The 55,115-nt window shown below is 68.0% G+C and carries 55 protein-coding genes and 1 tRNA gene (2 of these 56 only partly in view); 25 read left to right on the top strand and 31 right to left on the bottom strand.

The features are described from left to right. Positions 1-231, bottom strand: the beginning of a protein-coding gene (gene hemN / locus FZ983_RS13075) for an oxygen-independent coproporphyrinogen III oxidase (RefSeq protein ID WP_149223959.1). The gene continues 1,185 nt to the left of window position 1, outside the view; only the first 231 of its 1,416 coding nucleotides appear in the window; it begins with the start codon at positions 229-231; its stop codon lies off the left edge, out of view. 67 nt (positions 232-298) lie between these two features. Then, on the bottom strand, positions 299-736 hold the full coding sequence (locus tag FZ983_RS13070) for a DUF4112 domain-containing protein (protein ID WP_149223958.1): 438 nt from the start codon (positions 734-736) through the stop codon (positions 299-301). 450 nt (positions 737-1,186) lie between these two features. Here FZ983_RS13070 and FZ983_RS13065 point away from each other — a divergent pair, with 450 nt between their 5' ends. After that, the gene (locus tag FZ983_RS13065) at positions 1,187-1,420 is read left to right on the top strand and encodes a hypothetical protein (protein ID WP_149223957.1); all 234 of its coding nucleotides are present in this window, start codon (positions 1,187-1,189) and stop codon (positions 1,418-1,420) included. A gap of 210 nt (positions 1,421-1,630) precedes the next feature. Beyond that, on the top strand, positions 1,631-2,350 hold the full coding sequence (locus tag FZ983_RS13060) for a TerC family protein (RefSeq protein ID WP_149223956.1): 720 nt from the start codon (positions 1,631-1,633) through the stop codon (positions 2,348-2,350). Between the two features lie 54 nt (positions 2,351-2,404). Here the strand turns inward: FZ983_RS13060 and FZ983_RS13055 are convergent, their stop codons facing one another. Both FZ983_RS13055 and FZ983_RS13050 read right to left on the bottom strand, forming a co-directional pair. After that, positions 2,405-2,815, bottom strand: a complete 411-nt coding sequence (locus tag FZ983_RS13055) for a CBS domain-containing protein (protein WP_247883736.1) — start codon at positions 2,813-2,815, stop codon at positions 2,405-2,407. A 118-nt stretch (positions 2,816-2,933) separates the two neighbouring features. Beyond that, positions 2,934-4,163: a YbfB/YjiJ family MFS transporter gene (locus tag FZ983_RS13050; RefSeq protein ID WP_149223954.1), complete on the bottom strand. Its 1,230-nt coding sequence runs from the start codon at positions 4,161-4,163 to the stop codon at positions 2,934-2,936. Positions 4,164-4,364: 201 nt separating this feature from the next. Between FZ983_RS13050 and FZ983_RS13045 the strand changes: the two genes are divergently transcribed. The 5 genes from FZ983_RS13045 to FZ983_RS13025 all read left to right on the top strand — a co-directional run bounded on the left by FZ983_RS13045 (position 4,365) and on the right by FZ983_RS13025 (position 9,011). Continuing rightward, entirely contained in the window at positions 4,365-5,297 is a 933-nt protein-coding gene (locus FZ983_RS13045; RefSeq protein WP_149223953.1) for a LysR family transcriptional regulator, read from the top strand. Positions 5,298-5,445: 148 nt separating this feature from the next. Beyond that, positions 5,446-5,778, top strand: a complete 333-nt coding sequence (fdxA, locus tag FZ983_RS13040; RefSeq protein WP_042693590.1) for a ferredoxin FdxA — start codon at positions 5,446-5,448, stop codon at positions 5,776-5,778. Positions 5,779-6,163: 385 nt separating this feature from the next. Beyond that, a complete protein-coding gene (locus FZ983_RS13035) occupies positions 6,164-6,664 on the top strand; it encodes a CarD family transcriptional regulator (protein WP_014248912.1) in 501 nt (166 codons plus the stop codon). Between the two features lie 212 nt (positions 6,665-6,876). Then, the gene (locus FZ983_RS13030) at positions 6,877-7,818 is read left to right on the top strand and encodes a hypothetical protein (RefSeq protein ID WP_149223952.1); all 942 of its coding nucleotides are present in this window, start codon (positions 6,877-6,879) and stop codon (positions 7,816-7,818) included. A gap of 296 nt (positions 7,819-8,114) precedes the next feature. After that, a complete protein-coding gene (locus FZ983_RS13025) occupies positions 8,115-9,011 on the top strand; it encodes an RNA polymerase factor sigma-32 (protein WP_014248914.1) in 897 nt (298 codons plus the stop codon). Between the two features lie 141 nt (positions 9,012-9,152). Here the strand turns inward: FZ983_RS13025 and purH are convergent, their stop codons facing one another. The 4 genes from purH to FZ983_RS13000 form a co-directional block, all read right to left on the bottom strand. Next, positions 9,153-10,757, bottom strand: a complete 1,605-nt coding sequence (gene purH / locus FZ983_RS13015) for a bifunctional phosphoribosylaminoimidazolecarboxamide formyltransferase/IMP cyclohydrolase (RefSeq protein ID WP_149223951.1) — start codon at positions 10,755-10,757, stop codon at positions 9,153-9,155. Positions 10,758-11,029: 272 nt separating this feature from the next. Further along, positions 11,030-12,697, bottom strand: coding sequence for a heparinase II/III family protein (locus tag FZ983_RS13010; RefSeq protein ID WP_149223950.1), 1,668 nt, complete (start codon positions 12,695-12,697; stop codon positions 11,030-11,032). 165 nt (positions 12,698-12,862) lie between these two features. After that, positions 12,863-14,158 (bottom strand): 16S rRNA (cytosine(967)-C(5))-methyltransferase RsmB, encoded by a 1,296-nt coding sequence (gene rsmB, locus FZ983_RS13005; protein WP_149223949.1) that lies wholly within the window; start codon positions 14,156-14,158, stop codon positions 12,863-12,865. Positions 14,159-14,319: 161 nt separating this feature from the next. After that, positions 14,320-14,394, bottom strand: a tRNA-Gly gene (locus FZ983_RS13000). 188 nt (positions 14,395-14,582) lie between these two features. Here FZ983_RS13000 and FZ983_RS12995 point away from each other — a divergent pair. The 3 genes from FZ983_RS12995 (at position 14,583) to FZ983_RS12985 (ending at position 18,292) form a co-directional block, all read left to right on the top strand. Next, entirely contained in the window at positions 14,583-15,374 is a 792-nt protein-coding gene (locus FZ983_RS12995; RefSeq protein WP_149223948.1) for an enoyl-CoA hydratase-related protein, read from the top strand. Positions 15,375-15,692: 318 nt separating this feature from the next. After that, entirely contained in the window at positions 15,693-17,147 is a 1,455-nt protein-coding gene (locus FZ983_RS12990) for a DHA2 family efflux MFS transporter permease subunit (RefSeq protein WP_149223947.1), read from the top strand. 254 nt (positions 17,148-17,401) lie between these two features. Next, positions 17,402-18,292, top strand: a complete 891-nt coding sequence (locus FZ983_RS12985; RefSeq protein WP_188092317.1) for a LysR family transcriptional regulator — start codon at positions 17,402-17,404, stop codon at positions 18,290-18,292. Positions 18,293-18,626: 334 nt separating this feature from the next. Here FZ983_RS12985 and FZ983_RS12980 read toward each other — a convergent pair whose 3' ends face one another. Next, entirely contained in the window at positions 18,627-18,815 is a 189-nt protein-coding gene (locus FZ983_RS12980) for a hypothetical protein (protein WP_149223945.1), read from the bottom strand. 163 nt (positions 18,816-18,978) lie between these two features. Between FZ983_RS12980 and FZ983_RS12975 the strand changes: the two genes are divergently transcribed. The 4 genes from FZ983_RS12975 (at position 18,979) to FZ983_RS12960 (ending at position 22,297) form a co-directional block, all read left to right on the top strand. After that, complete coding sequence (locus FZ983_RS12975) at positions 18,979-19,248, top strand: ribbon-helix-helix domain-containing protein (RefSeq protein WP_149223944.1); 270 nt, start codon at positions 18,979-18,981, stop codon at positions 19,246-19,248. 197 nt (positions 19,249-19,445) lie between these two features. Further along, a complete protein-coding gene (locus FZ983_RS12970) occupies positions 19,446-20,093 on the top strand; it encodes a hemolysin III family protein (protein WP_247883735.1) in 648 nt (215 codons plus the stop codon). 76 nt (positions 20,094-20,169) lie between these two features. Beyond that, a complete protein-coding gene (locus tag FZ983_RS12965) occupies positions 20,170-21,717 on the top strand; it encodes a lysozyme inhibitor LprI family protein (protein ID WP_149224051.1) in 1,548 nt (515 codons plus the stop codon). A gap of 136 nt (positions 21,718-21,853) precedes the next feature. Further along, on the top strand, positions 21,854-22,297 hold the full coding sequence (locus tag FZ983_RS12960; protein WP_149223942.1) for a MarR family transcriptional regulator: 444 nt from the start codon (positions 21,854-21,856) through the stop codon (positions 22,295-22,297). 177 nt (positions 22,298-22,474) lie between these two features. Here FZ983_RS12960 and FZ983_RS12955 read toward each other — a convergent pair whose 3' ends face one another. Then, the gene (locus tag FZ983_RS12955; RefSeq protein WP_149223941.1) at positions 22,475-23,464 is read right to left on the bottom strand and encodes a D-glycerate dehydrogenase; all 990 of its coding nucleotides are present in this window, start codon (positions 23,462-23,464) and stop codon (positions 22,475-22,477) included. 252 nt (positions 23,465-23,716) lie between these two features. On the opposite strand from FZ983_RS12955, the gene FZ983_RS12950 reads away from it, so the two are divergent. Both FZ983_RS12950 and FZ983_RS12945 read left to right on the top strand, forming a co-directional pair. Next, complete coding sequence (locus FZ983_RS12950) at positions 23,717-24,268, top strand: SH3 domain-containing protein (RefSeq protein ID WP_247883734.1); 552 nt, start codon at positions 23,717-23,719, stop codon at positions 24,266-24,268. Positions 24,269-24,377: 109 nt separating this feature from the next. Further along, positions 24,378-25,613: an argininosuccinate synthase gene (locus FZ983_RS12945; protein WP_109075188.1), complete on the top strand. Its 1,236-nt coding sequence runs from the start codon at positions 24,378-24,380 to the stop codon at positions 25,611-25,613. A 71-nt stretch (positions 25,614-25,684) separates the two neighbouring features. Here FZ983_RS12945 and FZ983_RS12940 read toward each other — a convergent pair whose 3' ends face one another. From FZ983_RS12940 to FZ983_RS12925, 4 genes are all read right to left on the bottom strand, one after another. Beyond that, positions 25,685-26,356 carry an RES family NAD+ phosphorylase gene (locus FZ983_RS12940; protein ID WP_247883733.1) on the bottom strand — a complete coding sequence of 224 codons (672 nt, stop codon included), beginning with the start codon at positions 26,354-26,356 and terminating at the stop codon, positions 25,685-25,687. Between the two features lie 31 nt (positions 26,357-26,387). Beyond that, a complete protein-coding gene (locus FZ983_RS12935) occupies positions 26,388-26,768 on the bottom strand; it encodes an antitoxin Xre/MbcA/ParS toxin-binding domain-containing protein (protein ID WP_149223939.1) in 381 nt (126 codons plus the stop codon). Positions 26,769-27,111: 343 nt separating this feature from the next. Then, positions 27,112-27,666 carry an NAD(P)H-dependent oxidoreductase gene (locus FZ983_RS12930; RefSeq protein WP_149223938.1) on the bottom strand — a complete coding sequence of 185 codons (555 nt, stop codon included), beginning with the start codon at positions 27,664-27,666 and terminating at the stop codon, positions 27,112-27,114. A gap of 40 nt (positions 27,667-27,706) precedes the next feature. Then, complete coding sequence (locus tag FZ983_RS12925; protein ID WP_188092306.1) at positions 27,707-28,747, bottom strand: aldo/keto reductase; 1,041 nt, start codon at positions 28,745-28,747, stop codon at positions 27,707-27,709. A 241-nt stretch (positions 28,748-28,988) separates the two neighbouring features. Here FZ983_RS12925 and FZ983_RS12920 point away from each other — a divergent pair, with 241 nt between their 5' ends. Beyond that, a complete protein-coding gene (locus FZ983_RS12920) occupies positions 28,989-29,186 on the top strand; it encodes a hypothetical protein (RefSeq protein ID WP_149223936.1) in 198 nt (65 codons plus the stop codon). A gap of 63 nt (positions 29,187-29,249) precedes the next feature. Here FZ983_RS12920 and FZ983_RS12915 read toward each other — a convergent pair whose 3' ends face one another. Next, positions 29,250-30,011 carry an SDR family NAD(P)-dependent oxidoreductase gene (locus FZ983_RS12915; protein ID WP_149223935.1) on the bottom strand — a complete coding sequence of 254 codons (762 nt, stop codon included), beginning with the start codon at positions 30,009-30,011 and terminating at the stop codon, positions 29,250-29,252. 218 nt (positions 30,012-30,229) lie between these two features. Between FZ983_RS12915 and FZ983_RS12910 the strand changes: the two genes are divergently transcribed. Continuing rightward, positions 30,230-30,634: a YkvA family protein gene (locus FZ983_RS12910; RefSeq protein ID WP_149223934.1), complete on the top strand. Its 405-nt coding sequence runs from the start codon at positions 30,230-30,232 to the stop codon at positions 30,632-30,634. On the opposite strand, the gene FZ983_RS12905 is transcribed toward FZ983_RS12910, so the two are convergent. The 7 genes from FZ983_RS12905 to FZ983_RS12875 all read right to left on the bottom strand — a co-directional run bounded on the left by FZ983_RS12905 (position 30,631) and on the right by FZ983_RS12875 (position 38,103). Beyond that, positions 30,631-31,587, bottom strand: a complete 957-nt coding sequence (locus FZ983_RS12905; protein WP_247883732.1) for a DMT family transporter — start codon at positions 31,585-31,587, stop codon at positions 30,631-30,633. The genes FZ983_RS12910 and FZ983_RS12905 overlap by 4 nt on opposite strands. A gap of 239 nt (positions 31,588-31,826) precedes the next feature. Next, a complete protein-coding gene (locus FZ983_RS12900; RefSeq protein WP_149223933.1) occupies positions 31,827-33,614 on the bottom strand; it encodes a histidine kinase dimerization/phosphoacceptor domain -containing protein in 1,788 nt (595 codons plus the stop codon). A gap of 153 nt (positions 33,615-33,767) precedes the next feature. Continuing rightward, positions 33,768-34,727: an ornithine cyclodeaminase family protein gene (locus FZ983_RS12895; protein WP_149223932.1), complete on the bottom strand. Its 960-nt coding sequence runs from the start codon at positions 34,725-34,727 to the stop codon at positions 33,768-33,770. Between the two features lie 86 nt (positions 34,728-34,813). After that, a complete protein-coding gene (locus FZ983_RS12890) occupies positions 34,814-35,209 on the bottom strand; it encodes a lipopolysaccharide assembly protein LapA domain-containing protein (protein ID WP_149223931.1) in 396 nt (131 codons plus the stop codon). Between the two features lie 49 nt (positions 35,210-35,258). Continuing rightward, entirely contained in the window at positions 35,259-35,540 is a 282-nt protein-coding gene (gene ihfB / locus FZ983_RS12885) for an integration host factor subunit beta (RefSeq protein WP_012972825.1), read from the bottom strand. Between the two features lie 313 nt (positions 35,541-35,853). Beyond that, a complete protein-coding gene (locus tag FZ983_RS12880) occupies positions 35,854-37,131 on the bottom strand; it encodes a pentapeptide repeat-containing protein (RefSeq protein ID WP_149223930.1) in 1,278 nt (425 codons plus the stop codon). A gap of 6 nt (positions 37,132-37,137) precedes the next feature. Next, entirely contained in the window at positions 37,138-38,103 is a 966-nt protein-coding gene (locus tag FZ983_RS12875) for a hypothetical protein (protein ID WP_149223929.1), read from the bottom strand. A 258-nt stretch (positions 38,104-38,361) separates the two neighbouring features. Here FZ983_RS12875 and FZ983_RS12870 point away from each other — a divergent pair, with 258 nt between their 5' ends. Beyond that, complete coding sequence (locus tag FZ983_RS12870; RefSeq protein WP_149223928.1) at positions 38,362-39,504, top strand: Do family serine endopeptidase; 1,143 nt, start codon at positions 38,362-38,364, stop codon at positions 39,502-39,504. Between the two features lie 62 nt (positions 39,505-39,566). Beyond that, complete coding sequence (locus FZ983_RS12865) at positions 39,567-40,337, top strand: hypothetical protein (protein ID WP_149223927.1); 771 nt, start codon at positions 39,567-39,569, stop codon at positions 40,335-40,337. Positions 40,338-40,404: 67 nt separating this feature from the next. On the opposite strand, the gene FZ983_RS12860 is transcribed toward FZ983_RS12865, so the two are convergent. Continuing rightward, positions 40,405-40,683, bottom strand: a complete 279-nt coding sequence (locus FZ983_RS12860; protein ID WP_149223926.1) for a hypothetical protein — start codon at positions 40,681-40,683, stop codon at positions 40,405-40,407. 441 nt (positions 40,684-41,124) lie between these two features. On the opposite strand from FZ983_RS12860, the gene FZ983_RS12855 reads away from it, so the two are divergent. Next, complete coding sequence (locus FZ983_RS12855; RefSeq protein ID WP_149223925.1) at positions 41,125-41,388, top strand: hypothetical protein; 264 nt, start codon at positions 41,125-41,127, stop codon at positions 41,386-41,388. A gap of 138 nt (positions 41,389-41,526) precedes the next feature. Next, positions 41,527-41,730 (top strand): hypothetical protein, encoded by a 204-nt coding sequence (locus FZ983_RS12850; RefSeq protein ID WP_149223924.1) that lies wholly within the window; start codon positions 41,527-41,529, stop codon positions 41,728-41,730. A 24-nt stretch (positions 41,731-41,754) separates the two neighbouring features. On the opposite strand, the gene mtnA is transcribed toward FZ983_RS12850, so the two are convergent. Beyond that, the gene (mtnA, locus tag FZ983_RS12845; protein WP_149223923.1) at positions 41,755-42,846 is read right to left on the bottom strand and encodes an S-methyl-5-thioribose-1-phosphate isomerase; all 1,092 of its coding nucleotides are present in this window, start codon (positions 42,844-42,846) and stop codon (positions 41,755-41,757) included. A gap of 172 nt (positions 42,847-43,018) precedes the next feature. On the opposite strand from mtnA, the gene FZ983_RS12840 reads away from it, so the two are divergent. Further along, complete coding sequence (locus FZ983_RS12840) at positions 43,019-44,665, top strand: sensor histidine kinase (protein ID WP_149223922.1); 1,647 nt, start codon at positions 43,019-43,021, stop codon at positions 44,663-44,665. 125 nt (positions 44,666-44,790) lie between these two features. Here the strand turns inward: FZ983_RS12840 and FZ983_RS12835 are convergent, their stop codons facing one another. The 3 genes from FZ983_RS12835 to FZ983_RS12825 all read right to left on the bottom strand — a co-directional run bounded on the left by FZ983_RS12835 (position 44,791) and on the right by FZ983_RS12825 (position 47,727). Beyond that, positions 44,791-45,258 (bottom strand): Dps family protein, encoded by a 468-nt coding sequence (locus tag FZ983_RS12835; RefSeq protein ID WP_149223921.1) that lies wholly within the window; start codon positions 45,256-45,258, stop codon positions 44,791-44,793. Positions 45,259-45,453: 195 nt separating this feature from the next. Continuing rightward, the gene (locus FZ983_RS12830; protein ID WP_149223920.1) at positions 45,454-47,166 is read right to left on the bottom strand and encodes a HAMP domain-containing methyl-accepting chemotaxis protein; all 1,713 of its coding nucleotides are present in this window, start codon (positions 47,164-47,166) and stop codon (positions 45,454-45,456) included. Positions 47,167-47,244: 78 nt separating this feature from the next. Then, on the bottom strand, positions 47,245-47,727 hold the full coding sequence (locus FZ983_RS12825; RefSeq protein ID WP_149223919.1) for a cache domain-containing protein: 483 nt from the start codon (positions 47,725-47,727) through the stop codon (positions 47,245-47,247). A gap of 660 nt (positions 47,728-48,387) precedes the next feature. On the opposite strand from FZ983_RS12825, the gene FZ983_RS12820 reads away from it, so the two are divergent. Then, complete coding sequence (locus FZ983_RS12820) at positions 48,388-50,427, top strand: elongation factor G (protein ID WP_149223918.1); 2,040 nt, start codon at positions 48,388-48,390, stop codon at positions 50,425-50,427. Between the two features lie 108 nt (positions 50,428-50,535). Here FZ983_RS12820 and FZ983_RS35035 read toward each other — a convergent pair whose 3' ends face one another. Both FZ983_RS35035 and FZ983_RS12810 read right to left on the bottom strand, forming a co-directional pair. Next, positions 50,536-50,664, bottom strand: a complete 129-nt coding sequence (locus FZ983_RS35035) for a hypothetical protein (RefSeq protein ID WP_282186996.1) — start codon at positions 50,662-50,664, stop codon at positions 50,536-50,538. A gap of 325 nt (positions 50,665-50,989) precedes the next feature. Beyond that, positions 50,990-52,192 (bottom strand): aspartate transaminase, encoded by a 1,203-nt coding sequence (locus FZ983_RS12810; RefSeq protein WP_149223916.1) that lies wholly within the window; start codon positions 52,190-52,192, stop codon positions 50,990-50,992. A gap of 435 nt (positions 52,193-52,627) precedes the next feature. On the opposite strand from FZ983_RS12810, the gene FZ983_RS12805 reads away from it, so the two are divergent. Then, positions 52,628-53,056 carry a cytochrome c gene (locus FZ983_RS12805; protein ID WP_149223915.1) on the top strand — a complete coding sequence of 143 codons (429 nt, stop codon included), beginning with the start codon at positions 52,628-52,630 and terminating at the stop codon, positions 53,054-53,056. Between the two features lie 94 nt (positions 53,057-53,150). Here the strand turns inward: FZ983_RS12805 and FZ983_RS12800 are convergent, their stop codons facing one another. Continuing rightward, positions 53,151-54,254 carry a cytochrome-c peroxidase gene (locus FZ983_RS12800; RefSeq protein WP_149223914.1) on the bottom strand — a complete coding sequence of 368 codons (1,104 nt, stop codon included), beginning with the start codon at positions 54,252-54,254 and terminating at the stop codon, positions 53,151-53,153. A 232-nt stretch (positions 54,255-54,486) separates the two neighbouring features. Next, positions 54,487-55,115 carry the 3' portion of a cytochrome b/b6 domain-containing protein gene (locus tag FZ983_RS12795; RefSeq protein WP_149223913.1) on the bottom strand. Its footprint extends 70 nt past the window's final position, so 629 of the gene's 699 nt are visible here — the last part of the coding sequence; its start codon lies beyond the right edge, outside the window; the stop codon is at positions 54,487-54,489.

Below are 55,115 nucleotides of genomic sequence, written 5' to 3'. Positions count from 1 at the left end.
GAAGGGCACATGCAGGTAGAGCGACCCGGAGCGCACGGGGTCGATCGCCTCCAGCCAGCCGCCATAGACCTCGCCGTTCACCTCGGGCGTGAAGTGCGGCGCGGTCGGGTAGCTGGTGTAGCGCGGCACCCGCAGCCCGTCATACTTGGCGAGCAGCGCGGCATCGACACCGTGGGAACGGGACGGGGCGGCGGGGGCCGGCTTTACGGCCAAGGCAGTGATGGCGTTCATGAGCGACAGAGTGCCGCAGCCACCCCACCCCCGCCTTGATCCACGTCAAGACCTCAGGGGCCGCCCTTCAGCGCTTCGCCGCCGCCGCGGCCAGGCGCTGCTCCAGATGCTCGTGCAGCAGGTTCAGGTTGGCCCGGTTGGCCTTGAAGGCGATGTCGAACACGGTCCCCACCACCGGGACCGACCCGACCGCCCAATCCAGCGCGACGTTGAAGGCCATGCGGGCCAGCAGCGCCTTGGGCAGGTCGAAGCGGGCCGCTTCCATGATGATGTAGGCCGAGACCACGGCGGTCGCGGTATCCCCCGCCACCGGCACGATGCTGGCGATTCCGTCCAGCCCGATGGGGATGCGGGTGAAGGGAATGCGCCAGCGGCTGTCCATCAGACGGGACAGGCGGCGAAGCCGCTCCAGCCGCTGGAAATCGATGGGGACGCTGCTGCCGGAACCGCCCGGCGGGAGGTCTTCGGCAAGGTTGCGCCGGCGTGTGCGGATGGCGTCGATCATCGCAAGTCCCCCGATCAGTCGGTCCCGCGCCTGACGCGCGAATCCCCGCAAGGGAAGAACCCCTCACCGCCCCCGCGGGTTCCGCACGCGACGCGCAAAGTTCGCACTCCCAGCAGATACCATGGCCGGATATCCTTGCCGACAATCTTCAACCGCTGCGGCCTTCAACCGCTGCGGCTTCAGATGTCGGTGGCCGCCGGGACGGCCATGCCGCCCCCGACAGACACGACGCGGCGAATTGACGCGCAAGATCATCTAAGCCGCTGCCTCTGCTCGGATTTTCCGAAGCGAATACTTTCCGCTCCCACGGTTTATGCCCTTTGAACGCTGGCAGCGCCCGCAACCTCTGGACACAATACAGCCAACGCATCAGCAAGGCCGCGGGGACGTTCAATCCCGCGGCGCGGGGGCAAGGCCGGCAAACGGCCGCCCGTTTCGGAGGAAACGACCATGACCACTCTCTATTGCGCCTGCTGCGGCAGGCCGTTCGTCCGCACGTCCGCGCGTGGTCCGGCGCCGCGCTACTGCTCTCAGGATTGCCGCCTGCAGATGGCGGTGCGTCGCCGCGCCTGGACACCCCGGATGGAGGCCGGCAGGCCCGACAACGGACGGATGGACAACGGACGGATGGAGACCAACCGGACGGAGGCTGCGGCCTGGGGGCACCGGGCCTTCGGATCCTGATCGGCCCCCGCATCATTCCACTTGCGTCAGCCGCCCGGCATCCCATCTCCGCCGGACAGGCTATAACCGAATTCCAGCGGCTAAATCGCTCCCGCCCCTCTTGCAGCGGGCGGGAGGCGACCTCATCTGCGCGCGGTCACGCTGGCGCCTTGCGGTGCCGGCGCACAGTCCCCTGACAGCGCCCACCGACCGCCGGAGCCCCGCTTCTTCATGCTCGACCTGCTTGCAGACCCGAATGTCTGGGCCAGCCTTCTGACGTTGACCGCGTTGGAGATCGTGCTGGGTATCGACAACATTATCTTCATCTCGATCATGGCGTCGAAGCTGCCGCCCGAACAGCAGCAACGCGCCCGCCAAGTCGGTCTGGCGCTGGCGCTGCTGACGCGCCTGGCCCTGCTCGCCTCCATTGCCTGGGTGGCGCAGCTGACCCAGCCGCTGTTCACCGTCGCCGGCTGGGACGTGTCGGGCCGCGACCTGATCCTGGTGCTGGGCGGCCTGTTCCTGCTGGCCAAGGGCACGCTGGAGATCCACCACACCGTCGAAGGCCATGAGGAGGGGGGCACCGCGCCGAAGCACGCCACCTTCACCTCGGTGGTCGTCCAGATCATGTTCCTGGACATCGTCTTCTCGCTCGACAGCGTCATCACCGCCGTCGGCATGTCCGACCATCTGCCGGTGATGGTCGCGGCCGTGGTCATCGCCATGGCGGTGATGCTGTTCGCCTCCGGCCCGGTCGGCGACTTCGTCAACCGTCACGTCACGGTTAAGATGCTGGCGCTGTCCTTCCTGCTGCTGGTCGGCGTGGCGCTGGTGGCGGACGGCCTGGGCTTCCACATCCCCAAGGGCTACCTGTACTTCGCCATCGCCTTCTCCACCCTGGTGGAGGCGCTGAACCTGCTGGCCAAACGCAAGGCGACTGCCAAGCATTGAGGCCGCATTGAGGACAAAGGGGGCGCGCGCTTGGCGAGGCGCCCCCTTCTTCCATCACGCCTCGGCGCGGTCGGCCATCATGTGCTCGTAGGCGACCTTGAACAGGTCGCGGATCGACACGATGCCGACCGCGCGCTTGCCCTGGGTGATGGGCAGGTGGCGGTAATGCTTGTCATGCATCAGCTTCAGCGCATCGACCGCGTCGGCGTCGGGCGGCAGGCTGTCGGGGTTGCGGGTCATCACCGTCCCAACCTCCACCGCCGACGGGTCGAGGTCTTTCGACAGCACCTTGTTGTTCAGGTCGCGCTCGGTGACGATGCCGATCAGCGCGCCATGGTTCACCACCAGCACCGCGCCGATGTTCTTGTCGGCCATCATCTTCGACACGGTGGCGACGGAGGTATCCTCCGGCACCAGGATCAGTTCCTGCGCCTTCACGACGTCCGGAACCAGCTTGCGTTTCATGGACTCCCCCGGGGTCTGGTTGTTGTGGACCAGACTGTAGCCAAAGCGGACGATGGGGGAGAACAACGGCATTGCTGCGGATGCGGCGCCGATTGTCGCAGGCAAGCCTTACGAATACTTACGAAGCATTGGGCGAAGCATTGGGAGTGGCCAGCGCCGGCCCCGCCGACGACCGCCGCCCGGCGATCACCATGCCGACCGCCAGCAGCAGCGCGCCGAACAGCACGGCGGCGGCGGCCCCCAGCAGCGCGGCGTTGAAGCTGCCGGTGTGCGTCACCACCAGCCCGGCGGGCAGTGGCCCGATGATCTGGCCCAGCCCATAGGCGGCGGTCAGCGCTCCCACCACCTTGGCCGATGCGCCGGCCGACAGCTGCCGCCCCAGCGCGAAGGCCTGCGACACGATGCCGACGAAGGTGCCGCCGAACAGCAGGGCGGAGATGACGGCGACCGTCGGCGAACCGGTCATCGGCAGCAGGATGGTGACGGCCTGCGTCAGGTGCGCCAGGATCAGCGACCACCAGCTGCCGGTCCGCCGGGCCACCGCGGCCCAGAACACCCCGGCGCCGATCGCTCCCAACCCTGCAACCATCCAGGCCGCCTCGCCCACCGCCGCGGTGCCGGGATCGGTCTTCAGGATCGACACCAGGAAGGTGGCGGACACGATGTAGCCGCCGCCCTCCAGGAAATAGGCCAGAGTCAGCAGCAGAAGCGGGGCCGACAGCCCGCCCGCCCGCGCCGCGGCGGCGTTCCCCGCCGTCCCGGCCGCGGCGGCTTGCGGCTGCGGCGCCGGATCGCGCACCCAGAGGCCGGGCAGCAGCCCCAGCACCGCGCAGATCGCCCCCAGCGCCACCCAGTCGCCGGCCCAGCCCAGCCGTCCGCCGAACAGCGCCACGAACAGCCCCGACGAAGCGATGCCGAGCCCCACCCCGGTGTAGAGCCAGCCGGCGAAGCGTTCCCCGCCCTCGCGTGCCAGCGTGTCCAGCACCATGGCGATGCCCAGGATGAAGATGCCCGCGCTCGACACCCCCGACAGGAAGCGCAGGACCAACCAGACCGGCATCGCCTGTCCGGCATCGCCCAGGTCGAGCCCCATCGCCGCGGTGGTGGCGACGCTGAGCAGCAGCGACAGCCGGAACACGGCGGTGCGCGCGGCACCATGCGGCACGAGACCCATCCCCAGCGCGCCGACGAAATATCCCAGATAGTTCAGCGAGGCGAGCAGTCCGGCGCCATCGGCCCCCAACCCGGTGGCCGCCTGCATCGCCGGCAGGATCGGGGTGAAGGCGAAGCGCGCAACCCCCATCGCGATGGCAAGCCCGATCACGCCGCCGACCAGCACCCGAACCATGATCCACGCCCTCTCGGTTTTCGGCCGGCTCGTTGGACTAGGGACTGTTCGGCCAGCCGATTGATTTGATCGTCCATCATGGCTGCGGCACCGCCCTCATTTCCAATGAATTGTTCTGATGATAAGCTCCACTTCCGGTGATGGGTGCCATGCGTTGACATCGGGCACCGGGGCATGGGGCAGCGGGCAGGAGGCGTCGCGATGGATCTCGCCGGTTTGCGGGTGGTGAAGGCGGTGGCCGATACCGGCAGCGTCAGCCGGGCGGCCGAGGCGCTGAACTGCGTGCAGTCCAACGTCACCGCGCGGGTCAAGCGGCTGGAGGAGGATTTGGGCGTCGACCTGTTCCTGCGCCTTAGCCGCGGAATGGAGCCGACGCCGGCCGGGCGCGTGCTGGCCGGCTATGCCGACCGGGTGCTGCGGCTGGTCGCCCAGGCCCGCGACGCGGTGGCGGAGGCCGCCGGGCGCGGCGGGCGGCTGGCGGTGGGCAGCATGGAATCGACCGCCGCGGTACGGCTGCCGCCGATCCTGGCCCGCTTCCACCGCGATCATCCCGACGTGGAGCTGACCATCGCCCCCGGCCCGACCGAGACCCTGCTGGCCGAGGTGCTGGCCGGGCGGCTGGACGGCGCCTTCGTCGGCGGCGCGGTGGAGCATCCCGACCTGACCGCCCGGCGCATCTTCGACGAGGAGTTGGTGCTGGTCGAACCCGCCGCCGGCCTGACCACCGACAGCGCCCGGCGCACCCTGATCGTCTTCGGCCGCGCCTGCGCCTATCGCGGCCGGGCCGAGATGGCGATGCGCGAGGCCGGACGCGTGCCCTTCCGCGTCATGGAATTCGGCGCGCTCGACGCCATCCTCGGCTGCGTCGGCGCCGGCATGGGGGTGACGGTGATGCCGCGGTCGGTGGTGGAGCGCGAACCCTGGCGCGAGTTGCTGGCGGCCCGGCCGCTGCCCGACGCGCTGGCCCGCATGCCCACCCAATTCGTCCGCCGCGCCGACTCCATCGAGACGGGCAGCCTGCGCGCCTTCCTGGCGGCGGTGTCGGACGGTGCCCCCGTAAACGACGCCATTGGTGGTGCGACAGGGTCGCCCACATCACGCGCGGGGTTGAACGGCTTGTCGGCGGCGTGCTAGGCAGGCGCGGGTTGGCCATCCGGCCCGGTGCCACGCGCGTGACCTTTTGGAAACGGCTTCGATCCGCCCCCCAGGGATGTCCTTTGGGGCGATACCGGAACAGCGACGCGCGGCCGACACCGCAGGCCGGAACAGCGGAGAAGAGATCATGCCCTACGTCGTCACCGACGGCTGCATCAAGTGCAAGTACACCGACTGCGTCGAAGTCTGCCCCGTGGATTGCTTCTACGAGGGTGAGAACATGCTGGTCATCCACCCCGACGAGTGCATCGACTGCGGCGTGTGCGAGCCGGAATGCCCGGCCGAGGCGATCGTCCCCGACACCGACGACCGTGCGACCAAGTGGCTGGAGCTGAACCGCGACTATTCGGGCCAGTGGCCGAACATCACCCGCAAGAAGGACGCGCCGGCGGACGCCGACGAGTTCAAGGGCGTGGACGGCAAGTTCGAGAAGTTCTTCTCGCCCAAGGCGGGCGGCTGAGACCAGACCAGCGGATGCGGCCCGGCTCGCCGGGCTTCCCCCCAGGGGAAACCCACGATTCTTCCGAGTCGGGCCACATCAACCGATTGCACCCGCCGATGTTGCCATGCAAAATCGACGGGTCGGCCATGGCCGGGCGATGGACGATTTCCGCCCGGGTGCTTGCGCGTTCCCTTTGTAACTCGGGCGTAACATCGCTATAATGCGCGCCCGGAGCCGGCCTCCGCGCCATTGCCGGTTTTCCCTTCGCTCAAGGACTCGTGGCTTTTGTGATCGTCGTGGATGGGCCCCATCCCCACGGCGCCATAACTGTCCGGGGTCCTTTTTCGTCCCTTCCACCGGGACGGCAAAATGGCGTGATCGCGAGAAGTGAGAGCCAATCCAAATGTCGAACAAGCTTGACTTCGAAGCCGGTGACTTCGTCGTTTATCCGGCTCATGGCGTCGGTCGGGTCGAAGGGATCGAGACCCACAGCATCGCCGGACTCGAGGTTCAACTCTACGCGATCACGTTCGAGAAAGAGCGGATGACGCTCAAGGTTCCCGTCACCAAGGCCCGCAACGCCGGCCTGCGCCGCCTGTCCTCCAAGGACCGCATCAAGGTCGCGCTGGAGACCCTGCAGGGCCGTTCACGCGTCCGCCGCACGATGTGGAGCCGCCGCGCCCAGGAGTATGAGGCCAAGATCAACTCCGGCGATCCGGTGTCCATCGCCGAGGTTGTGCGCGACCTGTACCGCGGCGCCGACCAGTCCGACCAGTCCTACAGCGAGCGCCAGATCTATCAGGCCGCCCTGGAGCGTCTGGCCCGCGAACTGGCCGCCGTCGAGAAGATCGACGAGACCAAGGCGACGGAGCGTCTGGAGTCGGTGCTGTCCAAGGCGGCCTGATCCCGGACCGGGATACGTCCCGAAAATCCGTCCGTGACACGAACGGGCGCGCGGCTGCTACCTCAAGCCGCGCGCCCGTCTCGTTTTTTCACCTTTGTTTCGGCGGCATGACACGCCTAAACTCCCCGCCGCCTTCCGGTCCCGGCATTTGCCGGCACCACCGGACGGGCCGCTGACACCGGCTTCGCGAACGACGTCGAAGGGGATCGAGTTTGGGTCTGCCGCCGCGCCTTGGTCATCCCGCCCGCCATGCCGGGACCATCGTCGCCGCCGTCGAGGACGACAGCCGCTTCGCGTCGCTCGGCCGTCCGCGCCGCGTCTGGGCCATCGGCGCGATCCATGCCCAGCCCGACCGGCTGGACGTGATCCACCATGCCATCGCCCAGCGCTTCCGCCCCGGCGACCGGCTGGTCTATCTCGGCAACATGATCGGCTTCGGCGACCGGGTGGTGGAGACCATCGACCGGCTGCTGGCCTTCCGCATCGGGCTGCTGGCGATGCCGGGCATGATCGCGTCGGACATCGTCTACCTCCGCGGCCAGCAGGAGGAGATGTGGCAGAAGTTGCAGCAACTCCACTTCGCCCCCGATCCCCGCACCGTGCTGGACTGGATGCTGCGCCAGGGCGTGGCGCCGACGCTGGCGGCCTATGGCGGCAACCTGGAGGCGGGCATGGCGGCGGCGCGCGGCGGCGCCGTGATGCTTGGCCGCTGGACGCGCGAGCTGCGCCAGTCGATGGCCGCCCATCCCGGACACGAGGCACTGTTCAACGCCCTGCGCCGTGCCGCCTACACCGGCGGCCCGGTCGGAAGCCCGATCTCCGGGGACGGGCCGGATGACGGACCTCCCGGCGCCAGCAGCCGGGGCGGCGGCAGCCTGCTTCTGGTCAGCGCCGGCATCGACCCGCGCCGTCCGCTCACCGGCCAGGGCGACGCCTTCTGGTGGGGCGGCGCCGCCTTCGCCCGGCTGGAGCAGCCCTATGGCGGTTTCCGCCGCCTCGTGCGCGGCTACAACCCTCTCTGGTCGCCGGAAGACCCCAGCGTGGATGTAGGACCGGTGACGGTGACGCTGGACGGCGGCTGCGGCCGCGGTGGGCACCTCGTCTGCGCCTGCTTCGATTCTTTCGGCGAAATGCTGGACCTTTTCCAGGTGTGACCCACCCTTAGGTCCAGCCCAGACCTTCCGCCCGTCCACCTTCCGCCCGTCCATCCTGCCCCCGCATACCGCTCCCGCCATCCTCCGGAATGCCATGGAATAGGCCTCCGGCAAAAATCGTCCATCCCTTGTGATCCGTTCCCCCTACACCTGCGTATGATTCCGCAACAGGGCGCGCTCATGCTTGTTGTGTAACCCGACGGCATCGACCGGGGGCGGGCGGCAACGGCGAAGACCCGAAAGTACGGGGATATGCGAAGGAACACGATGCCGCCCAGACGGGAAGGAAGGGACGGATGGCATACATCGACGATCCGGAGACTCAGCGTGCAAATCTGAGCTTCATCAAGGCATCCATGCGCGAACCGTTGCTGTCGCGCGACCATGAATTCGACCTCGCCCGAAAATGGCGCGAAGGGAATGACGAACGCGCCCTGCATCAGCTGGTCCGGGCCTATACCCGTCTGGTGGTGGCCACCGCGTCCCGTTTCCGCAACTACGGCCTGCCGATGGGCGATCTCGTCCAGGAGGGCAATGTCGGCCTGATGCAGGCGGCCAGCCGCTTCGAGCCCGACCGCGAGGTGCGTTTCTCCACCTACGCCGCCTGGTGGATCCGTTCGGCCATGCAGGACTACATCCTGCGCAACTGGTCGATCGTGCGGACCGGCACCACCGCCGCGCAGAAATCCCTGTTCTTCAACCTGCGCCGCCTGCGCGCCAAGATCGATAGCGCCACCCGGAACGGCAGCGGCGCGCCCCTGACCAGGGAAGGCCGCGAGTGGATCGCGGGCGAATTGAATGTCGATGTCGCCGAGGTCGAGGCGATGGAGATGCGGCTGTCCGGCTCCGACCAGTCGCTGAACACGCCGGTGGCCGATGGCTCCGACGACGACTGGCAGGATTTCCTGGCCGACCAGCGCCCCTCTCCGGAGGATGTGGTGATCGGCATGCGCGACGCCAACACGCGCTCGCAATGGCTGGCGGAGGCGTTGGGCGAACTGAGCCCGCGCGAACGCACTATCATCCGCGAACGCCGGCTGCGCGAGGAAGGCGCCACGCTGGAGGAGTTGGGCCGCGAACTGGGTGTCAGCAAGGAGCGCGTGCGCCAGTTGGAGCACCGGGCGCTGCTGAAACTGCGTCAGTCGATGCTGAAGCGGGTCGAGGATTCCGACGACCTGTTGGCGGAGGCGTGAGGGGGTTCGCGGCGCTTGCCCCCACCCCGACCCTCCCCCGCTGGGCGGGGGAGGGGGCAAGTGCTTGTTCGGGAAAGCGGCGGTAGTCCCTCCCCCACCCAGCGGGGGAGGTTAGGCGGGGGTCTAACTTCCCCCACCAACTCAATGCCGGAAGTGCCGCATTCCGGTCAGCACCATCGCCAGGCCCTTCTCGTCCGCGGCGGCGATCACGTCGTTGTCGCGGATCGAGCCGCCCGGCTGGATCACCGCCGTCACCCCTGCCTCGGCAGCGGCCAGCAGGCCGTCCGCAAACGGGAAGAAGGCGTCCGAAGCGACGACCGAACCCTTGGTCAGCGGCTCCGACAGGCCGGCGGCCTTGGCGGCTTCGGCCGACTTGATGGCGGCGATGCGGGCAGAGTCGACGCGGCTCATCTGGCCGGCACCGACACCCACCGTGGCGCCGTTCTTGGCATAGACGATGGCGTTCGACTTGACGTGCTTGGCGACGCGGAAGGCGAACAGCAGGTCGGCCAGTTCCTGTTCGGTCGGGGCGCGCTTGGTGACGACCTTCAGCTCGGCCGGGTTGACGCGGCCGCTGTCGCGGTTCTGCAGCAGGAAGCCGCCCGACAGCTGCTTGATCATCATGCCGGGTTCGGCCGGGTTCGGCACGTCCTTGGTCAGCAGCACGCGCAGGTTCTTCTTGGTCGCCAGCAGCGCGCGGGCGGCCTCGTCGGCGTCCGGGGCGATCACCACCTCGGCGAACAGCTTGGAGATTTCCTCGGCCGTCTCGGCGTCCAGGCTGCGGTTGACGGCGATGATGCCGCCGAAGGCGCTGACCGGATCGCACAGCAGGGCCGACTTGTAGGCCTCCAGCAGGTTCGCACCCTGCGCCACGCCGCAGGGGTTGGCGTGCTTGATGATGGCGACGGCCGGCTGCTCGAACTCCGCCACCAGCTCGAAGGCGGCGTCGGTATCGTTCAGGTTGTTGTAGGACAGCTCCTTGCCCTGCAGCTGCACGGCGGTGGCGACGCCCGGACGCTTCTCCCCGGTGACGTAGAAGGCCGCCTGCTGGTGCGGGTTCTCGCCATAGCGCAGGGTCTGGGCCAGGGCGCCGGACAGGGTGGTGCGCGGCGGGAAGGTCTCGCCCAGCTGGCCGGCCAGCCAGGTGGAGATGGCGGCGTCGTAGGCGGCGGTGCGGGCATAGGCGCGCTGGGCCAGCTTGCGGCGCAGGGCCAGGGTGACGCAGCCGTCATGGGTCGCCAGCTCGTCCATCACCGCCTCGTAATCGGACGGCTCGGTGACGATGGCGACGAAATCGTGGTTCTTGGCGGCGGCGCGGATCATCGCCGGCCCGCCGATGTCGATGTTCTCGACGCAGTCGTCATAGGCCGCGCCCTTGGCGACCGTCGCCTCGAACGGGTAGAGGTTGACCACCACCAGATCGATGCCGGGGATGTCGTGCTGGGCCATCGCGTCGGCATGGATGTCGCGGCGGGCCAGGATGCCGCCATGGACGCGCGGGTGCAGCGTCTTGACGCGGCCGTCCATGATCTCCGGGAAGCCGGTGTGGTCGGAGACCTCCTTGACCGGCACGCCGGCCTCGGCCAGACGCTGGGCCGAACCGCCGGTCGACAGGATCTCGACGCCGCGGGCGGCGAGCGCCTTGCCCAGCTCCACCAGACCGGCCTTGTCGGATACGGAGATCAGGGCGCGGGCGATGCGGACCTTGTCGGGGGCGGGGGCATGGTTGGCTTTGGGCGGGCTCATGGCGTCATCCTGATCGCTGCGGGTGGTGCATAAGACCGCAGGCAACCGGGGAGACCCGGACAAGCACGGAAGAAGAAAAGCACGGACGACCACGGAAATGCCGCTCATCCGTGCTTATCCCTGCCCGCCCCCGGCGATGCCGGCCCGGACGGACATGGATAAGCACGGCGTGAAGAGTCCCGTGGTCGTCCGTGCTCCGAATCCCGTGTTCATCCGTGTTTCCACGCCCTCTCCCGAAGGGTATAGGCCCGGCCACTGCGGATGGGCGCGATTTACGCCGCCTTGCGCTCGCGGCGCAAGGCCCATTTCACCGTCAGCCCTTCGGGGCCGCATTGTCCCTGCATCATGATCTGCCGGGTGCGGCGGGGCTCGTCCCCGCTGCCGAGATAGACGCTCTCCGCCACCTCCAGCACGGCGCCGGTCACCCGCATGCGCCAGGCATTGCCGCTGGGCAGGCGCAGAAGCACCTGGTCGTCCCGCCCGTCGCCCTGTCCCTGGACCGGCACCACCTCGACATTCGGATGCAGGTGGAAGCGGATGGCGTAGGGCTGCGGCTGCGGCGTGGCGCCGATCACCGGCTCCAGCGTGTCTTCGCCCCGCAGATCCTCGCCATTGTCGGCAAGATAGACGCGGCGGCGGTGCAACAGGCCGAAGCCCTTGCTGTAGCCGTTGTGGCTGGCGACCACCAGCATGGCGCCGTCGGATTCCTGCCGCTCGCAATTGACATTCGTCGGCCGGCGGCCCAGCCCACCCTTCTCCAGAACTTCCGACGAGTTGGTGTCGGCCACCACCATGGTCGAATGGGCGGAGGTGCCGGCCAGCGCCGCGCGCCAGGGACCGCGTTGCGAGGGATGGCTGCCGCAATTGACGATCAGCCGCTCCTTGTTGACGGAGACCTCCATCGACAGGGTGCCGGCGTGGGCGCTGCGGTCCAGCCCCACCGGCGGCGGCGCGCCGGTGTCGAGCAGCACCAGGGTGCGCCCGGCGAGCAGCCGCTCGAACCCGGTGTGCGGCGCGCTCTTCAGCGGACGGCCGCGGGCGTCGGCCTGGGCCAGCACCGTGTCGATCAGCGCCGGGTCCTCCTCCCGCCCGCCGTTGAACAGGGCGAGCCCGCCATCGACGTGGCGGAAGAAGCGCAGCGCCGGCGTCATGCGGTCGATGGCGTGCTGGAGGCTTTCCGGTACCTCCTCCTTCGCGACGCGCAGAACGGCGCGCATGTCGATCAGGTCGCGCAACACCCGCATCTGGATCGACGGGTTGCGCTCCACATGGCCGCCGTCGGGCAGGATCTGGCGCGGCAGTTCCTTGTCGAGCAGGCGCAGGGCCTCCCGTGCCGCCTTGTCCTGATCGGGCAGGCAATAGCCGCCATAGAGCAGCCCCTTGATCGCGCCGATCAGCCGTTCGCCGTCCAGCTTGGCCGGCACCACCCGAAGCAGATGGCGAAGCTGGCGCGCCATGCTCTCGAACACCCGGGCGCGGAATTCGTCGTCGGCCGAGGCGCAGTAGAAGTCATGCAGGCCGATCCAGCTGGCCAGCCGCGTGCCCAGCACGTCGGGCGCCCAGCTCTGCGCGTGCCAGCCGCCATTCTGGTCCAGCCACGACCACACCAGCACCCGCGCCCGGCGCCGCGCCGTGTCGCCGCCGACCGCGCGCAGATCGCGCAGCCATTCGAAGCCGTGGGCGGCGCGCAGCCAGCCGGGGCTGACGCCCTGGGGCCGCCAGTTGGGCGCGCCGTTGGGATCGACCATGACGGCCTGCCCGGCGAACCCCATCCGGCCGGCCAGCATGGCATTGCCGTTTCCGGTGTCGCCCGGCCAGGGATCGGGCGGGACCACCGCCAGCGCCCCCGGCGCCTTGCCGCCCAGCATCAGGGCGTAGAGGGGATTCCCATAGGCAAGGCGCGCCATGCCGCTGCGAAACCGTCCGTTCCCGTCGCCCATCAGCGCCGACTCCTTCAGGACCGCGAGCGGCGTCGGCGGCCGGCGGAGGGTGATGATGCGGTGCGGGAGAACACGGACGAAAGCATAGGTCGTGTCGTATCAATTCGCCGCCCGCACCGCAAGACGGGCCTGGGAATTATCCCTCGCTGCGGAACGGATGCGGCCTCAGTCCGGGCGTCGCCGCAGTCGTGCGACGAAGAAGCCGTCAATCCCGCCGAGATCGGCCAGCATCCCCGGAAGGCTGCGGATCTCGCCGGCCTCGTTGATCGGCTCCGACAGCCCGCCGAGCTCCCCGGCGGTGACCGGCCAGCGCTCCACCCGCTTGTCCTGGTCCAGCAGGCGGGCGATCTGCGCCTCCCCTTCCTCCGGCTGGAGGGAGCAGGTGCAGTAGATCAGCGTGCCACCAGGCTTGACCAGCTCGACCGAGCGGGCGAGCAGCCGCGACTGGGCACGGGCCAGCTTGGCGATGTCGTCGGGCGTCTTGACGCGCAGGATGTCGGGATGGCGCCGGATCGCCCCGGTCGCCGAACAGGGCGCGTCGAGCAGCACGGCGTCGGCCGGCTCCTCCGGCTCCCAGGTCGCGGCGTCGGCGGCCAGCACCTCGGCCTGCAGCTTGAGGCGCTTCAGATTTTCGGTGACCCGCTCCAGCCGGCGGGCCGAGCGGTCGATGGCGGTGACCTGCGCACCCTGCACCACCAGCTGCGCCGTCTTGCCGCCGGGAGCGGCGCACAGGTCGAACACCCGCTTGCCCCGAAGATCGCCGAACAGCTTGGCCGGCAGCGAGGCGGCGAGGTCCTGGATCCACCACTCCCCGTCCTCGAAGCCCGGAAGCTCGATCACCGATCCGCCGGGCGGGCGGCGCAGCGATCCGGTCGGCAGCAGGGTGGCGCCCAGCCGCTCGGCCCAGCCCTCCGGGTCGGACTTCACCGTGATGTCCAGCGGCGCCTCGTGCAGGTGCGCCTCGACGATGCCGCGGGTGCGGGCGGTGCCGTAGGCGGAGCGCCAGGACAGCCACAGCCAGTCCGGCGTGTTCAGCCGCCCGGCATCCTGCCGCGCCGCCATCTCCACCCCTTCGCGTCCGATTCGGCGCAGCACGGCGTTGATCAGCCCCTTGTAGGGAGCGGCGTTGCGCGCCGCCGCCAGTTCCACCGCGGTATCGACTGCGGCATGGGCGGGGGTGTTCAGGAACACCAGCTGCGCCGTTCCCAGCCGCAGCATGTCGTGGATGGCGGCTTTGGGCAGGCCCGGCTTGGCGAGGCTCGACTGGATCAGCTCGTCGATCTGGCCCAGGCGGCGCAGGACGGTGGCGACCAGCAGGCGGACGAAGCCGCGGTCGCGCGGCTGCAGCGCCGCCAGTTCGGGATGCGCGTCGAACGCGTCGTCGAAGGGAACGGACTTGCGCAGCACGTCGCGCAGCAGGTCGAGCGCAACGCCGCGGGCGGCGAGGGAAGTGTCGGTCATGGATAAGGATCTAGCGCGCCGGACGGCCGGTGTCGATACGGGATGCCCGGTGATTCCAGGCCATGGAGACCGAAAAAGCCGGGCCGGAATGGCCAAGACGGAAAAAGCGAAGGGCCGGTGCGTTGCCGCCCGGCCCTTTGGTCTTCGCTTTACCGGAGAACTGGAGCGGGCGAAGGGATTCGAACCCTCGACCCCAACCTTGGCAAGGTTGTGCTCTACCCCTGAGCTACGCCCGCGCTCCCGTCGTCCGGGAGCCGCTTTCTACGGAAACGCGGCCTCCGCCGCAAGAGGAAAATTCACCCTCCCCTCACTTTTTTCGTGGAGGTTCTATCCGTCTTTGCCGCGCTGCGGCACCGGGCGTCTTGCGTCCCTTCGGCAGGGCGCTATGGTGTGCGGCCATACGGCAACGGATGGAGATTGCGGCATGGCCGGCACCATCACCCTGACCCGCGATGGAGCGGTCGCGACCCTGACCCTGTCCAACCCGGACAAGCTGAACGCCTTCGACAAACCGATGTGGCACGCCCTGATCGGCCACCTGGGCGCGCTGGAGACCGACGAGGGAACCCGCGTCGTGGTGATGCGCGGCGGACCCGGTTCCACCGGCGCCCGCACCTTCTCCCCCGGCGCCGACATCTCCGAGTTCGAGAGCGAGCGCAACAGCCCCGAACAGGGCGCCGCCTACGGCGACCTGATGGACGAGGGGCTGGACGGACTGCGCGGCCTTCGCCACCCGGTGCTGGCCGCAATCGACGGCCCCTGCTGCGGCATCGGGCTGGCGGTGGCGCTGGCCTGCGACCTCAGGGTCTGTTCGGAGAGCAGCCGCTTCGGCGTGCCCGTCAGCCGGCTCGGCATTTCCATGGGACCGACGGAGCTGAAGCTGGTCGCCGACGTGGCCGGCGGCCCGGCGGCGCTGGAAATCCTGCTGGAAGGCCGCGTCTTCGGGGCGGCGGAGGCCAAGGACAAGAAGCTCGTCCACCGAGTCGTTCCCGACGAGGGATTCGAGGCGGAGATCGCCGCGACCGTCCAGCGCATCGCCGCCGGCGCACCGCTGGCCGCCACCCTGCACAAGCGCTATGTCCGCCGCCTGTCAGACCCGGTTCCGCTGACCGAAGCGGAGATCGCCGAATGCTACCGCTGCTTCGGCACGCAAGACTTCCGCGAGGGCTACCGCGCCTTCCTGGAGAAGCGGAAGCCGGTGTTCACGGGGCGCTGATTTTGGGGAAAGTGCAGTTGCGGTTCACAAGATTCACACGGATGTCACGGATTTAGACACGGATTACACGGATTTTTCTTGAACATGGCGACGTTCCGGCCGTTCCCGGCAGGCATGGACCCGGGCAACGCCGCATCCGTGACATCCGTGTCGAAATCCGTGACATCCGTGTCGATCTTGCCCGCCGATCCCGCACTTCCCAAAAGACGGTCTATCTCCGACCGCGCTTACGCATGGCAGGGCTTTCGCACGCGCGATGGTCATGGCGGCGGAACGGCTCACATTCCTAGGGTTCCGCTCCCTGCCTGACGGTCCGTCATGTCGCGTGTCACCCCGCTGATCATCGCCTGCGCCCTGTTCATGGAGAATCTCGACGCGACGGTGATCGCCACCGCGCTGCCGGAGATCGCGCGGTCGATGGGCGAGGATCCCCTGCGGCTCAGTCTGGCGATGACCTCCTACATGCTGGCGCTGGCGGTGTTCCTGCCGGTCAGCGGCTGGGCGGCCGACCGCTACGGCGCGCGCACCGTCTTCGCCAGCGCCATCGGCGTCTTCACGCTGGGCTCCGTCGCCTGCGGACTGTCGAACGGTCTGGCCGAGCTGGTCGCCGCCCGCATCGTCCAGGGCATCGGCGGCGCGATGATGGTGCCGGTCGGCCGGCTGATCCTGCTGCGCACGGTGCCCAAGGACCAGCTGGTGACGGCCATGGCGCGGATGACCCTGCCGGCGCTGATCGGCCCGGCGCTGGGCCCTCTGGTGGGCGGCGCCATCACCACCTATGCCTCCTGGCGTTGGATCTTCTTCATCAACGTGCCGATCGGGCTGGTCGGCATCGCGCTCGTTCTGGCGCTGATCCCCAACCTGAAGGAGGAGCAGCGCGACCCCTTCGACGCCCGCGGTTTCCTGTGGAGTTCCATAGCACTCGCCGCCTTCATGTTCGGCTTCGAGAATGTCGGGCGCGACCTGCTGCCGGCCTATGCCGTGGCGGGGCTGCTGGGGGCGGCGCTGCTGGCGACGCTGGCCTATCTGCGCCATGCCCGGCGGGTGGTGCGGCCGGTGCTGGACCCGTCGCTGTTCCGGCTGCCGACCTACCGCGCCTCGGTTCTGGGCGGCACGCTGTTCCGCATCGGCATCGGCGCGGTGCCCTTCCTGATGCCGGTGATGCTGCAGATCGGCTTCGGCCTGACCGCCTTCGAGTCGGGAGCCCTGACCTTCGCCGGGGCGGCGGGGGCGCTGACGATGAAGGCGCTGGCCGGCCCGATCCTGCGCCGCTTCGGCTTCCGTCTGGTGCTGGGGCTGAATGCGCTGGTCAGCGGTGTCATCCTGGCCGGCTACGGCGCCTTCCGGCCCGACACGCCGCATCTGGTGATCCTGGGCGCGCTGCTGCTGGGCGGCTTCTTCCGGTCGCTGCAATTCACCGGCATGAACACGCTGAGCTATGCCGAGGTGCCGCAGGCGATGACCAGCCGGGCCAACACGCTGGCCAGCGTGATGCAGCAGCTGTCGCTGAGCCTGGGAGTCGCCGTCGGCGCCACGGCGCTGCACCTGACCGTGCAGTGGAGCGGCGGCGTCCTGACCCCGGCCTCCTTCGTCCCGGCCTTCCTGACGGTGGGGCTGATGGCCTGCGCCTCCAGCCTGCCCTTCTGGCGCCTGCCCGCCGATGCCGGCGACGAGATCAGCGGGCACATCGGCGGCGGCAAGTCGGCCGAAAGAGACGGCAACCCGCGCAGCGCATCGGTCAAGGCTGCCGCATTGACCGATGCGGCGGATTAGCAAAACTGGGTCGAACCGCCGGCCGGCCGTTTCCGAGCATCGGCAACAGCCCTATCCATTCTGCGGATATAGCCGGATCGCTGAGACTTCGGATGAGAATAATTCCGGCGATCATGATTAATTTTCGTGCGAGTCAGGGTTGGTAGCGCGTGCGTTCCGGGCGCGTTCCCGCTATAAACATGCATGGCGGCCATGCGCCGTCCTCAAGATAATGGGAGGCTCCGGGCGGCTGCGCACCGGGGCGGGACAGCATGATGGATTGGGACAAGCTGCGGGTTTTCCACGCGGTGGCCGAAGCCGGCAGCTTCACGCATGCCGGCGAGACGTTGAACCTCAGCCAGTCGGCGGTCAGCCGCCAGATCAGCGCGCTTGAGGAAAGCCTGGGCGTTCCGCTGTTTCACCGCCACGCCCGCGGGCTGATCCTGACCGAACAGGGCGAGTTGCTTCACCGCACCGCCCGCGACGTCTTCGCCAAGCTGTCGATGACCGAGGCGATGCTGACCGAAAGCCGGGAGCATCCCAAGGGGCCGCTGCGGGTGACGACGACCGTCGCCTTCGGATCGACCTGGCTGACGCCGCGCATCAACGAGTTCATGTCGATCTACCCCGACATCCAGCTGACTCTGCTGATCGACGACGACGAGCTGGACCTGGCGATGCGGGAGGCGGACATCGCCATCCGCATGAACACGCCGCGCCAGCCGGACCTGATCCAGCGGCACCTGATGTCGATCCGCTTCCATCTTTATGCCAGCCAGAGCTACTTGAAGAAGAAGGGTACGCCCAAGACGCCGGCCGAGTTGGACAGCCACGACCTGATCACCTATCCGCCGGACGTGCGGGCGCCAATCCCCAACGTCAACTGGATTATGGAGGTGGGCGACCCCTCGCCCAACCGGAAGCCGATCCTGCAGGTCAACAGCGTCTACGCCATCTACCGCGCGGTGGAGAGCGGGCTGGGCATCGGCGCGCTTCCCGACTTCCTGGTCGACAGCTTCTCCAAGGACGTGACCCGCGTCCTGCCGGACGTCGACGGCCCGAAAGTCGATGCTTACTTCGTTTATGCCGAAGAATTGCGCCATTCCAAGCGCATCGCGGTCTTCCGCGACTTCCTGGTCAAAAAAGTGGCAGAAACTCCGTTCTGATCCGGCGCATTTTCCGACAGTTTGCAAGAGAGTTGCCGAAATTGACCGCGCTGCACCATCATTCGGGAGCAGTCCGGTCGATTTCGGCATTTTTATTAGCCTTCTAAGGGTCTTTTCTAGCCATGCGTGGCTTGCATGGTAGATTTATTCATTTGTGCCTGGAAAGTTGGCAGCGGAATGGTCAAATTTTGACCGTTGGATGCTGCGACGCAGCACCCGATGTTTCGTCCCGGAGGTCTCCCCTCCGGGGTTGGGTCCTCGGACCCAGCGTCTCCCAGACGTGAAGCCTCCCTGTTCAACTCGCCGCTAATCCAATGGGTTAGCGGCGGTTTTTTTATGGGCCGAGAGTCCGGCGGACAGTTTGGGCGGGCTGCGGCATTTCGTCCCCTTCTTCCTCCTCCAGCGCCGCGCGTGCGATGGCCAGGATGTTGTCCAGGCGGATGACCAACTCGTTCTCGCACAGCGCCGAACGTGCGGCGGCGGCCTCTTCTATTATGGAATGCAAGGCATTATGTCGGGTCATCGCAACCTCCGATCCGGTGGAGCGGGCTGGCATCCGTCCGGCTGTCCGCTGCTCCTGTAACGTGTCCAGCCCCATCGTCGTTCTCTCGCCTGTGAAAAACTTCACAGCAAGGTCGCAGCGGTTTCGCATACCTGTTTATGCACCAGCAACGGAGGGCTCCCACATGCAGATGCGCAACATCAGGGTGAACGGCAAGCGGACCAGCATGAAGCTGATGCCGGTGGAGTGGGAGTCGCTGGAGGAAATCTGCACCCGCGAGCACATGACGATGAGCGAGCTGGTGTCGAAGATCGATGCCGAACGCCAGGACTGTGACAATCTCACCGGCTGCGTCCGCGTTTACGCCCTCTGCTATTTCCGCAAGGCCGCCGGTTTGTCGGAGCCGATGCCGCGCCATCGCGCGCCGGAAACCATCGCCTACGCAGCCGAATAAGGACGCTGAATAGCGGCGCCAAGTAACGACGCCGGGAAGCCGGCCGCTTCTTCCCGCATAAGCGGATGGCCCAAACACACCGCGCCCCCATCCCACCATCGGACGGTGGCGCAGGTGCGGCAGGCACACCATGTTCGACGCAGGGCCCCTTTCCGGCGGCCACCTTCCCTCCACGCGTCGATCGAGGTGATGTGCCGATGCCGGATGCCCACCAGTTTCCCGTCTACAGCGTCGGCGAGCGGCGGGCGGATGCGGTCGTCCATGCCGTCGGCGTCACAGCCGGGATCGCCGGATTCGTCTGGCTGCTGAATGCCGCGGTCCTCTCCGGCACGATGCCCACCCGAACGGCCCTTGCCCTGGCGATCTATGGGCTGGGGCTGGTCGGCATGCTCAGCGCGTCGGCCGCCTACAACCTCGCCCCGCCCGGCTTCGGCAAGGCCCTGCTGCGGCGGGTCGACCATGCCATGATCTTCGTGATGATCGCCGGCACCTACACCCCCTTCACGCTGGGGCTGGGCCAGGGCGTCGTGCTGGGCGGCGCTGTATGGGGCGGGGCCGCCTTCGGGGCGGCGCTGAAGCTGCGCTTTCCCGGACGCTTCCACCGGCTGGGGCTGGCGCTGTATCTCGGGCTGGGCTGGGCGATCGTCACCGCGCTGGAGCCGCTGGGGTCGGTGCTGTCGGCACCCGCGCTGTGGCTGCTGGTTGCCGGCGGCCTGATCTACACCGTCGGCGTCGTCTTCCACCTGATGGAGCGGATGCCCTACAACAATGCGGTCTGGCACCTGCTGGTGCTGGCCGCCGCCAGCTGCCATTTCGCCGCCGTCTCGGTTGCCTTCCTGCCCTGAGATCTTCCTGCCCTGGGACGGGACAAATGGCGGGGGATTCCGTATCTTCCCCGGGCCACAATCCCAGGGAGACATGATGGGCCAGCTGGACCTTACGGGACCGTCGATCCGCTTGACGCTGCCGCCGCATGGACGGATGGCGCTCGCCGGCGCGGCACTGGCCCTTTCGGTCATGGTCGCAGGCGGTACGGCCCGGGCACAGCCGTCCTTCGACTGCAAGGCGGCCTCCACGCCCGTGGAAAAGGCGATCTGCGCCGATCCGAAGCTGGCCGATGCCGACAGTGAGATCGCCGACGCCTACAAGACGCTGCAGGCCCTGTCCGGTACCGCCGACCGCGAACGGCTGCGGGCGGAGCAGAAGGCGTGGCTGGCCCAGCGCAATCAGTGCGCCACGGCGGGCTCGTCCGTCGCCACCTGCCTCGGTCCGGTCCTCGACGCCCGCAGGACCGCGTTGGCCGAGTCGGTGCCCAAGGCGGTCACCGCGCTGGCGGCCATCGTCGACGGGATCGCCGCCGACCCGGCCGGCGCCGGGAAGCGGCTGGCCGAGATCCGCGGCGGGCTGGGCAAGGGGTGGACCGCCTATGCGCTGCGCTTCGGCCCCTCCCCCGACCGCGCCAAGGCCGACGCCCTGCTGCGCGAAGCCGTCGAGGGCATCGAGGATCCTTATTCGCGCGAGACCGCGTCGGGAGTCGACCTGACGACCGACGAGGGCTTCCTGACCGCCTTGCGGGTGGTCAGCGACGATGTCGAGATGGCGTGGCCCTGCTCGGTGATGGAGCGGCGCGGTGCGGCGGCCTGGAAGGCGATGGAGCCGCTCTATGGCAGCAACCGCGACAATTTCGGCGCCCATCCCGCCTGCCCGGACGACAACGCCCTGCTCGCCTCCCCCGCCTGGACGGCGGTGGACGACCTGCTGGCCCCGATGCTGGAGGCCGCGTCCAACCGCACCGGCACCATCCGCTTCGCCAGCTACCGCCAGATGGCGATCGACCGCATGAAGTCGGCGGTCGACCCGCGCCTGTTCCTCGCCGACGCACCGGAACTGGCGGCGCTGGTCAAGGATGCCGCCGGCTGGAGCAACCCGCGCTGGATCGCGCCGGGTTGGGGCGAACGTCTCCGCGCCGCGGTGGATGGCGCGGTGGCGGCATGGACGCCGCAGATCGCCGGCCGCTATTCCATCGGCACCGCCGAGGCCCGCCGCATCGCCGAGGCGGTGGCGGCACAGGGCTTGGGCGGCAGCATGGGGCTGATCGCCGACAACCTGGAACTCCAGAAGGACACCCGCCTTCCCGATTGGCTGCGCGGCAGCTGGAGCTGGACTGGCAGTGCGGAGGACACGCCCTTCGGCGGCCCCGCCGGCAAGGCCCGCATCGACGCCACCGGCATCTGCGTCGGCAGCGAGTGCGGCGGCTATGACGTTGCCGGCCAGGGCGAGGACGCCCCCTTCGACCCGAAGGAGGTCAAGGCGGCGGGTGTCTCCCCCGCCCCCAATGCGGCGAAGCAGGCGGTCAGCCTCGCGCCCGTGTCGGCCGGCTTCAGCCTGACCATGGTCCCACTGACCGGCGGGAATGTGCTGGTCACCGGCACGGCAAAGCCGCTGCTGTTGAAGCGGGAAGGAAAGTAGAAGCGATGCACGCGGCCGACCGCGCCGCTTCTCCTGTCCGGTGAACGCGAATCTCTTGCCTGCATCGTTCGGGTAGGCGACACTTCGCGGCGCGTGCTCCGGTTGCGGAGCCAGGCGCGGCTTTCCGGAGGGAGGCATGGCACGGAACCTGAAGGCGCTGGGGTTGTGGCGCACGGCGCTGGTCGCCAGCGTCCGCCGGGACGGGCCGGACCTGTCGGCGCGACAGCTGGCGATCCTGCTCCAGGTCTATCTGACCGATCCGCCGCACACCGTGCGCGGCCTCGCGTCCCTGCTGAACATCTCCAAGCCCGCCGTGACCCGCGCGCTCGACCGGTTGTCGGTGCTGGGTTTCGTCAAGCGCAAGCGCGATGCGGAGGACAAGCGCAACGTGCTGGTCCAGCGCACGGTGAAGGGTAGCGTCTATCTGTCGGACTTCGCCGAACTGGTGATCGCCGCCGGCGCCGTGACGCCGGAGGACATGAGCCGCATCCAGGCCGACGAGGAAATCGCCGCCGCCGCCAAGACCAGGCTGGAGGCGGAACTGCAGGACGTGTCGGCGCTGGAAACCTCCGCGTCCTGACCGAGCCTTCGCCGGTTCGACGGCGGCAGGCACGTCTTCGATCAGGCCGTCATCCCCGCGAAGGCGGGGATCCAGGCATTGTGTCGGGGCATGTCGTCGGGCAACCAAAGGGCAAGCTGGATTCCCGCCTTCGCGGGAATGACCGCCGATAATACGCCGCCTGCCCCATCCCGCCCCTTACAGAAGCGCTTCCAGCACGCGGTCGGGCGGGGTGTGGCCGTCGATGAAGGTCTTGATGTTGATCACCACCTTCTCGCCCATGTCGATGCGCCCCTCAATGGTGGCGGAACCCATGTGCGGCAACAGCACGACGTTGTCCAGCCGCAGAAGCTTTGGGTTGACGGCCGGCTCATGCTCGAACACGTCCAGGCCGGCACCGGCGATCTCGCCCTTCGACAGCATGCGGGTCAGCGCCACCTCGTCGATCACCTCGCCGCGCGAGGTGTTGACGATATAGCAGTGCGGCCGCAGCAGCTTCAGCCGGCGTTCCGACAGCAGATGATAAGTGGCCGGCGTGTGCGGGCAGTTGATCGACACGATGTCCATCCGCGCCAGCATCTGGTCCAGGCTGGACCAGTAGGTCGCCTCCAGCTCCTGTTCCAGCTCGGGATGGACGCGGCGGCGGTTGTGGTAGTGGATCGACATGCCGAAGGCGCGCGCCCGGCGCGCCAGGGCCGAGCCGATGCGGCCCATGCCCAGGATGCCCAGCCGCTTGCCGCTGATGCGGTGGCCCAGCATGGTGGTCGGGCCCCAGCCGGTCCACTGGCCGGAGCGGACCAGCCGCTCGCCTTCCGCCACGCGCCGCGCGGTGGCCAGCAGCAGCGCCATGGTCATGTCGGCCGTGTCGTCGGTCAGAACGCCGGGGGTGTTGGTGACGATGATGCCGCGCTCGCGCGCCGCCTTCAGGTCGATGTGGTCGACGCCGGTGCCGAAGGAGGCGATCAGCCGCAGCTGAGATCCGGCGGACTCGATCAGGGCGCGGTCGATGCGGTCGGTGACGGTGGGCACCAGAACCTCGGCGACGGCCATCGCCTCCTGCATCTGGGCGGGGGTCAGCGGAACGTCGTCCGGATTGAGCCGGGTGTCGAACAGCTCCATCATCCGCGTCTCGATGACGTCCGGCAGCTTGCGGGTGACGACAACGAGCGGCTTCTTCTTGTCGGTCATCGGTGCTGGTCCTCCCTTGCCCCGGCCCGCCCGCATCTCATGGTCCTGCGTGGCTGTTCCGGTCCCCGGTTGCCATACCAAGCGGCCGTTGGACTGTCCAGAAGTCCGTCGCGAATGCCCGTCCTGCGGCAGGACATCCGGCGGTTGGACCACATCCTCCGATTGGGGGTGGCGGCGCTTGCCCTATCGAACGGGTGGTCTCTATAGTGCGGCCCGATTTCGCCGCTCCCTTCCGTCAACACCGGTGCCGCCATGCTCGTCCGCCGCTCCGTCCTCGCCATGCTGGCCCTGATGATGGGGCTGGGCGCGGCCTGCGGCAGCACGGCCTATGGCGGCACGGCCTGGGCCGCGGAGAAAGGCACGGAAAATCGCAAGGACCCCACCCACGCGTCGGGCCTGCCGATCCCCCGCTTCGTCACCGTGCGCGTCGGCGAAGTGAACCTGCGCTCCGGCCCCAACGGCAGCTACCCCATCGAATGGGTCTTCCGCCGCAAGGACATGCCGGTGGAGATCATCCAGGAATTCGACACCTGGCGTCGCATCCGCGACTGGGAGGGGGCGGAAGGATGGGTGCACCAGAGCGCGCTGTCCGGCCGCCGCGGCGTCCTGATCGTCGGCCAGACCCGCACCGTGCACGAGGCGCCGCGCGGCGACAGCGCGGTGGTGGCGCGGGCCGAGCCGGGCGTCATCGGATCGCTGAAGAAATGCCGCGACGACTGGTGCGAGGTGGAGTTGAAAGGCTATCGCGGCTGGATGAAGCGTGCCGATTTCTGGGGCACCTACGCCGGCGAGAAGATCGAGTAGGCGCTCCCCATAGCCGTTCGGCGCCTAAACGGCGCCCGCGGGGCTTGAAGGTGGGCGGGAAAGGCCTTACGGTCGCGGCCTTACCTTTCTCTACTGCAAGAGCAGTCCCATGAGCGGCGCGTCCGGCAAACAGATCAAGAAAGTGGTGCTCGCCTATTCGGGCGGCCTCGACACCTCGGTCATCCTGAAGTGGCTGCAGGAGACCTATTCCTGCGAGGTGGTGACCTTCACCGCCGACCTCGGCCAGGGCGAGGAGCTGGAGCCCGCCCGCAAGAAGGCCGAGCTTCTGGGCATCAAGCCGGAAAACATCTTCATCGACGACCTGCGCGAGGAATTCGTTCGCGACTTCGTCTTCCCGATGTTCCGCGCCAACACGCTCTACGAGGGCACCTACCTGCTCGGCACCTCGATCGCCCGGCCGCTGATCGCCAAGCGCCAGATCGAGATCGCCAACATGGTCGGCGCCGACGCCGTCGCCCATGGCGCCACCGGCAAGGGCAACGACCAGGTCCGCTTCGAGCTGGGCTACTACGCCCTGCGGCCGGACATCACGGTCATCGCGCCGTGGCGCGAGTGGACCCTGAACAGCCGCACCACGCTGCTGGACTACGCCGAGAAGAACCAGATTCCGATCGCCAAGGACAAGCGCGGCGAGGCCCCCTACTCCACCGACGCCAACCTCCTGCACATCTCGTATGAGGGCAAGGCGCTGGAGGATCCGTGGGTCGAGCCGGACGAGGACATGTACACCCGCTCCGTCGCCCCGGAAAAGGCGCCGGACACCCCGACCTACATCGAGGTCGAGTTCAAGAACGGTGACGCGGTCGCCATCGACGGCAAGGCGCTGTCCCCGGCGGCCCTGCTGACCGAGCTGAACCGCCTGGGCGGCGAGAACGGCATCGGCCGCCTCGATCTGGTCGAGAACCGCTATGTCGGCATGAAGTCGCGCGGCGTCTACGAGACCCCGGGCGGCAGCATCCTGCTGGTGGCGCACCGCGCCATGGAGAGCATCACGCTCGACCGCGGCGCCGGCCACCTGAAGGACGAGCTGATGCCGCGCTACGCCGAGCTGATCTATTGCGGCTACTGGTGGAGCCCGGAGCGTCTGGCCATCCAGGCGCTGATCGACCAGACCCAGTCGCTGGTCAACGGCACGGTCCGCCTGAAGCTGTTCAAGGGCAACGTCACGGTCGTCGGCCGCAAGTCGCCCAACTCCCTGTACCGCATGGACTATGTGACCTTCGAGCAGGACAGCGTCTACAACCAGAAGGACGCCGAAGGCTTCATCAAGCTGAACGCGCTCCGCCTGCGTCTGGGCGCGATGGCCAAGCAGAAGATCGGGTAAGTCATCGGAGTCGCGGGAGGGCCGGCGGCTCTCCCGCATCCACCTGATCTTGATATGACCGACCCCGCGGCTTACAGGCGTGGGTCGTTGAAGCCGGATTTCTCGAAATTCAATGTCAGGCGCGGGAACTCACGCAACGCCTGTACACTATCTCGACGCAAGAATAGCTGCCAACTCTGCAGACTTGTTGGCTCGGGCTTGCAGAACACAGCGCAATCTAACAGAGCCAAGTTAGCACCGCGTTCCGGGTCGCGGATTGATTCGTAGCGAATAGCCTGCACTCCGACTTGGCGTGCTGCATCAGCCAAATCTTGGCAGGGACCGTATATAGTAGGATGGAGCCAAAGAGAGCTTTGATCGGAAAGCGGCGCATCCATCAAATCCAAGCCGATGTCAGTTTTATATTCTACAGAAAAAGCCGTATATTCTCCAGGATTAGCTGGCATTTGAGTTTGCGGAGACTCAGAGAAAAATAGCAGTCTGTAAAAACACAGCTCCGCAACCGCAGTTTTTACATCCTCAGAGGCATAGAAAACACCAAGAGTTTTCCCTGCCCTACGAAAACGCGAGCCATTAGGATATTCCGCATCATAACGGAACGGTGATGAAAGCAAGAAGTTTAGCCCACTACACTGCTTTGGAAGCTTAGGCTTCGTCGCTTCAATCAAGTCTTCCAGAAGATACTGCTCATCTAAATTATCGACAAGCTTAAGGGTGGAGACCTTATTTTGGGCCTCCACCACTCTCCACACACTTCCACCTAAAGGACGCTTACTAGACAATAGCGCGTCGACTGTCCAAATATCCGATGACATTCAAGAGCCCAATGATGGTCTGGATCTGCTCAAGCGGCTTTCCATCAAGCGCAGTGTTGAAGTTCCTCAGCCAAGCGCTTGCCACATCGGCTTCACCGCCCACGATCGTGTCCAGTGAGCGATAAAGGCGTATTAGAAGAATAGCAAGCTCGAACTCTTTTCCGCGTTCCGAGAGTTGGTAGCCATGGTTCTTCATACGCGAGACAGTCGGCTCAGAAACACCGAGAATTTTGGCGAGCGCACCATTGGGAATGCAGAGTTGTTCAGCTGCTCGCAGAACTGCCTTGGTTACGACCTGCTCTGCAGCAGTGGCCTTGGTCGCTTTGGCGTTCGTTGTCATAGCGCAGCCCTCCATCTCCTGAAAAAACAATGTAGCTTTCTTTCCTGAGAAAGCAACACCTTTTAGTTCGCACTGTTCCGCCCTGTCCCCCTTAAGGGGGACAGGGCGGAACAGTGCGAACTGATGCACTCAAGGGCCGCGTGCCCTCTCCCCCCTTAAGGGGGGAGAGGGCACGCGGCCCTTGAGCATCCCAGGACACACTCCGTACAAACCCATTGAAGCCATCGATGCAAAAATGTCACGCGGTATTTATTTTTACCCAAGCCTCAACTGAGTGATAATAGCAACAACCTCTTGATGAACTGATGCTGCCACGACTGCTCCTTCAGCCAATCGATTCGCTCTACTTCCCCGCAGCCGTAACCACCTTGTCGATGGCGCCCAGTGCGAACTTCAACACCGCCTCGTCGGCCAGCTTGCCGTCCTTGATCTTCTCGCCGACGGTGCCGATGACCACCTGGGCGCCGCCGATCAGCTTGGCCGGGATCGCCAGCAACGTATCGTTCACCTGCTGATGCGCGCGCACGCCGCCGGTGAAGGCGGGGGAGTTGGAGATGACCAGCACCGGCTTGCCGTTCAGCGCCGACTTGCCGTAGGGACGCGATGCCCAGTCGAGCGCGTTCTTCAGCACGCCCGGCATACCGTAATTATACTCCGGCGTGACGATGACCACGCCGTCGGCCTCGGCGATGGCTTGACGGAAGGCCTGGACCTCCGCCGGGGCGTCGGGGGTGTCGATGTCCTGGTCGTAAAGCGGCAGGCGCAGGTCGCGGATGTCCATGCTGAGGCCGGCCGGCAGGGCGTGCTGCAGCCCGCGCAGGACGGCCAGCGAGTTGGAGTTGCTGCGCAGGCTGCCGGGCAGGCCCAGCAGTTTGGCTCGCACCGTTGCATCGGTCATGAAGCGGTTGCCTTTCCTCTTATGGTCGAACCCGTCGATATCAGACGCGGTTGGGATGGGACGGGCCGCTGCCCGCTCCGGTCCGGGCGATGGAGTCGGCGATTTCGTCGAGATCCTCCGGCGTCAGGGTCAGGGTGGCGGCGTCCAGCCAGCCATCAACCTGGGCCGGCGTGCGGGCGCCGACAATGGCACCGGTGATCGCCGGCCAGGACAGCACCCAGGCCACCGCGACGGCGGCGATGGTGGTGCCGTGCCGCTCGGCGATCGGGCCGAAGGACTGCGCCAGCGCCAGATTGCGCTCCAGCGCCTCGCCGGTGAAGTTGGCGTTGCTGGACCGCCAATCGTCGGCCGGCAGCGCCTTCGCCCGCTCCACTGTGAAGCGGCCGGTCAGCAGGCCGGCTTGCATCGGGCTGTAGACGATGACGCCGGTCTGGTGCGACAGGCACCAGGGCAACTCGGATCCGGCGACATCGCGCCGGATCGCCGAGAAGGGCGGCTGCAGCATGTCGACATGGCCCAGCCGCTCCGCCGCTTCCAACTGGGCGGCGTTGTGGTTGGACAGGCCGACGGCGCGGACCTTGCCTTCCGTCTTCAGGTCCAGCAGGGTCTGCCAATATTCCTCGACCGCCTCATGTTCGGCCGGCCAGTGCATCTGGTAGAGGTCGATGCGCTCGACGCCCAGCCGCTTCAGCGACGCTTCCAGTTCGCGGCGGATGCTGTCGGGTTTGCCGATCCGGCGCGGCATCGCCTTGCGGTCGGCCTCGTCCCACACCAGACCGCATTTGGTGAAGACATAGGGGCGCTCGGCCTCCGGGATTTCGGCCAGGGCTTGGCGAACGATCTCTTCGGAATGGCCGAGGCCGTAGACGGCGGCGGTGTCGATCCAGTTGATGCCGCGTTCCACCGCATGGCGGATGGCCGTGACCGACTGGCTGTCGTCCTGCGCCCCCCAGCCGGCGGCCCAATCCGGCCCGCCGATCGCCCAGGCCCCGAAGCCGACGCGGGTGATCTCCATGTCGGTGGTGCCGAAGCGGCGGGTCGGCAATCCCGTCCTGCTGACGCCGTTGCTTGTGGTGCTCATGGTTGCCTCCTCGATGATGGCGCTAACATGGGCTTGGCGGTCCCGGCTTTCCAACAGTTCATAGGCGGATTGCACATCGGAAGCCTGCGCGGACGATACCGGTCCGCCTGTGACCATCTTGGGCTCTGACTGTTGACGGAGGCGACGGCTACCCAGTTTGAGGCTACACAAAGGGTGCCCCGCCGGATCAGGCGGGCACCGAATGGACTGACGGCAGGTTCGAGCGGAGACGGGAGGCGACATGGCGACGCGGCGATTGGATCGGGAAGACCACGTCCGGAAACATCTGGCGCTGATGCTGCAGGATTGGCAGGAGCAGACCGGCCGCGACATGGCGACCGCGACCGCCGACCAGCGGCTGCAGCACTGCACCACCCTGCTGATCGACCTGCTGGGCGAGGCGGAGCGGGCGGACGAAGCCGCCATGACGGAAGGCTGAGATTTCAAGAAGCGAAGGAACGGCCCCGGTGCGGGACCGCTCCTTGGATTGCGCCCGCGATCCTTACTGCGGCGCCATGCGGATGGCGCCGTCCAGGCGGATGACGTCGCCGTTCAGCATCTCGTTCTCCAGGATGTGCTGGACGAGACGGGCGTACTCCTCCGGCTTGCCGAAGCGCTTGGGGAAGGGGACGGTGGCGGCGAGGCTGTCCTGCACCTCCTGCGGCATGTTCAGCAGCATCGGCGTGCCGATCAGGCCGGGGGCCACCGTCATCACGCGGATGCCGTTGCGGGCAAGGTCGCGCGCCGCGCAGATGGTCAGGGCGACGATGCCGCCCTTCGACGCGGCATAGGCGGCCTGCCCGATCTGCCCCTCATAGGCGGCGACGGAGGCGGTGTTGACGATCACCCCGCGCTCGCCGCTGTCCAGCGGGTCCAGCTTCGCCATGTCGGCGGCGGCCAGCCGCAGGATGTTGAAGCTGCCGATCAGGTTCACCTCGATCACCGAGCGGAAATTCTCCAGCGGCATCGGGCCGTCGCGGCCGACGATGCGCTGCGCCGGGGCGATGCCGGCGCAATTCACCGCGATGCGGGCCGGCCCATGGGCGGAGCGCGCCTGATCGAGCGCCCGCTCGGCGGAAGCGCCGTCGGTGACGTCGCAGACCAGGCCCAGCCCGCCGATCTCGTGCGCGGTCTTCAGCACCGCGTCCTCGTTGACGTCCAGCACGGTCACCTTGGCGCCGAGCCCGGCCAGATGACGCGCCGTCGCCGCCCCCATGCCCGAGGCGCCGCCGGTGACGATGGCGGACAGACCCTGGATGTTCATGGCATCTCCTCCTTAATTGCGGCCGGTCCGTACGGGGCGCCGGCCTTGTGTCCAACAGGCTGTGATCGCACTTGTTGTTTGCCGGATGGCTTTGTTTACCAGATGGCCGCCCCACCATACCACACCGTATGGACGGAGCGCATAGGATGACGATCCACGCTGGCCGTGATGCCGGCGGTTTCTCTAAAGGGACCAGATCCCGGAGGGTTTCAGCGTCCATGACAGCATCGGTTCCCACCGGCACCAGCACCGCGCTGACGATTCCCGATCCCGAGCGGGTCGAGCAGGACGAGCGGCTGGTCCGCCGCCGCTTCTGGCCGAAGCTGCGCGCCAACCTGCACCGCATTCCTTTCCTGGAAGAGTTGCTGGCCGCCTATTTCTGCGCGACCGATCCGGCGACGCCCTACCGGGCGAAGGGGATCCTGCTGGCCGCCTTGGCCTATTTCGTGCTGCCTGTGGATGTCGTGCCCGACTGGCTGCTGATCGCCGGCTTCACCGACGATGCGGCGGTGCTGGCCGCCGCCATCCAGACGGTGCGTGCCAACCTGACCCCGGCGCACTGGACCCGCGCGAAGGAGACGCTGCGCGCCGAGGCGGCTGGTAATCCGGAAAGGACCGGCTAACCGGCCGCCGCCCCTGTGGATTTGCGCGCCGCCTTGCGCCCGTCTGCCGCGTCGCGGTGCATGGTGTAGAGCGCAGATCCGGCGATCACCAGCGCGCCCACCCAGCCCCACAGATCCATGGTCTGGCCGAAGGCAAGCCACGCCACCAGCGCGGTGAAGGGCAGCCGGGCATAATCGTAGGGCATCATCGCCGAGGATTCGGCCAGCGACAGCGCCTTCGTCATCGCCAGCTGGCCCGCGGTCAGCAGCCCGCCCAGAAGCGCCAGCGCGCCCAGCACGCTCCAGCTTGGCCAAGTCCAGACGAACAGCGCCGGCACCAGCGCCATCGGGGTGACCAGCAGGCCAAGGAAGGTGACGATGACCGGCGCGCTGTCCCTGCGGCTGAGCATCCGCATCTGCAGCACGGTGGCGGCGGCGGCAAGGCAATGCGCGAACAGGGCCAGCAAAGCCAGATCGACCGGAGTGGCGCCCGGCCGCAGCACGATCAGCACCCCGGCGAAGCCGGCACACACCGCCGCCCAGCGCCGCAGCCGCACCCGCTCCCCCAGGATCAGCGCCGCACCCACTGTGACGAACAGCGGAATGGCGAAACTGACCGATGTCGCGGTCGGCAAAGGGATATAGGCGATGGCATAAAACCAGCCGGCCATCGCGCACAGGCTGGTCACCGCCCGCGTCACGTAGGGACGCAGCCGCCGTTCCGCCAGCACCGACCGGCAGGCCGGCGCCCCCGCCGTCAGCGCCCAAGGCAGCATCCACAGCAGGCTGAACAGGTTGCGGAAGAACACGACCTCCAGCGGGTCCATGACGGTGGAGGCCCATCGCACGGCCGAGTTGCCGATCCCGAACAGCAGTGCCGACAGCAGCATGAAGCCGGCACCCAGCAGCAGACGGTTCGCCGGCGCCCGCAGACCGGGGCCCGCATTCATGGGGGGAGAGGCTGAGACGGTCACGGTCAGTCGTCCCTGGAGAGCCGCTTTGGTGAAGGCGTTCGGTGGAAGCTGTTCGGGGCCAGTTGCGGCAGCAGGGTCCGGGCCGGTCCGCCGTCTGACGCGTTAGCGCAAACATGAACCGCGCAGAACAACCCCCACCTCCTGTCCCGAGGCGATGATCCTCCGACGATAACCGGGGTGACGCAAGCGAAATGCAACCGACCTCTACGTCCATACTCCCGTATGACGTGTGGCGGTCTTCACGATATGGAGCCTGATTGGACGGGCCGGTGCGGCAGGCGGATGGTGAACCGCACGCCGGGGCTGGTGTTCTCCACCGTCAGGGTGGCGCCCAGCTGCTTGGACAGGGTGTGGATCAGGCGCATACCCAGGCTGCGGCTGCGGCGCCAGTCGAAATCGGGCGACAGCCCGACGCCGCGGTCGCCGACGACCAGGCGCAACGCGTCGCCATCCGACCGCAGGCTCACGGAAATGACGTTGACGGCGTCGCGGCCGCTCCCATCCGGCCCGCCGTCACCGTTGCCCGCCTCGGCGGATACCGGGGTGGCGAGCGGCCGGTAGGCATGCTTGATGGCGTTCATCACCAGTTCGTTGGCGAGCAGGCCCAGCGGCACGGCATGATCGGTCGGCACCTCCGCCGGCTCCACCGCCAGTTCCAGCCGCCAGTCGCCGCCTTCGGACCGGGCGGAGCGCTCCAGCTCCCGGCACAACTCGGTCAGATAGTCGTGGAAGGGGATGAAATGGACGTCGTCGACGCGGTAGAGCAGCCGGTGGATGTCGGCGATGGCCTGTACGCGCCGCCCCGCCTCCAGCAGATGGTCGCTCAGCCGCGGATCGCCCACCGCCTGCCCCTGCAGGCCCAGCAGGCTTGACACCACCTGCAGGCTGTTCTTGATGCGGTGGTTGACCTCGCGCATCAGCAGGTCCTTCTGCGCCAAGGCCGCGTCGCGCTCGCCGATGGTGCGCTGGAGCGACGCGGTCCGCTCGACCACCCGACGCTCCAGTTCGCGCTGCACCTGCCGGGCGGCGCCGGCCTGCCGGAAGCCGAAGACCGACAGCGCCGCCAGCGCCAGCGCCGCCGCCGCACCCAGTCCGGCATAGGGCGCGATCAACCGGTGCCACGACGCCAGGACCGGAGCCGTATCAAGCCGGACGACCACATGAACCGGCCAGCTGTCGACCCGGCGATGGGCGACGATGACCGTGTCGTCGCGGGCCGCCCCGCCTTCCGGCCGCGTCTGGATCGCCCGGCGGGCCAGATCCGACAGCGGTGCCGGATCGACGGCATCCTCGGGCTCGCGCACCAGGACGTCGAGATCGCCGGCCCGCACCAGGATGGTCACCGGCCGATGGGGAACGTCCAACTCCTTGTAGAAGCCCGACAGATAGGAGGGATCGATGGTGACCGAAGCCATGCCGCGGAAACGGCCGTCCGGTTCCGACAGCCGGCGGCTGAGCAGGAAGGTCGCCTTGTTGGTCACCCGGCCGATGATGCGCGGGCCGATATGGGGCTGGTCCACCGCATCGCCCACCCCGGTCCCCCGGCTGTGGAACAGGAAGACATCTCGGTCGGACGCATTGGAAAAGGGCGCCGGAAAGGCCAGCGTCGTCAGCCGCAGCAGCCCCGCCCCGTCGTTCAGCCAGATCGCATCCAGGAAAGGCAGGCGGGCGCGCTGGCCGTTCAGCTTGTCCCACAGAGCACGCGACCCGGCGATCTCGTCCCACGGGCGCCCGGCGGTTTCCTGGGCGGCATATTCCACCAGAAGGTCGGCTGCGTCGAACAGGCGGGCCGCATGTTCCGCCAGCACCCGGACCGCGGCCTCGGCGCGCTCCTGAGCCCCGTTCAGCGCCCGCTCGCGCGATTGCACCCCGACCACCGCAGTCACCGCCGCGAGGAACAGGAAGCCGCAGGCCGCCAGCCAGCCGATGGCCGCCTCCAGCCGCGGCTTGCGGTAGGAATGGACGATGTCAGCGGCCGGAGTCGGGCTCCCGGCGGGCTCGTCGGATGATTGGGCAGGCGGATTCATGAAAGCGGCCGTTCCTTTTCCGCAGCTGCGGATCGCCGCGCCGGACGGCGGGCAAGCGGCAAGAATCGCGGAATAGTAGCGCAGGACGGACCGCCGGTAACCCTGTCTTTCGGAGACGCAGGTCCCGATGCCGGGCGGCCCTGTTCTGCCCGCTCAGCGGATCGAATCGTTGTGCAGCACCATCTCCACCGCCATCTGCGCGGCGCAGAGGTCGGCCAGCGCCGTGCCCACCGATTTGAACAGGGTGATCTGGTCGTAGAAGCGCCGGCCCGCCCGCTCGCCGCGGCTGAGGTCGAACAGGTCGCCGGCGATGTCGTCCGCGGTCAGCAGACCGGATGCCAGCGGTTGGGCGATGTCTCCCGCCTCCACCGGTGTGCGGTCGCGACAATCGACGAAAACGCGGGAGCGGCGGATGCAGCCGTCGTCGGCCTCACGCATCTCCGGCGTCACCCCGCCCAACAGCTCCAGATGCTGGCCCGGCCGCAGCCAGTCGCCGCGGATCAGCGGCTCGCGCGCCGTGGTGGCGCAGGCGACGATGTCGGCGCCGCGCACCGCCCCCTCCAGGTCGCCGGTCGCCTCGATCCGGAACTTCGGCCGGTGGAACCGGGCGGCGAGGCGCTTGGCCTTCTGCAGGTCGCGGCCCCAGACCAGCACATGGCGGATCGTCCGCACGGCGGTGTGGGCCTCCACCAACTCAAGCGCGAGAGGGCCGGTGCCGACCACCAGCAGGCGCTCCGCATCCGGCCGCGCCAGATAGGAGGCGGCGAGCGCCGAGGACGCGGCACCGCTGCGCCGGGCGAGCGCCGCGGAGGAGTCCAGCAGCGCCTGCGGCACCCCGGTCTTGCCGTCGGCCAGCAGATAGACGCCCTGGGTGGTCGGCAGGTCTCCGCCGGCATTGTCGGGAAAGACGGTGTCGATCCGCAAGCCGACCGACTGGTTCACCTGCCAGGCCGGCGCCAGCAGAAGGGTGGCGTCGCTGGACCCGTAGGTCTCCACCCGGTGGCGATGCGGCGGCGGAGCCTCCACGCCGGCGCGGAAACTCTGCCGCAGCCGTTCGATCAGCATGCGGTGGTGCAGGACGGAACGAAGCTCGGCGGCGCTGACCGTGCGCATGGGACCTCCTCCCGCCGACCGCCCCCGCCCCCCTCACATCAAGACGGGCTGGGAGAGGGGAAAAACGACGTCCGGTTACGCCGGCTTCAATGCACCGTCGGCGCGCTGGTCTCGGCGGCCGGAACCGGCAGTCCGCCGCTGGAGCCCGGCAGCGGGCCCGAGACCGGACGGGTGCTTTCGGCCAGCCGCTTCTCGGCTGCGGCGGCGCGGGCCTGCGCCTCCTTCAGTTCGCGCTCCAGATACAGCACGCGGTTGCTCTCGCGCCGGGCGCGGCGGCGGTGGCGGCGCTGGCTGTTCCAGACGATGAAGCCGCCGGCCAGGAAGCCCAGCAGCAGCGCCACCAGCGCGGCCAGATAGACCGGGGTGTCGAGTGTGAAGGGCAGCGGCCACAGCGACAGGGTCACGATGCCGCGGTTGGAGATCGCGAACAGGATCGCGACGAGGGCCACCGGCAGGGTGACGATCCAGGAAATATGGCGCAAAGCGAAGGTTCCTCAGAAATTCGGCGGGGAGAGACGGCCGGGCCGGCGCTCAGTCCGTGTTCAGACGTTCCCGGAGCTGCTTGCCGGTCTTGAAGAAAGGAATGCATTTCTCGCCGACGTCAACCGATTCTCCGGTCCGGGGGTTGCGACCCGTGCGCGCGTCCCGCTTCTTGATGGAGAAGGCACCGAAGCCGCGCAACTCCACCCGGTCGCCGCGCGCCAGAGCTTCCGTGATCTCATCGAAGATGGTGCCGACGATCTTCTCGATGTCGCGCTGGTAGAGATGCGGATTGCGTTCCGCCAGCCGTTGGATCAGTTCCGACTTGGTCATGACCGTTGACGTTCCCCCATTCGGTGCGGGCGCTTATGGTCGCGGTGCGCCGCGCTTGAGCATCAGCGTGCCACCGGCCTGCCAAGGCGTCAAGCCCACCCGTGGCGCTAAACCGTTACGGTACAACCCTTTTTCAGTTCTCCATCTGCCCGGTCAGGGAAGAAGCCGCCTCTTGCGGACAGTGCCGTCCGCGGCAGCGGCGGCAATCTCCGGCATGGATCGTGACGGAAATTTGAAAGCAATCAACGGCTTCGCGAAAGAAATCCCACCGGGCGAAAGAAATCCCGCCGGGCGGAACGCTCCGCCGAAGGGATCAGGCCCCGCCCAGCCGCGTCCCCTCCAGGATGGCGCCCTCCAGCACCGCCGAGGAGCGGTCGCAGCCGGTCAGGTCGGCCAGCGTCAGGTCGCTGCCCTTCAGGTTGGTCTGGGCCAGCGAGGCGCCGGCCAACCGCGCCCGCACCAGCGAGGCCCGCATCACCTTGGCCCCGGCGCTGACCAGCAGCATGCCCAGGTTGGCGCCGTCCAGCCGGCTGTCGATCAGGATGGCGCGATCCAGCTTCACCCCGCGCAGGTCGGCGGAGCGCAGGTCGGCGGAGCGCAGATCGGCGCCGTCGAACTGGGCCGCCTGCAGCTGGGCGCCGTTCAGCCGGGCATGGCGCAGCCGGGCGCCGGTGCCCTTGGCCAGCGTCAGGATCTTGCCGGCCAGATCGGCCCCCTCCAGGTTCAACCCGGTCAGGTCGAGCTGGCATCCCTGCTTGCCGCTGGTGCCCAGCCAGATCATGTGCTGGCGCAGCATGCCGTCCAGCTGCTCGGCCGGCAGGGCCGGCAGTTCGGCCGCCGCGGCAGTCTCGTCCGGCTCCGGTTCGGGTGCCGGTGCCTGCGGCGGCGCCTGCCGGGCGGCATGGGCCTGCTCGTCGGTGCGGATCGCCTGCTCCAGCCCGGCCGCGTCCAGGCTCGCCCCGTCCAGGATCGCGCCGCGCAGGTCGGAACCGTTGAGGTCCGCCCCGCGCAGATCGGCGCCGGAGAAGTTGGCGTCGCGCAGGTCGGTGCGGTCCAGCCGGGCGCCGGCCAGCCGGGTGTTGGTGAAGTCGGCCGCCCGCGCGAAGCTGCCCGACAGCTTGGCCCGCGCCATGTCGGCGTTGGTCAGCCGGGCTGACGCCATGTCGGCCGGGCCGGGGTCGAAGCCCACCACCTTCAGCTCGCCGGCACTGTTGCGGTTGACCATGCTGCCGTCGCGCAGGTCGACCTCGACCATGGTGGCGCCGTCCAGCCGGGCGCCGCGCACGTTGGCGCCGCGCATGTCGGTGCGGAACAGCCGCGCTTCCGACAGGTCGGCCCCGCGCAGGTCGGCGCCATAGAGATCGGCATGGTCCAGCACCGTCCCGCGCAGGTCGGCGTCGCGCAGGATGGCGCCGGCCAGATGGGCGCCGGTCAGGTTGCGGCCGGCCAGCGACAGGCCCGACAGGTCGAAGAAGGGAAGATTGGCGCGGGCACCGTTCGGCCGCCCCTCGGCGAATCGGACATGGCGCTCGCACACGCGGTCGAGCTGGTCCTGGGTCAGGCGGATGCGGGATTTGCCGTCTTGCGCCATGGCCGGTCACGCGAAGAGTGCGTCGATGTCGGCCTGGGAAATCGCACCGCCGCCATCGCCGCCGCCGGGATCGGCAGGCGGCGGGGGCGGGGGCGGGGCCGGCTTCGCGACAGGGGGTGGAGGAGCTGGGGGTGGGGGTGGGGGTGGCGGAGGAGGAGAGGGCTCCACGCCGGCCGGCAGCGGCTCCGCCCGTTCCGCCACCTCGGGCACGCTGGCGAACAGCGCGTCGATGGCGTCCTGGCTGACCTCCGGACCGCCCAGCTGCGGCCCGTTCAGCAGATGCGCGTCGGGACGGGTGTCGCCCATCTTGCGGTGGGAGGCGACCTCGCCATGGTGCTGCTCCGGGGCGACGGCCAGCCGCTCGACGCCCCAGATTTCGATCATCGTGTTCACGCGCTCTTCGATATAGCGCAGCGTGTTGACGACCTTGGTGGTGCGCTGGCCGGTGATGTCCTGGAAGGAGCAGGCGGTCATGATCTCGATGCACCACGCCTCGATCGCGTCGATCCGCTCGGCCAGATCGTCGTCGTCGCGCGGCATCGACATGGTGATTTCCTGGATCTTCTCCGTCGCGTTCAGGATGTCGGTGGTGGCGCGTTCGGTGGCGGCGACGATCTCGTCCAACTCGCCGGTCGCCGCCTCGATCCGGTTGGATCCGGTGTCGGTGGCCTTCAGCGCGGCGATGTCGCTGCGCGCCTCGCGCACCACCTGGGTGATGGCGGTCAGTTCCTGCTGGATGCGCGGATCCTCACCCGGCGTCAGGGCGGCAAAGGCGCTGGGAGAGGCGCCGCTCAGCCGGTCGACCTGGGTTTCCAGCTTGTCGACCAGCCGGTGGAAATCGTCGGAGGCGACGACGCGGCTGCGCCGGTCGCGCATGCGCAGAAAGGCGCGGCCCCGCGCCGTCTGCGACAGGGCCTCCTCCATCTGCAGATACTCTTGCTCGGTCAGTTCGAGCAGTGACCCGCCGCTCATCGCGCTCAACCCGTTATCCAGCAGCCACGCCTTCCCGCCATGCCGGGGGCTGCGCCAGCCCTGTCCTATACCACCGAATTTCTTTACCGGGAGTTTCCGCCGCCGCCACGCTATCATTCTCCCCTGTGGATTCGACCATCGGCGGGTGGCGGAAGCACCGGGGGTCGGACAGGCTTGAACCCCCTTCCTTTCTGTCCCAAATCAGCCCGGTCGATGACGGTCTTTGACAAAAATTCCCCTCCAAGAAAGGAAGAAGCCATGAAAGCGGTGGTGCGTCCGGTGGTGTTTGCGGCTGCGGTCGGGATGGCTGCGCTGGCCGGCGGCGCGCTGGTCGCACCGGCCGATTCGGCGCTGGGCCGGGCCGGGTCCGCGGTCGGGCTGGGCGCTTCGCCCGCCGCGGCGGCGCTGCCGCTGGGTGCGGTCGGCGGCGGCACCATCGCCCCGATGCTGGAGCAGGTGACCCCGGCGGTGGTGAACATCTCGGTGCTGAGCCAGGCGCCCCAGGCGGAAAACCCGCTGCTGCGCGACCCCTTCTTCCGCCGCTTCTTCAACCTGCCGGACCAAATGCCGCAGGGCCGCCCGCAGGTCAGCGCCGGGTCCGGCGTGATCGTCGACGCCGCCAACGGCTATGTCGTCACCAACAGCCATGTGGTGGAGAACGCGCAGGAGATCGCCGTCACGCTGAAGGACCGCCGCCGCCTGCGCGCCAAGCTGATCGGCCGCGACGCCGCCACCGACATCGCGCTGCTCCAGATCAAGGCGGAGAGCCTGACCGCCCTGCCGCTCGGCGACTCGGACCGCGCCAAGGTCGGCGATTTCGTCGTCGCCATCGGCAACCCGTTCGGGCTGGGCCAGACCGTGACCTCCGGCATCGTTTCGGCGCTCGGCCGCAGCGGGCTGAAGATCGAGGGGTACGAGGACTTCATCCAGACCGATGCCTCGATCAACCCCGGCAATTCCGGCGGCGCGCTGGTCAATTTCCAGGGCGAGCTGATCGGCATCAACACCGCCATCATCGGTCCGGCCGGCGGATCGGTCGGCATCGGCTTCGCCGTGCCCGTCACCATCGTCCGCTCGGTGATGGAACAGCTGCGCGAATATGGCGAGGTGCGGCGCGGCCGGCTGGGCGTCGCTATCCAGGACCTGACGCCCGATCTGGCGGAAAGCCTGAACCTGAAGGGCGACGAGGGCGCGCTGATCGCCAAGATCGAGCGCGGATCGCCCGCCGACAGCGGCGGCCTGCGCAGCGGCGACGTGGTGGTGGCGGTCGATGGCCGCGCCATCCGCAGCGCCACAGATTTCCGCAATCGCATCGGTCTTCTGCGCGTCGGCACGCCGGTGCAGTTGACGGTGGTGCGCGGCGGCGGGCAAAAGTCGGTGACCGTCCGCACCCAGCGCTAGGGCCTGACCGGCAGAGGCCCGGCGCCGGATCGCGGACAGCAGAGGAGCCACCCCGTACCGGCATGATGCGTTCCAACCCACCCCGCCGCCCGGCCGCCCCGCCGGCACCCACGCCCGGCCGCAGCGCCGCCCAGCGCCAGCGCGAGATCGCAACGCTGCTGATGCGGCTCGACGCCATGCTGAAGCAGTCGGCGGAGCTGGCCCAGACGGCGCGCGAGCGGGTGTCGGTCGGCGGGCTGGCCCGTTACCGCCGCTTCAGCCGGCGCGTGCGCGACTTCTTCGCGCTGGCGGCGCTGACGCAGGAACGGCTGGATGCCGCGCCGGAGGAGATGGAGGATCTGATCGATCCCATGACCACCGCGCTGGAACGTCTGCACGCCCGCATGGTGGTCCAGTTCGTGGAGGGCAGCGCCGGCTTCTTTTCCAGCTTCGCCCGGGTGAAGGCCCTGCCCATCGGCACCCACGAGATGTGCGGGGTGGAGCTGCGCGGCGTCCTGGAAATTCGCAAGTTCCTGGACGATCCGCTCTATGAGGGGGAGCGCGGGCAGGCCCTGCGTGCCGAGACCGACCGCATCGCCGCCCTGATCCGCCGCGTGATGGACCGCATTCCGCCGCTGCCCGACTTCGGCGACGAACCCAGCATCGGCCCGCGCGGCACGCTGAACAGTCCGTTGAAGGGCCCCAATGCCCATATGCCCGCCGGCCGCAGCGTCGCCCGGCCGGCCGCGCCCCGGCCCGCCGGCATGCCGCCCGCAGCCCCGCCGGCCCCCAACCCCAGCACCGAGGTCCGGTCGCTGAGCCTCGACCAGTTCGAGGACGACGAGGACGAGTGAGCGCGAGGACGAGTGAGCGGCAGAGGGGAGCAGGAGTACCGCCCTTCGGCCGCTCACCGTCGATGCCTCAGCGGCGATGCTTTTTCCCGTCCTCCGCAGTCAGGGCGCCGACAGCAGCGCCGGCGGCACCGCCCAGCAGTCCGCCATAGACCGCACTGCCGCCGGTGACCGCACCGATGGCGGCACCACCCGCGGCACCGATCGCTCCGCCCGTCAGGGCACGGTTCTCGCGGTGGTTCAGGTTCGAACAGCCGCCGAGCAGGGTCGCACCGATCAGCAGCGCCATCGCTCCGGTGGTGGCCCTGGTGGTGGCCCTGGCGGTGAATGTCCGCATGGTCGTCTTCATCGCTCTTTTCCTTCAAACACAGGCGTGGCCTTCGGGTGCCCTTCCCAGGCTCCCTCTGCGGCCATGCTTATGTTTGGTGAGCGGCACCGGGCGGTGCTGTGACCATTTAGGGGTATCGATGCCATCCGTTCGGCAGGATCTGCTTCGTTCGCGTAAGAATGATTTGCAAAGACGATGGTGAATCGACGGCAAGATTTTCCGCAGCCTAAACGATCTTTTCACCATGTTTTGAATATGGTTACCAAATAGTGTGGTAAGACCATTTGAATTGTTTCCGTTCGACAACAAATAATTACAACTTTCCGAATGAAATTCCTGCGCGACTTGGTTAGGACATTGCTTTCCCTCTAAAGCATCGTGCTCATGGGGAGACAGAGATCGGCTCCTTGCGCGGGCATGTCGAAGCCACGCAAAGAAAGGCCGGCACAGGGAAGAGCAGAGATGACGTTCAACGACAGACACCACGACACCGGCCGCCCACCCGACCGGAACCAATCCTCCACCCACTCCAGCCCGATGGGCCGGATCATCGAGATGGCGTTCAGCGGCCTGTGGGTCATCAAGCGGCAGGGTGTGCTGACGGAGGCCGGCGGCCGCCTCTACTGGCCCGACCGCCAGTCTCTGGAGCGGGCAGCCTCGCAGGCCGGCATTCCGCTGTCGGATGTCGTGGTCCATACCGGACGCCTCGATGCCGACTCCCGATAGGGGGACGGGCTCCACCCCTTCCGGGGGATGAAACCGCGACGAAGGGACAGTTGCACGGGCAGGGGGCTTCTTCCAATATCCGGAGTACGGACAAACATCCGGTATGGACCGTCCACAATCTCCGTTTCATTGGGGCCCATGGAAGACATCGACCGCCAAAGAACGCTGGATTATTTCGAAAGGCTGGGGAAAAAGCGCGTGCGCCTTTACACCGCCATCGACTGCGAGCGTTTCCTCGGCGACTGGCAGGTCCGCGAGTTGGCGGACCAGTGGCTCGATGCCAAGAATGCGGAAGACACGCCGCAGCCGCTGTGGCGGCGGCTGCTCTCCGACCGCCGCTGACGCTTCCCCGCCCCCCTCTCCAGCCTACGCCCGTTCCGGAAACAGCCCGAGCAGCCCGTCGCGCGACGGGGCGCAGACGCCGCGTTCGGTGATCAGGCCGGTCACCAGCCGGGCCGGCGTCACGTCGAAGGCGTAATTGGCGACCGGACTGCCGTCGGGGGTGACGCGCACCGTCTCGATCCGGCCGTCGGCGGTGCGGCCGGTCAGTTCGCTGACCTCGCGGCCGTCGCGCTCCTCGATGGGAATCTCCCGCACGCCATCGGCGATGGTCCAGTCGATGGTCGGTGACGGCAGCCCGACATAGAAGGGAACGCCGTTGTCATGGGCCGCCAACGCCTTCAGGTAGGTGCCGATCTTGTTGCAGACGTCGCCGGTCGCCGTGGTGCGGTCGGTGCCGACGATGCACAGGTCGACCTTGCCGTGCTGCATCAGATGGCCGCCGACATTGTCGGCGATGACGGTGTGGGGAACGCCGTGATGCTTCAGCTCCCAAGCGGTCAGGCTGGCGCCCTGGTTGCGCGGGCGCGTCTCGTCCACCCAGACATGCAGCGGGATGCCCTGCTCGAAGGCGGCATAGACCGGGGCCAGCGCCGTGCCCCAATCGACCGTGGCGAGCCAGCCGGCATTGCAGTGGGTCAGCACGTTGACCGGCTCGCCCGGCTTTTTGCGCTCCGCCGCGGCCCGGATCAATGCTGCGCCATGCAGGCCGATGGCGCGGTTGATCTCCACATCCTCGTCGGCGATGGCCGCCGCTTCCGCCTCGGCCGCGTCAACGCGCTGCGACTCGGGGAGCGGCACCAGCAGGGCGCGCATGCGCTCCAGCGCCCAGCGCAGGTTGACCGCGGTCGGCCGGGTCGCCAGCAAGGTCGCGCAGGCGCGCTCCAGCCCGCGGTCGCTCGCATCCGCGCGCAGGGCCAACGCCACGCCATAGGCGGCGGCGGCACCGATCAGCGGGGCGCCGCGCACCAGCATGGCGCGGATGGCGTGGGCGGCCTCCTCCAGGCTGGTCAGGCGGACGACGGCGAAATCATGCGGCAGCCGGGTCTGATCGATGATGGCGACGGTTCCCCCGCCTTCCGGCCAGATGGTGCGATAGGCCGTCCCGTCGATCCGCATAACACCATCCTCCAGCTACCTGCCATTACACCCGACAAAGCAGGAAGACTTTGTCGGCACCTCACAATAGGTGGTGGCCGCTGCCGCTTCAACACGGGTAGCGTTCGGCGGAACCGTCACCCGCCGGACGGTGTTACCGTTTCCGGCCAAGCATGAATGGCCGCACCCCCACATGGTTTCCGACACGATGCCGTTGCGCGCGCTGCGTTCCCAATCCTCCCCGCTCTACCGGCTGCCCGGTTCGGCGCTGGTCCTGATCGCCTGCACGGCGGCCGTTCTGCTGACCGTCGGGCTGTCGGCCGTCTTCGCCTGGCGCGACCGCAACGAGGCGGTGCAGCAGGCGACCGGGGTCGCCGGCAACATCGGGCTTCTGGCGGCGGAACATGCCGCCCGGCTGATCGAGTCGGGCGACCTGCTGCTGACCCAGACGGCGACTCTGGCCGGCGCGGCCGGTACGCCGTTGCCCGACGATCAGGCGACCCGCGACCGCATGGCCCTGCTGGCGGCCAGCGCCCCCCACATGGTGGGGCTGGAGATCCGCGACGCCTCCGGCGCCCTGCGCCTGTCCAGCCTGCCGGATGCGCCGCCCGCCGCCGCACCGGCGTTGAGGCCCGATGGCCGGGCCATCGGCGACGGCCGGATGGGCGGCCGGACGGTGGTCACGCTGGCGCAGCCGCTTCCCGGCAGCACGCCGCGCGGCTGGGCGGTCGCCGGGCTGGACGCGCGTGCCTTCCGCGACGTCTACCGCGCGCTCGACGTCGGCTATGGCCACAGCATCTCCCTCCTGAAGTCGGACGGCACGCCGCTGCTGCGCGAGCCGGAGGGCGGCGGCACCATGGGTGGGCGCAAAGGCGACGACGATACGGCCAGTCATGCCGACGACATCACCGTGACGCGCCCGATCGGCGACACCGGCCTGTCGGCCGTGGTGACCATCGCCACCGGCAGCGTTCTGCAGCGCTGGACGGAGAGGCTGTGGATTTACGCCGCCTTCGCTGCGGCGGCCTGCGCCACGGTGGCGGTGATCGGCGCGCTCGCCATCCAGCGGGCCCGGCGCGAACGCGAGGCGGAGGACGCCCTTCAGCACGCCTACGACACGCTGGAGGAGCATGTCCACCAGCGCACCGCCCAGCTGGAGCGCGCCAATGCCCAGCTGGAGGCCGCGGTGACCGACAAGGAGGTGCTGTTGAAGGAGGTCCAGCACCGGGTGAAGAACAACCTTCAGGTCATCTGCAGCCTGCTGCGCCTGCAGGCGGCCCGCATCGACGAACATGCCCGCCGCGGCTTCGACGAAAGCCTGCGCCGCATCCAGACCATGAGCCTGCTGCACGAACTGCTCCACCGGTCCGACGAGCCGGCCCACATCAACTTCGCCGACGCGTTGCGCCAGATGTGCGACGGGCTGGTCCGTTCCGACAACCCGACCGCCGCCCGGCTGGAGCTGGAGACGCAGGACTGGATCGTCGATGCCGACCGCGCCACGCCGCTGGCCATCGCCACCAGCGAACTGGTGTCGAACGCGCTGCTGCATGCCTTCCCGCACGGCCATCCCGGCACCGTGCGCGTGATGTTGGAGCGCGAAGAAAACGGAATGCGGCTGATCGTGCGCGACAACGGCGTCGGCCTGCCCGCCGGTATGCCGAGCCAGCACAAGCGGCCCAGCCGTGGCGGCTCCAGCAGCGGGCTGGGCTTGAACCTGGTGCAGGCCCTGTCGCATCAGGCAGGCGCCACCCTGAAGATCGAGCGCGATGGCGGCACCATCTTCACTCTGACCATCCCCAACCTGCCGGTCCGCCAGCAGGCCAGGAACGCGGCGTAGGGCAAGAAGCGGCCCGAGTTCAAACGGAAAGGGCCTCCCCGTCCATCCGACGGGGAGGCCCTTTATGACTCATGCAGTCAAAGCCCCTCTCCCGCAAGGGGAGAAGGGCATTCGAAATGGAGCGGCTACTCCAGCATGCTGCGCAGCATCCAGGCGGTCTTGTCATGGATCTGCAGGCGCTGGGTCAGCAGGTCGGCGGTCGGCTCGTCGCTGCCCTGCTCGGCCGCCGGGAAGACGCTGCGGATGGTGCGGGCGGCGGCCTCATGGCCTTCGACCAGCTGGCGGATCATGTCGTTCGCCTTCGGAACACCCACTTCCTCCTTGATCGAGGCCAGTTCCGCGAACTGCGAGAAGCTGCCCGGCGCCGGATAGCCCAGCGCGCGGATGCGCTCCGCGATCTCGTCCAGCGCGGTCCACAGCTCCGTGTACTGCGTCATGAACATGGTGTGGAGCGTGTTGAACATCGGCCCGGTGACGTTCCAGTGGAACGAATGGGTCTTGATGTAGAGCGCGAAGGTGTCGGCCAGAACCTTGTTCAGCCCTTCGGCGATGGATTTGCGGTCTGCGTCCGAGATCCCGATGTCGATCTTCATCTTACGATCCTTCTTGTTGGGTCCTGCATCATACCCCGGCATCGGCACGGCCGTCACCGGCCTCCGCCCCGCCGCCTCGGACATCAGCTTGGGCGCGAGCGAATGGTTTCAAGACTGATGCGACCAAACTTCGCGGCCACACTTGGGGATGGCAGGTCAGACCAACGATAAGGAGAATGGCAGGACCGGCGCCCCTCACCCTGCCCGCAGTCGCCCGATGAAGTGCTTCACCTCGCGGCTCAGCGTCACCGCCTGCCCGTCGAGCAGCTCCGCCGCGCGCAGCACCTCGCCGGCGGCGGTGCCGGTCTCGCCGGCGCTGGCGGAGACGGTGGCGATGGTGCGGGAAACGTCGCTGGTGCCGGCGGCGGCCTCCTGCACGTTGCGGGTGATTTCCCCGGTGGCGGCGGCCTGCTGTTCCATGGCGCCGGCGATGGAACCGACGATCTCGTCGATGCCGACCACCGTCTCGCCCACCCCCCGGATGGCGGCGACGGCGGCGCCGGTCACCTGCTGCATGGCGGCGATCTGGGTGCCGATGTCCTCGGTGGCCTTCGCCGTCTGATTGGCGAGGTTCTTCACCTCGCTCGCCACCACGGCGAAGCCCTTGCCGGCCTCCCCCGCCCGCGCCGCCTCGATGGTCGCGTTCAGCGCCAGAAGATTGGTTTGCGCCGCGATGGAGTTGATCAGGCCGACGATCTCGCCGATGCGGTGGGCGGCGTCGGACAGGCCCACGACATGGCCGTTGGTCTCCTCCACTGCCCGCACCGCGCCGCGCACCATGTCGAAGGAGCGGCGGACCTGGGCGCCGATCTCGGCGATGGAGGCCGACATCTCCTCCGTCGCGGCGGCGGCGGTCTGGACGCTGGAGCCTGCCTGGGCGCTGGCGGCGGCGACGGTGGCGGCCTGCCGGTTGGCGCTGTCGGCGCGCTCCAGCATGCCGGCGGCATTGCTGCGCACCTGATGGGCGCCGGCCCCCACCTGCTGGACCACCTCGGACACGCGGGCCTCGAACAGGTCGGCCAGTTCCCGGATGGCGCGGTGCTTCTCCGCCTCGGCCTCCGCCTTCTGGCGCTGCTGGTCGGCGGTCAGCCGCTCCACCTCGCGGGCGTTGGTCTGGAACACCTCCAGCGCGCGGGCCATGGCGCCGATCTCGTTGCGCATCCAGCCGCCCTCGACCACGCCGTCCAGCTTCCCGGCGGCGAGTTCCGTGGTGGTGCGGGAGAGTTGCTGCAACGGCCTTGTGATGGAGCGGGCGAGCACCAGCCCGGCCGCCATCATCGCCAGAAGCAGCCCGCCCATCACCAGCGCGAAGTCGCGCCGCGCCGCTGCGGTGGCGTCGCGGGTGGCCTGGGTGGCGGCGGCGGTGGAGCGGCCGATGGCGGCCTGCGTCTCCATCACCTTGTCCGTCAGGGCGGCGAATTGGGCATCGGTGTGGGCCATCATCGGGATGCCGATCAGGCGGTCGATGGCCGCCATCTGGTTCATCTCGTCCACCGCCTTGGCATAGGCGCCGAGCCGGGCCGACACATCGTCCAGCATCGCGCGCTCCGCCTCGGCCAGCGGCAGGGCGCGCAGTTCCACGATCGCGGTGCGCGCCTTGCCCAGGTTGGCGGCGATGGCATCGCGCATGGCCTGGAGCTTCGCCTCCTCGATGCCCGACCCGGACAGGGCCAGATGCCGCGACACGTCGCTGTGGATGACATAGGCGATGGCGACCAGCCGGTCGACGCGGCCCAGCCGCTCCGCCGCCTCGCTGTGGATGCCGTCCACGGCGGTCAGCGCCTGTTCCGACTCGCGGTCGGCCAGGACCAGAGCCGCCACCGTCAGGACGATCCCCATCAGGGGCGCCGCGAACACCCGGCCCGCCACCGACAGGCCCGACAGACGCGCAAAGACACCGCCGCTCATCCTCATTCCCCCCTCAGCGTCGCCGGACGGTCACCGCGTCACGCGGCGGCCGTCACTTGCCACCGTCATTTGCCGTCGTCACTTGTAGATGCCGACATAGGCGACCAGTTCCTGGCCGGGCACGCGCTTCACGTAGGTGATCTTCGGCTCGATCTTGTTGCTGGCGGGGTTCAGCCAGCGGTACTCGACCCAGCCCTCGCCCTTGTCCTTGGCGACGGCCAGCACGTCCTGGACGATGAAGCGGCCATCCGGGTCCTTGACGTTGATGACACTCTGCCCGACGCCGGCCGGACGCGGCGGATAGACCTTCCACACCCCGGTGAAGTCGATGACGTTGACGTAGATCTCGCCGTACTTGAACGGACCGTCGGCGTTGAAGGCCTTGGTGGCCTCGTCCAGCCCCTGGGCGGCGATCAGGTCTGCCGCCTTCAGGGTGATGGACTTCGCGTCCTCTTGCGTCGGCTTGGCCGCCTGTGCCGCGGCGGGAGTGGACAGCGGGGCGGAAACGGCAGTCCCGGCGGCGATCAGGCCGGCAACCACCAAACGAAACCACAGGCGCATATGCATTTTCCCCAAGGACTGGAGGCCTGCCGGCGGACGCCGGGCGGCCCGTCGATTGTTGTGCGGCCGTCGTCGCTTTTGCGCGCAGCCATTTTCGGATCAAGCTACTAGCAGAAGGTTTCATGCATTTGTCCGCCCCATTTCGTCGCGGTCATATCGCATTGCAACATAGCAATATTGAAGCAAACTCTCCGCCGAACACATCTTTGAGACGCATTCCATTGAATTTGAACGCCTTAGCCGGGCAGGCCGCCGATCGGCACCGGAGTTGGCATGGCTGCCTTACACCGATGCGGCCTATCGACGCATGAATGCACTCACCCCTGCCGCGCCTGCGCTGTCGAATCCCCGGCGCAGACAGCGGCTGCGTGACGGTTTGCCGCCCCTTTTTTCCATCGACAGCCGCGCCGTTCGGGTGGAGCATCGAAAGTCCGATGCGGGCGTTCCGCCGGCCCCGGACCCGATGCGCCATCCCCGCACCCGTCCGCCGCCGCCCGTCGCCCCACCCGGACGTGCCGGTTTTTCTAAGTGACTGTCTAGAGCCACACGCGAACGGGCCTCCACGGCGGCCGGCACCAGCGCCCCATCCCCGGCGCGGCCCGGCAGCCCGGCCCCTCCTAGAACGGCCGGAATGGCCCGAAGCTTCCACGGGAGGTGTGAATGCCGCATACGCAAATCCGGACGGCGCGCTGCGCGGCGCTGGTCGGCCCCTATCTCGCCGGCAAGACGACGCTGCTCGAAAGCCTGCTGTTCGCGGCGGGGGCCGTCACCCGCAAGGGCAGCGTGCGGGACGGCAACGCCGTGGGCGACACGTCGCCGGAGGCAAAGGCCCGGTCGATGAGCACCGAGCTGAACGTCGCCTCCTTCGATTACCTGGGTGAACGCTGGTCGATCCTGGACTGCCCCGGCTCGGTGGAGTTGACGGGCGAGGCGCAGGCGGCGCTGATGGCCGCCGACATCGCCATCGTGGTGGCGGAGGCGGCGCCGGAGAAGGCGGTCCTGCTGGCCCCGCTGTTCAAGGTGCTGGACGACCACCGCATTCCGCATCTGCTGTTCATCAACAAGATCGACACGCTGGGAGACCTGCGGGTGCGCGACGTCGTCGCCGCCTACCAGGAGGTCTCCGCCCGCAAGCTGGTCCTGCGCGAGGTGCCGCTGCGCGAGAACGGCCAGATCACCGGGCTGGTCGATCTGGTCAGCGAGCGCGCCTGGCGCTTCAACCCGCACAAGCCGTCCGATCTGGTGGCCCTGCCCGACAGCGTCCGCGACTGGGAGGCGGAGGCGCGGCAGGCGATGCTGGAATCGGCCGCCGACTTCGACGACGCCCTGCTGGAAAAACTGCTGGAGGACATGGCCCCCGACAGCGCGGAGCTTTACGAAACGCTGGCGCACGAGCTGGCCGACGACCTGATCGTCCCGGTCTTCTTCGGATCGGCGGAGAACGACAACGGCATCCGCCGCCTGCTGAAGGCCCTGCGCCATGACGGGCCGGAGGTCGGCGTCACCGCCGCCCGCGTCGATATCCCGTCGGATGCGACGGTGACGGCCCAGGTGGTCAAGACGATGATGGGCTCCCATGCCGGGAAGCTCAGCCTTGCCCGCATCTGGCGCGGCACCGTCACCGACGGCATGACGCTGGGCGGGGAACGGGTGTCCGGCATCTTCCAGCTGTTCGGCCGCGACCAGACCAAGGTGCCGCAGGCGGTGGCGGGCGATCTCGTCGCGCTCGGCCGGCTGGAAAAGGCGGCGACCGGCGACCGGCTGACCGAAAAGACCAACCTCGGCCCGCCCGCCGACTGGCCGGCCGCCGCGCCGCCGGTGCATGGGCTGGCGCTCCGTGCCGAAAACCGCAATGACGAGGTGAAGCTGTCCGCCGCCCTGCAGAAGCTGCGGGAGGAGGACCCGTCCCTGACGCTCGACCAGTCGCCCGAAACCGGGGAGCTGGTTCTGTGGGGCCAGGGCGATGTGCATCTGAAGCTGGCGATGGACCGGCTGCGCAGCCGCTTCAACGTCGCGGTGAAGGGCCAGCCGCCGCAGGTCCCCTACAAGGAGACGATCCGCAAGAGCACCAGCCACCACGCCCGCTTCAAGCGCCAGACCGGCGGCCACGGCCAGTTCGCCGACATCCATGTGGAGATCCGCCCGCTGCCGCGCGGATCGGGCATCCAGTTCGAGGATGCGGTGGTCGGCGGCGCCGTGCCGCGCCAGTACATCCCGGCGGTGGAGGCCGGCGTGCGCGAGGCGGCGGTCCGCGGGCCGCTCGGCTTCCCGGTGGTGGATTTCGCGGTGAGGCTGACCGGCGGCCAGTTCCACGCCGTCGACAGTTCCGACATGGCCTTCAAGACGGTGGCGCGGCAGGCGATGGCCGAAGCCCTGCCGGCCTGCGAGCCGGTGCTGCTGGAGCCGATCCTGACCGTGACCATCGCGGTGCCCAGCGCCTTCACGCCCAAGGTGCAGCGGCTGGTCAGCGGCCGGCGCGGCCAGCTTCTGGGCTTCGACGCGCGGCCGGGCTGGCCCGGCTGGGACGAGGTGAAGGCGTGCATGCCGCAAGCCGACATGCAGGATCTGATCGTCGAGCTGCGGTCGCTGACCTTCGGCGTCGGCAGCTACAGCGCCGAGTTCGAGCGCCTGCAGGAGGTGGTCGGCAAGGCCGCCGACCGCGCGGTGGAAATCCGCAAGGACATGCTGGCGGCGCTGTGAAAGGCCGTCCCCGTCTCCGCCGGAACATCGCGCGGGAACGGGGACGCCCATCGGATGGTGGTCACCCCGCCATGCGCCGGAAGGTCAGATCCCAGCCCTTCGGCACGCTCAACCCCTCAAAATCAAGGCGATCATGATGCCGGCAAAGCTGAGGATGGCGACCGAACCGACAATGATGCTGGCGAGCATCTGCGCCGAGATGTAGGTGCCGGCGACCGTACCGGCGATCCGTGCCATTCCGTCACGCCCACCCCCAGGTGCACTTGCACCGGGGTGCCCGCAGGATGGACAAGTCGGCGCTTCAGCGGAAATCTTGTGCCCGCACGCAGCGCAGGGGACCAGAGCCATTCCGTTCCTTCCCATTCTTCGACGCAGCAGGATTGCCCTTTCCCACATAGAGCGAAGAACTGAGCATTGCAGCTTCTCTTTAGGCTAAGCACGCCGCAACCGCACCCAGCGGCATGACGGTAAGGGTAGCCCTGATTTCCGCCCATAAAAACGAAAAGGGCCGGCACCCTCGCGGCGCCGGCCCTTCTCTTACTCAGTCAACGCGGCGGCGCGATCAGCGCAGGTTGCCGCAGGCGCGCTGGATGCGCTTGCACGCCTCTTCCAGCGCTTCCGTCGAGGTCGCGTAGGAGATGCGGAAGTGCGGGGCGAGGCCGAAGGCAGACCCCTGGACGACCGCGACGCCTTCCGACTCCAGCAGGTAGGTGACGAAATCCTCGTCGGTCTCGATCACCTTGCCGTCCGGGGTCGTCTTGCCGATGGTGCCGGCGCAGGACGGATAGACGTAGAAGGCGCCTTCCGGCTTCGGGCAGCTGATGCCGGTGGCCTGGTTCAGCATGGACACCACCAGGTCGCGACGCTGGCGGAAAGCCTCGCCACGCTCCTTGATGAAGTCCTGCGGACCGTTCAGCGCCTCGACGGCGGCGGCCTGGGCGATGGAGGTCGGGTTGGAGGTCGACTGGCTCTGGATCACGCCGATGGCCTTGATGAGATCCTTCGGGCCGCCGGCATAGCCGATGCGCCAGCCGGTCATCGCGTAGGACTTCGACACGCCGTTGACGGTCAGGGTGCGGTCGTACAGCGACGGTTCGACCTGGGCCGGGGTGACGAACTCCAGGCCGTCATACAGCAGGTGTTCGTACATGTCGTCGGTCATCACCCAGACATGCGGGTGGCGGACCAGCACGTCGGTCAGCGCCTTCATCTCGGCGCGGGTGTAGGCGGCGCCCGACGGGTTCGACGGCGAGTTCAGGATCAGCCACTTGGTCTTCGGCGTGATCGCCTTCTCCAGGTCGGCGGGCTGCAGCTTGAAGCCCTGCTCGGCCGGGCAGGAGACGAAGACCGGCGTGCCTTCCGCCAGTTCCACCATGTCCGGATAGCTGACCCAGTAGGGGGCCGGGATGATGACCTCGTCGCCCTGGTTCAGCGTCGCCATCAGGGCGTTGTACAGCACCTGCTTGCCGCCGACGCCGACGGTGATCTGGTCGGGCGTGTACTTCAGGCCGTTCTCGCGCTCGAACTTGGCACAGATCGCCTTCTTCAGGGCCGGCGTGCCGTCCACCGCGGTATACTTGGTGTCACCGGCCTCGATCGCCTTGATGGCGGCGGCCTTGATGTTGTCGGGGGTATCGAAATCCGGCTCGCCGGCACCCAGGCCGATAACGTCGCGACCGGCCGCTTTCAGCTCGCGGGCTTTGTTGGTCACGGCGATGGTCGGCGACGGCTTGATGCGGGACAGGCGGGACGCGATGATCGACATGGCGATGGGCCCCCTCAGGGCTATGGAGACGGTGTGGCGGAGACGTCGTGCGACGCCTGCCCCTCCGGGTGGAAGGCGCGAGGCGGGACCTTACTTCCGCTCCACCCCGGTTGCAAGGCCGGTCGGCCGGTGAAAACCGCCCGGTTCCGCGGATTTTCCGCCCTGTGGCCGCACCGTACCGGCGCATCGACCAAGCCGTATAGGGTCATCGTTGGCGGGTAGCCTTGCGCGGCTTCGCCGGTATTCCCGACACCCTTCGGATGGAGCCTGCGGAATTACCAAATACCACCCTCACCATGCGCAGCATTATTTCTTACAATACAAATGAATACCATGATGGTCCAAAACCTTTCGTTCCTACTTCACTTGACATTTTCGGCCTAGCCGTGTGTAAAGTCTCGCGTGGGGAACTGAATTCAAGAAGGGATAAGAACCGTGTTTTCCCGTATAGTGCTTGCGGCCTCGGCCGCGCTGATGCTGACCGGCGGCGTCGCTTTCGCTCAGGACGTCATCCAGACCCGCAAGGCCGGGTTCGAGGACTACAAGAAGGCGATGGGCGAGATCAAGGACGCGGTGGGCAAGGGCGATCTGGCCGCCATCGGTCCGGTGGCCGACCGCATCGACGCCTTCGCCGCCAAGATCCCCGGCCTGTTCCCGCCCGGCTCCGACAAGGGCAAGACGGCGGCCAAGGAAGTGATCTGGGCGAACTTCCCGGACTTCACCGCCAAGGCGCAGGACACGCAGACCGCCGCCAAGGCGCTGAAGGTCGCCGCCGCCTCGGGTGACAAGGCCGCGACGGGCAATGCGTTCGGCGCCATGGCCGACACCTGCAAGGCCTGCCACCAGCGCTACCGCTCCGAATAAGCGGCAGTTCCGACGGACGCCGGCCAGACGAAAAAAGCCCTTCCCCACCAGCGTGGGGAAGGGCTTTTCCATTACCGGAACCCTGCCCGAACCTTTACTTGAACACGGGCTGCGGCGTGGCCGGCGTGCTGGCCGGCAGCAACGGATACTCGACGCGCGGCTGCTGGCCGGTCAGCGTCGTCAGGAAGGCGGTGATCTTGTCGATCTCCTGGTCGGACAGGGTGGCGCCGAGCTGGCTCGACCCCATCACCGCCACCGCCTGGCGCAGATCCCACACCTTGCCGGAATGGAAATAGGGGGCGGTCAGCGTGACGTTGCGCAGGGTGGGCGCGCGGAAGACATATTCGTCGTCGGCGGTCTTGGTGACGGCGAAGCGGCCCTTGTCGCCCGGCGGCAGGATCTCCGCCCCCGGACGGGTCACCACGCCGAAGGGGAAGTAATCATGACCGCCGACATTGACGCCGTTGTGGCAGCCGGCGCAGCCCTTGTCGATGAACAGCTCCAACCCGGCCTTCTGCGTGCCGGTCAGCGCATCGGCCTTGCCCTCCAGATACTGGTCGAAGGGAGAGGCGGGGGTGGTCAGCGTCGCTTCGAACGCCTCGATCGCCATGGCGACATTGTCGAAGGTCACCGGATCCTTCTCGTTCGGGAAGGCGTCGGCGAACTTCGTCTTGTAGGCGGGGATGCTGTTAAGCACGGCCATCACGCGGTCGGGCGTGCTGTTCATCTCCACGCCGGCCTGGATCGGCCCCTTGGCCTGGGCCTTCAGGTCTTCCGCCCGGCCGTCCCAGAACTGGGCAACGTTCAGCACGGCGTTCAGCACGGTCGGCGCGTTGCGCGGACCCTTCTGCCAGCCATGACCGACCGAGGTCTCCAGCCCGTCGACGCCGCCGAGGCCGAGATTGTGGCAGCTGTTGCACGAGAAGATGCCGCTGGCCGACAGGCGCGGATCGAAGAACAGCATCTTGCCGAGTTCGATCTTCTCGCGCGTGACCGCATTGTTGCGAATCGCCGGCAGGGTGGCGGGCAGCGGCTTGAACATTTCGCGCGCACGGCCCATCAGGGCGTCGCCAGCCGCGGGCGGATCGGCGGCCGGTGCCGTACCGGCGGTCGCGGCGAGGATGCCCAGGGCGGCGGCGGTGCCGATCAGCAGGCCTTTCAGCGCTGCGGTCGGGCGATGTCCGGATTGTGCGTGCATGGCTGGCTGTCCCCCGGCACGGCCGACATCCTCCACAACCTTCGGCTTCAAAAAGGCAAAGGTCGATCGATCCCGGAAGTCGGGCCGGCGTCATTGGTTCGTTGAGGTTTGGCTCGGATCAATCTGGAGTCATTCTAGACAAGCAGGCGTCCGGCCATAGACGACGAGTTGTCGCACACAACCAATGGCATATGGCTGCCACTTGGGGAAAACACCCGGCGAAGACGCAGGCTCAGCCGGCGGCGCGCAGCACCAGGAAGACCAGCCCCGCGGAAGCGGCCAGGATCGCCAGCGCCAGCGCCGCCGGGGCACGCCGCGGTTCCGACGTCGCGACACGGCCGGGCAAGCTCTTGCGGCCGGTCACCATCGGCCGGATCAGGTTGTCCTTCTTGACCAGCAGGTAGAAGAACACGGCCACCACATGCAGCCCGATCAGCACGAAGATGCCGTTGGCCAGCAGGCGGTGGATCGAGCTCAGCGTCGCCACCGTGGCGCCGGAGGCCATCGGCACCAGCGGACCGTCGACCAGGATGTCGTCGCTGGTGAACAGGCCGCTCGTCGCCTGGACCAGCAGGATCAGCAGCAGCGCCACCACCATCAGGGCGCCCAGCGGGTTGTGGCCCAGGGTGAAGGCGGCTTCCCCACCCGCCCGCGACCGCTTCAGATAGTCCAGGATGGCGCCCGGCCCCTTTACGAAATCGGCAAAGCGCGCGGTCTGGCTGCCCACCACGCCCCAGCCCAGCCGGAACAGCACCAGTATCAGAACTGTTTCGCCCGCCAACATATGAATGGAAAGCATACCAAGCTCGGCTGACAGAATCGCGACAGCCACCGCGGCGACCAGCCCCCAATGAAACAGCC

Source organism: Azospirillum sp. B21 (genome assembly GCF_008364825.1).
Lineage (GTDB): Bacteria > Pseudomonadota > Alphaproteobacteria > Azospirillales > Azospirillaceae > Azospirillum.
The sequence above is the reverse complement of the archived record's forward strand: the minus strand, read 5'-3'. Positions and strand labels throughout refer to the sequence as shown.

What these genes read in the sequence shown, in the direction of transcription:
- FZ983_RS13070 (WP_149223958.1), bottom strand. Translation starts at nt 736, where the DNA reads ATGATCGACGCCATCCGCACACGCCGGCGCAACCTTGCCGAAGACCTC.
- FZ983_RS13065 (WP_149223957.1), top strand. Translation starts at nt 1,187, where the DNA reads ATGACCACTCTCTATTGCGCCTGCTGCGGCAGGCCGTTCGTCCGCACG.
- FZ983_RS13060 (WP_149223956.1), top strand. Translation starts at nt 1,631, where the DNA reads ATGCTCGACCTGCTTGCAGACCCGAATGTCTGGGCCAGCCTTCTGACG.
- FZ983_RS13055 (WP_247883736.1), bottom strand. Translation starts at nt 2,815, where the DNA reads ATGAAACGCAAGCTGGTTCCGGACGTCGTGAAGGCGCAGGAACTGATC.
- FZ983_RS13050 (WP_149223954.1), bottom strand. Translation starts at nt 4,163, where the DNA reads ATGGTTCGGGTGCTGGTCGGCGGCGTGATCGGGCTTGCCATCGCGATG.
- FZ983_RS13045 (WP_149223953.1), top strand. Translation starts at nt 4,365, where the DNA reads ATGGATCTCGCCGGTTTGCGGGTGGTGAAGGCGGTGGCCGATACCGGC.
- fdxA (WP_042693590.1), top strand. Translation starts at nt 5,446, where the DNA reads ATGCCCTACGTCGTCACCGACGGCTGCATCAAGTGCAAGTACACCGAC.
- FZ983_RS13035 (WP_014248912.1), top strand. Translation starts at nt 6,164, where the DNA reads ATGTCGAACAAGCTTGACTTCGAAGCCGGTGACTTCGTCGTTTATCCG.
- FZ983_RS13025 (WP_014248914.1), top strand. Translation starts at nt 8,115, where the DNA reads ATGGCATACATCGACGATCCGGAGACTCAGCGTGCAAATCTGAGCTTC.
- purH (WP_149223951.1), bottom strand. Translation starts at nt 10,757, where the DNA reads ATGAGCCCGCCCAAAGCCAACCATGCCCCCGCCCCCGACAAGGTCCGC.
- FZ983_RS13010 (WP_149223950.1), bottom strand. Translation starts at nt 12,697, where the DNA reads ATGGGCGACGGGAACGGACGGTTTCGCAGCGGCATGGCGCGCCTTGCC.
- rsmB (WP_149223949.1), bottom strand. Translation starts at nt 14,158, where the DNA reads ATGACCGACACTTCCCTCGCCGCCCGCGGCGTTGCGCTCGACCTGCTG.
- FZ983_RS12995 (WP_149223948.1), top strand. Translation starts at nt 14,583, where the DNA reads ATGGCCGGCACCATCACCCTGACCCGCGATGGAGCGGTCGCGACCCTG.
- FZ983_RS12990 (WP_149223947.1), top strand. Translation starts at nt 15,693, where the DNA reads ATGTCGCGTGTCACCCCGCTGATCATCGCCTGCGCCCTGTTCATGGAG.
- FZ983_RS12985 (WP_188092317.1), top strand. Translation starts at nt 17,402, where the DNA reads ATGGATTGGGACAAGCTGCGGGTTTTCCACGCGGTGGCCGAAGCCGGC.
- FZ983_RS12980 (WP_149223945.1), bottom strand. Translation starts at nt 18,815, where the DNA reads ATGACCCGACATAATGCCTTGCATTCCATAATAGAAGAGGCCGCCGCC.
- FZ983_RS12975 (WP_149223944.1), top strand. Translation starts at nt 18,979, where the DNA reads ATGCAGATGCGCAACATCAGGGTGAACGGCAAGCGGACCAGCATGAAG.
- FZ983_RS12970 (WP_247883735.1), top strand. Translation starts at nt 19,446, where the DNA reads ATGCCGGATGCCCACCAGTTTCCCGTCTACAGCGTCGGCGAGCGGCGG.
- FZ983_RS12965 (WP_149224051.1), top strand. Translation starts at nt 20,170, where the DNA reads ATGGGCCAGCTGGACCTTACGGGACCGTCGATCCGCTTGACGCTGCCG.
- FZ983_RS12960 (WP_149223942.1), top strand. Translation starts at nt 21,854, where the DNA reads ATGGCACGGAACCTGAAGGCGCTGGGGTTGTGGCGCACGGCGCTGGTC.
- FZ983_RS12955 (WP_149223941.1), bottom strand. Translation starts at nt 23,464, where the DNA reads ATGACCGACAAGAAGAAGCCGCTCGTTGTCGTCACCCGCAAGCTGCCG.
- FZ983_RS12950 (WP_247883734.1), top strand. Translation starts at nt 23,717, where the DNA reads ATGCTCGTCCGCCGCTCCGTCCTCGCCATGCTGGCCCTGATGATGGGG.
- FZ983_RS12945 (WP_109075188.1), top strand. Translation starts at nt 24,378, where the DNA reads ATGAGCGGCGCGTCCGGCAAACAGATCAAGAAAGTGGTGCTCGCCTAT.
- FZ983_RS12935 (WP_149223939.1), bottom strand. Translation starts at nt 26,768, where the DNA reads ATGACAACGAACGCCAAAGCGACCAAGGCCACTGCTGCAGAGCAGGTC.
- FZ983_RS12930 (WP_149223938.1), bottom strand. Translation starts at nt 27,666, where the DNA reads ATGACCGATGCAACGGTGCGAGCCAAACTGCTGGGCCTGCCCGGCAGC.
- FZ983_RS12925 (WP_188092306.1), bottom strand. Translation starts at nt 28,747, where the DNA reads ATGAGCACCACAAGCAACGGCGTCAGCAGGACGGGATTGCCGACCCGC.
- FZ983_RS12920 (WP_149223936.1), top strand. Translation starts at nt 28,989, where the DNA reads ATGGCGACGCGGCGATTGGATCGGGAAGACCACGTCCGGAAACATCTG.
- FZ983_RS12915 (WP_149223935.1), bottom strand. Translation starts at nt 30,011, where the DNA reads ATGAACATCCAGGGTCTGTCCGCCATCGTCACCGGCGGCGCCTCGGGC.
- FZ983_RS12910 (WP_149223934.1), top strand. Translation starts at nt 30,230, where the DNA reads ATGACAGCATCGGTTCCCACCGGCACCAGCACCGCGCTGACGATTCCC.
- FZ983_RS12900 (WP_149223933.1), bottom strand. Translation starts at nt 33,614, where the DNA reads ATGAATCCGCCTGCCCAATCATCCGACGAGCCCGCCGGGAGCCCGACT.
- FZ983_RS12895 (WP_149223932.1), bottom strand. Translation starts at nt 34,727, where the DNA reads ATGCGCACGGTCAGCGCCGCCGAGCTTCGTTCCGTCCTGCACCACCGC.
- ihfB (WP_012972825.1), bottom strand. Translation starts at nt 35,540, where the DNA reads ATGACCAAGTCGGAACTGATCCAACGGCTGGCGGAACGCAATCCGCAT.
- FZ983_RS12880 (WP_149223930.1), bottom strand. Translation starts at nt 37,131, where the DNA reads ATGGCGCAAGACGGCAAATCCCGCATCCGCCTGACCCAGGACCAGCTC.
- FZ983_RS12875 (WP_149223929.1), bottom strand. Translation starts at nt 38,103, where the DNA reads ATGAGCGGCGGGTCACTGCTCGAACTGACCGAGCAAGAGTATCTGCAG.
- FZ983_RS12870 (WP_149223928.1), top strand. Translation starts at nt 38,362, where the DNA reads ATGAAAGCGGTGGTGCGTCCGGTGGTGTTTGCGGCTGCGGTCGGGATG.
- FZ983_RS12865 (WP_149223927.1), top strand. Translation starts at nt 39,567, where the DNA reads ATGATGCGTTCCAACCCACCCCGCCGCCCGGCCGCCCCGCCGGCACCC.
- FZ983_RS12860 (WP_149223926.1), bottom strand. Translation starts at nt 40,683, where the DNA reads ATGAAGACGACCATGCGGACATTCACCGCCAGGGCCACCACCAGGGCC.
- FZ983_RS12855 (WP_149223925.1), top strand. Translation starts at nt 41,125, where the DNA reads ATGACGTTCAACGACAGACACCACGACACCGGCCGCCCACCCGACCGG.
- FZ983_RS12850 (WP_149223924.1), top strand. Translation starts at nt 41,527, where the DNA reads ATGGAAGACATCGACCGCCAAAGAACGCTGGATTATTTCGAAAGGCTG.
- mtnA (WP_149223923.1), bottom strand. Translation starts at nt 42,846, where the DNA reads ATGCGGATCGACGGGACGGCCTATCGCACCATCTGGCCGGAAGGCGGG.
- FZ983_RS12840 (WP_149223922.1), top strand. Translation starts at nt 43,019, where the DNA reads ATGGTTTCCGACACGATGCCGTTGCGCGCGCTGCGTTCCCAATCCTCC.
- FZ983_RS12835 (WP_149223921.1), bottom strand. Translation starts at nt 45,258, where the DNA reads ATGAAGATCGACATCGGGATCTCGGACGCAGACCGCAAATCCATCGCC.
- FZ983_RS12830 (WP_149223920.1), bottom strand. Translation starts at nt 47,166, where the DNA reads ATGAGCGGCGGTGTCTTTGCGCGTCTGTCGGGCCTGTCGGTGGCGGGC.
- FZ983_RS12825 (WP_149223919.1), bottom strand. Translation starts at nt 47,727, where the DNA reads ATGCGCCTGTGGTTTCGTTTGGTGGTTGCCGGCCTGATCGCCGCCGGG.
- FZ983_RS12820 (WP_149223918.1), top strand. Translation starts at nt 48,388, where the DNA reads ATGCCGCATACGCAAATCCGGACGGCGCGCTGCGCGGCGCTGGTCGGC.
- FZ983_RS35035 (WP_282186996.1), bottom strand. Translation starts at nt 50,664, where the DNA reads ATGGCACGGATCGCCGGTACGGTCGCCGGCACCTACATCTCGGCGCAG.
- FZ983_RS12810 (WP_149223916.1), bottom strand. Translation starts at nt 52,192, where the DNA reads ATGTCGATCATCGCGTCCCGCCTGTCCCGCATCAAGCCGTCGCCGACC.
- FZ983_RS12800 (WP_149223914.1), bottom strand. Translation starts at nt 54,254, where the DNA reads ATGCACGCACAATCCGGACATCGCCCGACCGCAGCGCTGAAAGGCCTG.